Annotated in this window: 58 protein-coding genes, 4 tRNA genes, 2 rRNA genes and 1 pseudogene (2 of these 65 running past the window's edge); 62 read left to right on the forward strand and 3 right to left on the reverse strand. The window is 55.7% G+C overall.

The window, feature by feature from the left end; all coding sequences use genetic code 11:
- The 51 genes from ACPFMA_RS02795 to bfr all read left to right on the forward strand — a co-directional run.
- Positions 1-489 (forward strand): 23S ribosomal RNA (locus tag ACPFMA_RS02795); it begins 2,402 nt to the left of the window's first position.
- Between the two features lie 136 nt (positions 490-625).
- Positions 626-741 (forward strand): 5S ribosomal RNA (gene rrf, locus ACPFMA_RS02800).
- A 171-nt stretch (positions 742-912) separates the two neighbouring features.
- On the forward strand, positions 913-1,869 hold the full coding sequence (gene birA / locus ACPFMA_RS02805; protein WP_425929653.1) for a bifunctional biotin--[acetyl-CoA-carboxylase] ligase/biotin operon repressor BirA: 957 nt from the start codon (positions 913-915) through the stop codon (positions 1,867-1,869).
- Positions 1,859-2,605 carry a pantothenate kinase gene (locus ACPFMA_RS02810; RefSeq protein ID WP_064302112.1) on the forward strand — a complete coding sequence of 249 codons (747 nt, stop codon included), beginning with the start codon at positions 1,859-1,861 and terminating at the stop codon, positions 2,603-2,605. Before birA ends, ACPFMA_RS02810 begins: the two co-directional genes overlap by 11 nt.
- A gap of 7 nt (positions 2,606-2,612) precedes the next feature.
- On the forward strand, positions 2,613-3,029 hold the full coding sequence (locus ACPFMA_RS02815; protein WP_009403211.1) for a hypothetical protein: 417 nt from the start codon (positions 2,613-2,615) through the stop codon (positions 3,027-3,029).
- A gap of 146 nt (positions 3,030-3,175) precedes the next feature.
- Positions 3,176-3,260: transfer RNA gene (locus ACPFMA_RS02820), tRNA-Tyr, on the forward strand.
- Between the two features lie 23 nt (positions 3,261-3,283).
- Positions 3,284-3,357, forward strand: a tRNA-Gly gene (locus ACPFMA_RS02825).
- Positions 3,358-3,385: 28 nt separating this feature from the next.
- Positions 3,386-3,461, forward strand: a tRNA-Thr gene (locus tag ACPFMA_RS02830).
- A gap of 84 nt (positions 3,462-3,545) precedes the next feature.
- Positions 3,546-4,739, forward strand: coding sequence for an elongation factor Tu (tuf, locus tag ACPFMA_RS02835; protein ID WP_170395214.1), 1,194 nt, complete (start codon positions 3,546-3,548; stop codon positions 4,737-4,739).
- Positions 4,740-4,793: 54 nt separating this feature from the next.
- Positions 4,794-4,869 (forward strand) — tRNA-Trp (locus ACPFMA_RS02840).
- A gap of 44 nt (positions 4,870-4,913) precedes the next feature.
- Complete coding sequence (gene secE / locus ACPFMA_RS02845) at positions 4,914-5,282, forward strand: preprotein translocase subunit SecE (RefSeq protein WP_009397378.1); 369 nt, start codon at positions 4,914-4,916, stop codon at positions 5,280-5,282.
- A 9-nt stretch (positions 5,283-5,291) separates the two neighbouring features.
- Positions 5,292-5,825, forward strand: a complete 534-nt coding sequence (nusG, locus tag ACPFMA_RS02850) for a transcription termination/antitermination protein NusG (RefSeq protein ID WP_003255501.1) — start codon at positions 5,292-5,294, stop codon at positions 5,823-5,825.
- Between the two features lie 117 nt (positions 5,826-5,942).
- Positions 5,943-6,374 carry a 50S ribosomal protein L11 gene (gene rplK / locus ACPFMA_RS02855; protein ID WP_009397375.1) on the forward strand — a complete coding sequence of 144 codons (432 nt, stop codon included), beginning with the start codon at positions 5,943-5,945 and terminating at the stop codon, positions 6,372-6,374.
- Positions 6,374-7,069, forward strand: coding sequence for a 50S ribosomal protein L1 (rplA, locus tag ACPFMA_RS02860; RefSeq protein ID WP_009397371.1), 696 nt, complete (start codon positions 6,374-6,376; stop codon positions 7,067-7,069). The genes rplK and rplA overlap by 1 nt, the downstream gene beginning before the upstream one ends.
- 198 nt (positions 7,070-7,267) lie before the next feature.
- Positions 7,268-7,768: a 50S ribosomal protein L10 gene (rplJ, locus tag ACPFMA_RS02865; RefSeq protein ID WP_009397369.1), complete on the forward strand. Its 501-nt coding sequence runs from the start codon at positions 7,268-7,270 to the stop codon at positions 7,766-7,768.
- A 79-nt stretch (positions 7,769-7,847) separates the two neighbouring features.
- Positions 7,848-8,219 (forward strand): 50S ribosomal protein L7/L12, encoded by a 372-nt coding sequence (gene rplL, locus ACPFMA_RS02870; RefSeq protein ID WP_009397366.1) that lies wholly within the window; start codon positions 7,848-7,850, stop codon positions 8,217-8,219.
- 218 nt (positions 8,220-8,437) lie between these two features.
- A complete protein-coding gene (gene rpoB, locus ACPFMA_RS02875; protein WP_064302110.1) occupies positions 8,438-12,511 on the forward strand; it encodes a DNA-directed RNA polymerase subunit beta in 4,074 nt (1,357 codons plus the stop codon).
- 64 nt (positions 12,512-12,575) lie between these two features.
- Complete coding sequence (rpoC, locus tag ACPFMA_RS02880) at positions 12,576-16,775, forward strand: DNA-directed RNA polymerase subunit beta' (RefSeq protein ID WP_009397357.1); 4,200 nt, start codon at positions 12,576-12,578, stop codon at positions 16,773-16,775.
- A 210-nt stretch (positions 16,776-16,985) separates the two neighbouring features.
- Complete coding sequence (gene rpsL, locus ACPFMA_RS02885) at positions 16,986-17,357, forward strand: 30S ribosomal protein S12 (protein WP_003186084.1); 372 nt, start codon at positions 16,986-16,988, stop codon at positions 17,355-17,357.
- Positions 17,358-17,471: 114 nt separating this feature from the next.
- Entirely contained in the window at positions 17,472-17,942 is a 471-nt protein-coding gene (rpsG, locus tag ACPFMA_RS02890; RefSeq protein WP_009397350.1) for a 30S ribosomal protein S7, read from the forward strand.
- Positions 17,943-17,972: 30 nt separating this feature from the next.
- A complete protein-coding gene (gene fusA, locus ACPFMA_RS02895) occupies positions 17,973-20,105 on the forward strand; it encodes an elongation factor G (RefSeq protein ID WP_009397349.1) in 2,133 nt (710 codons plus the stop codon).
- A gap of 30 nt (positions 20,106-20,135) precedes the next feature.
- Complete coding sequence (gene tuf / locus ACPFMA_RS02900; RefSeq protein WP_064302109.1) at positions 20,136-21,329, forward strand: elongation factor Tu; 1,194 nt, start codon at positions 20,136-20,138, stop codon at positions 21,327-21,329.
- Positions 21,330-21,470: 141 nt separating this feature from the next.
- The gene (rpsJ, locus tag ACPFMA_RS02905) at positions 21,471-21,782 is read left to right on the forward strand and encodes a 30S ribosomal protein S10 (protein ID WP_003186070.1); all 312 of its coding nucleotides are present in this window, start codon (positions 21,471-21,473) and stop codon (positions 21,780-21,782) included.
- 81 nt (positions 21,783-21,863) lie between these two features.
- Positions 21,864-22,499 carry a 50S ribosomal protein L3 gene (gene rplC / locus ACPFMA_RS02910; protein WP_009397519.1) on the forward strand — a complete coding sequence of 212 codons (636 nt, stop codon included), beginning with the start codon at positions 21,864-21,866 and terminating at the stop codon, positions 22,497-22,499.
- 12 nt (positions 22,500-22,511) lie between these two features.
- Entirely contained in the window at positions 22,512-23,114 is a 603-nt protein-coding gene (gene rplD / locus ACPFMA_RS02915; protein WP_009397517.1) for a 50S ribosomal protein L4, read from the forward strand.
- Positions 23,111-23,410 (forward strand): 50S ribosomal protein L23, encoded by a 300-nt coding sequence (rplW, locus tag ACPFMA_RS02920; RefSeq protein ID WP_009397515.1) that lies wholly within the window; start codon positions 23,111-23,113, stop codon positions 23,408-23,410. The genes rplD and rplW overlap by 4 nt, the downstream gene beginning before the upstream one ends.
- 14 nt (positions 23,411-23,424) lie before the next feature.
- Positions 23,425-24,249, forward strand: coding sequence for a 50S ribosomal protein L2 (gene rplB, locus ACPFMA_RS02925; protein ID WP_009397513.1), 825 nt, complete (start codon positions 23,425-23,427; stop codon positions 24,247-24,249).
- A 16-nt stretch (positions 24,250-24,265) separates the two neighbouring features.
- Positions 24,266-24,541: a 30S ribosomal protein S19 gene (gene rpsS / locus ACPFMA_RS02930; RefSeq protein ID WP_002555486.1), complete on the forward strand. Its 276-nt coding sequence runs from the start codon at positions 24,266-24,268 to the stop codon at positions 24,539-24,541.
- 11 nt (positions 24,542-24,552) lie between these two features.
- Entirely contained in the window at positions 24,553-24,885 is a 333-nt protein-coding gene (gene rplV / locus ACPFMA_RS02935) for a 50S ribosomal protein L22 (protein WP_003103908.1), read from the forward strand.
- A 13-nt stretch (positions 24,886-24,898) separates the two neighbouring features.
- Positions 24,899-25,585, forward strand: a complete 687-nt coding sequence (gene rpsC / locus ACPFMA_RS02940; RefSeq protein ID WP_009397510.1) for a 30S ribosomal protein S3 — start codon at positions 24,899-24,901, stop codon at positions 25,583-25,585.
- Between the two features lie 12 nt (positions 25,586-25,597).
- Entirely contained in the window at positions 25,598-26,011 is a 414-nt protein-coding gene (gene rplP, locus ACPFMA_RS02945; protein ID WP_009397508.1) for a 50S ribosomal protein L16, read from the forward strand.
- Positions 26,011-26,202 (forward strand): 50S ribosomal protein L29, encoded by a 192-nt coding sequence (gene rpmC, locus ACPFMA_RS02950; RefSeq protein WP_002555481.1) that lies wholly within the window; start codon positions 26,011-26,013, stop codon positions 26,200-26,202. Before rplP ends, rpmC begins: the two co-directional genes overlap by 1 nt.
- A 2-nt stretch (positions 26,203-26,204) precedes the next feature.
- Complete coding sequence (gene rpsQ, locus ACPFMA_RS02955) at positions 26,205-26,471, forward strand: 30S ribosomal protein S17 (RefSeq protein ID WP_064302108.1); 267 nt, start codon at positions 26,205-26,207, stop codon at positions 26,469-26,471.
- Between the two features lie 23 nt (positions 26,472-26,494).
- Positions 26,495-26,863 carry a 50S ribosomal protein L14 gene (gene rplN, locus ACPFMA_RS02960; protein ID WP_009397502.1) on the forward strand — a complete coding sequence of 123 codons (369 nt, stop codon included), beginning with the start codon at positions 26,495-26,497 and terminating at the stop codon, positions 26,861-26,863.
- Between the two features lie 11 nt (positions 26,864-26,874).
- Positions 26,875-27,189, forward strand: a complete 315-nt coding sequence (gene rplX, locus ACPFMA_RS02965) for a 50S ribosomal protein L24 (protein ID WP_009397501.1) — start codon at positions 26,875-26,877, stop codon at positions 27,187-27,189.
- Positions 27,190-27,209: 20 nt separating this feature from the next.
- The gene (gene rplE, locus ACPFMA_RS02970; protein WP_009397500.1) at positions 27,210-27,749 is read left to right on the forward strand and encodes a 50S ribosomal protein L5; all 540 of its coding nucleotides are present in this window, start codon (positions 27,210-27,212) and stop codon (positions 27,747-27,749) included.
- A 13-nt stretch (positions 27,750-27,762) separates the two neighbouring features.
- Entirely contained in the window at positions 27,763-28,068 is a 306-nt protein-coding gene (gene rpsN / locus ACPFMA_RS02975) for a 30S ribosomal protein S14 (RefSeq protein ID WP_009397499.1), read from the forward strand.
- A gap of 207 nt (positions 28,069-28,275) precedes the next feature.
- Positions 28,276-28,668, forward strand: a complete 393-nt coding sequence (gene rpsH / locus ACPFMA_RS02980) for a 30S ribosomal protein S8 (protein WP_009397498.1) — start codon at positions 28,276-28,278, stop codon at positions 28,666-28,668.
- 12 nt (positions 28,669-28,680) lie between these two features.
- On the forward strand, positions 28,681-29,214 hold the full coding sequence (rplF, locus tag ACPFMA_RS02985; protein ID WP_009397497.1) for a 50S ribosomal protein L6: 534 nt from the start codon (positions 28,681-28,683) through the stop codon (positions 29,212-29,214).
- A gap of 10 nt (positions 29,215-29,224) precedes the next feature.
- A complete protein-coding gene (gene rplR, locus ACPFMA_RS02990) occupies positions 29,225-29,575 on the forward strand; it encodes a 50S ribosomal protein L18 (protein ID WP_009397496.1) in 351 nt (116 codons plus the stop codon).
- Positions 29,576-29,578: 3 nt separating this feature from the next.
- Positions 29,579-30,079, forward strand: a complete 501-nt coding sequence (rpsE, locus tag ACPFMA_RS02995) for a 30S ribosomal protein S5 (protein WP_009397494.1) — start codon at positions 29,579-29,581, stop codon at positions 30,077-30,079.
- A gap of 2 nt (positions 30,080-30,081) precedes the next feature.
- Positions 30,082-30,258 carry a 50S ribosomal protein L30 gene (rpmD, locus tag ACPFMA_RS03000; protein WP_009397493.1) on the forward strand — a complete coding sequence of 59 codons (177 nt, stop codon included), beginning with the start codon at positions 30,082-30,084 and terminating at the stop codon, positions 30,256-30,258.
- A gap of 3 nt (positions 30,259-30,261) precedes the next feature.
- Positions 30,262-30,696 (forward strand): 50S ribosomal protein L15, encoded by a 435-nt coding sequence (gene rplO / locus ACPFMA_RS03005; protein ID WP_009397491.1) that lies wholly within the window; start codon positions 30,262-30,264, stop codon positions 30,694-30,696.
- On the forward strand, positions 30,697-32,028 hold the full coding sequence (secY, locus tag ACPFMA_RS03010) for a preprotein translocase subunit SecY (protein WP_009397489.1): 1,332 nt from the start codon (positions 30,697-30,699) through the stop codon (positions 32,026-32,028).
- A gap of 26 nt (positions 32,029-32,054) precedes the next feature.
- On the forward strand, positions 32,055-32,171 hold the full coding sequence (rpmJ, locus tag ACPFMA_RS03015) for a 50S ribosomal protein L36 (protein WP_002555468.1): 117 nt from the start codon (positions 32,055-32,057) through the stop codon (positions 32,169-32,171).
- A gap of 131 nt (positions 32,172-32,302) precedes the next feature.
- Positions 32,303-32,659, forward strand: coding sequence for a 30S ribosomal protein S13 (gene rpsM / locus ACPFMA_RS03020; protein ID WP_009397487.1), 357 nt, complete (start codon positions 32,303-32,305; stop codon positions 32,657-32,659).
- A 30-nt stretch (positions 32,660-32,689) separates the two neighbouring features.
- Positions 32,690-33,079: a 30S ribosomal protein S11 gene (gene rpsK, locus ACPFMA_RS03025; RefSeq protein WP_002555466.1), complete on the forward strand. Its 390-nt coding sequence runs from the start codon at positions 32,690-32,692 to the stop codon at positions 33,077-33,079.
- A 15-nt stretch (positions 33,080-33,094) separates the two neighbouring features.
- Positions 33,095-33,715, forward strand: coding sequence for a 30S ribosomal protein S4 (gene rpsD / locus ACPFMA_RS03030; protein ID WP_009397470.1), 621 nt, complete (start codon positions 33,095-33,097; stop codon positions 33,713-33,715).
- 22 nt (positions 33,716-33,737) lie between these two features.
- A complete protein-coding gene (locus ACPFMA_RS03035) occupies positions 33,738-34,739 on the forward strand; it encodes a DNA-directed RNA polymerase subunit alpha (RefSeq protein ID WP_003186012.1) in 1,002 nt (333 codons plus the stop codon).
- Positions 34,740-34,781: 42 nt separating this feature from the next.
- Positions 34,782-35,168 (forward strand): 50S ribosomal protein L17, encoded by a 387-nt coding sequence (gene rplQ / locus ACPFMA_RS03040; RefSeq protein ID WP_009397469.1) that lies wholly within the window; start codon positions 34,782-34,784, stop codon positions 35,166-35,168.
- A gap of 243 nt (positions 35,169-35,411) precedes the next feature.
- Complete coding sequence (gene bfr / locus ACPFMA_RS03045; protein WP_064302107.1) at positions 35,412-35,876, forward strand: bacterioferritin; 465 nt, start codon at positions 35,412-35,414, stop codon at positions 35,874-35,876.
- 65 nt (positions 35,877-35,941) lie between these two features.
- Here the strand turns inward: bfr and uvrA are convergent, their stop codons facing one another.
- A complete protein-coding gene (gene uvrA, locus ACPFMA_RS03050; RefSeq protein WP_425929654.1) occupies positions 35,942-38,776 on the reverse strand; it encodes an excinuclease ABC subunit UvrA in 2,835 nt (944 codons plus the stop codon).
- Between the two features lie 129 nt (positions 38,777-38,905).
- On the opposite strand from uvrA, the gene ACPFMA_RS03055 reads away from it, so the two are divergent.
- The 10 genes from ACPFMA_RS03055 to ACPFMA_RS03100 all read left to right on the forward strand — a co-directional run bounded on the left by ACPFMA_RS03055 (position 38,906) and on the right by ACPFMA_RS03100 (position 52,389).
- Positions 38,906-40,300, forward strand: coding sequence for an MFS transporter (locus ACPFMA_RS03055; RefSeq protein ID WP_064302105.1), 1,395 nt, complete (start codon positions 38,906-38,908; stop codon positions 40,298-40,300).
- A gap of 9 nt (positions 40,301-40,309) precedes the next feature.
- Positions 40,310-40,825 (forward strand): single-stranded DNA-binding protein, encoded by a 516-nt coding sequence (locus ACPFMA_RS03060; RefSeq protein WP_009397464.1) that lies wholly within the window; start codon positions 40,310-40,312, stop codon positions 40,823-40,825.
- A 141-nt stretch (positions 40,826-40,966) separates the two neighbouring features.
- Positions 40,967-42,184 carry a tyrosine-type recombinase/integrase gene (locus ACPFMA_RS03065; protein ID WP_425929655.1) on the forward strand — a complete coding sequence of 406 codons (1,218 nt, stop codon included), beginning with the start codon at positions 40,967-40,969 and terminating at the stop codon, positions 42,182-42,184.
- Positions 42,177-43,691 (forward strand): site-specific integrase, encoded by a 1,515-nt coding sequence (locus ACPFMA_RS03070; protein ID WP_425929656.1) that lies wholly within the window; start codon positions 42,177-42,179, stop codon positions 43,689-43,691. Before ACPFMA_RS03065 ends, ACPFMA_RS03070 begins: the two co-directional genes overlap by 8 nt.
- The gene (locus ACPFMA_RS03075; protein WP_425929657.1) at positions 43,684-45,675 is read left to right on the forward strand and encodes an integrase; all 1,992 of its coding nucleotides are present in this window, start codon (positions 43,684-43,686) and stop codon (positions 45,673-45,675) included. Before ACPFMA_RS03070 ends, ACPFMA_RS03075 begins: the two co-directional genes overlap by 8 nt.
- 2 nt (positions 45,676-45,677) lie before the next feature.
- Complete coding sequence (locus tag ACPFMA_RS03080; RefSeq protein ID WP_425929658.1) at positions 45,678-46,091, forward strand: hypothetical protein; 414 nt, start codon at positions 45,678-45,680, stop codon at positions 46,089-46,091.
- Between the two features lie 378 nt (positions 46,092-46,469).
- Positions 46,470-50,537 carry a KAP family P-loop NTPase fold protein gene (locus ACPFMA_RS03085; RefSeq protein ID WP_425929659.1) on the forward strand — a complete coding sequence of 1,356 codons (4,068 nt, stop codon included), beginning with the start codon at positions 46,470-46,472 and terminating at the stop codon, positions 50,535-50,537.
- A 378-nt stretch (positions 50,538-50,915) separates the two neighbouring features.
- Positions 50,916-51,128 carry a hypothetical protein gene (locus ACPFMA_RS03090; RefSeq protein WP_425929660.1) on the forward strand — a complete coding sequence of 71 codons (213 nt, stop codon included), beginning with the start codon at positions 50,916-50,918 and terminating at the stop codon, positions 51,126-51,128.
- Positions 51,129-51,692: 564 nt separating this feature from the next.
- The gene (locus ACPFMA_RS03095) at positions 51,693-51,890 is read left to right on the forward strand and encodes a hypothetical protein (RefSeq protein ID WP_425929661.1); all 198 of its coding nucleotides are present in this window, start codon (positions 51,693-51,695) and stop codon (positions 51,888-51,890) included.
- Between the two features lie 121 nt (positions 51,891-52,011).
- Positions 52,012-52,389 carry a PrpF domain-containing protein gene (locus tag ACPFMA_RS03100; protein ID WP_425929662.1) on the forward strand — a complete coding sequence of 126 codons (378 nt, stop codon included), beginning with the start codon at positions 52,012-52,014 and terminating at the stop codon, positions 52,387-52,389.
- Here ACPFMA_RS03100 and ACPFMA_RS03105 read toward each other — a convergent pair.
- Both ACPFMA_RS03105 and ACPFMA_RS03110 read right to left on the reverse strand, forming a co-directional pair.
- Positions 52,386-53,351, reverse strand: a complete 966-nt coding sequence (locus ACPFMA_RS03105; RefSeq protein ID WP_425929663.1) for a type I restriction enzyme HsdR N-terminal domain-containing protein — start codon at positions 53,349-53,351, stop codon at positions 52,386-52,388. The genes ACPFMA_RS03100 and ACPFMA_RS03105 overlap by 4 nt on opposite strands.
- A gap of 146 nt (positions 53,352-53,497) precedes the next feature.
- On the reverse strand, positions 53,498-55,981 hold the full coding sequence (locus ACPFMA_RS03110; RefSeq protein ID WP_425929664.1) for a DEAD/DEAH box helicase family protein: 2,484 nt from the start codon (positions 55,979-55,981) through the stop codon (positions 53,498-53,500).
- Between the two features lie 392 nt (positions 55,982-56,373).
- Between ACPFMA_RS03110 and ACPFMA_RS03115 the strand changes: the two are divergent.
- A pseudogene (locus ACPFMA_RS03115) lies at positions 56,374-56,544 on the forward strand (magnesium chelatase domain-containing protein) (its annotated part continues 169 nt past the right edge of the window); the annotation flags it as partial.

The following is a 56,544-nucleotide window of genomic DNA, read 5'->3' on the forward strand; positions in this document are numbered from 1 at the left end:
CCATCGCTCAACGGATAAAAGGTACTCCGGGGATAACAGGCTGATACCGCCCAAGAGTTCATATCGACGGCGGTGTTTGGCACCTCGATGTCGGCTCATCACATCCTGGGGCTGAAGCCGGTCCCAAGGGTATGGCTGTTCGCCATTTAAAGTGGTACGCGAGCTGGGTTTAGAACGTCGTGAGACAGTTCGGTCCCTATCTGCCGTGGACGTTTGAGATTTGAGAGGGGCTGCTCCTAGTACGAGAGGACCGGAGTGGACGAACCTCTGGTGTTCCGGTTGTCACGCCAGTGGCATTGCCGGGTAGCTATGTTCGGAAGAGATAACCGCTGAAAGCATCTAAGCGGGAAACTTGCCTCAAGATGAGATCTCACTGGAGCCTTGAGCTCCCTGAAGGGCCGTCGAAGACTACGACGTTGATAGGTTGGGTGTGTAAGCGCTGTGAGGCGTTGAGCTAACCAATACTAATTGCCCGTGAGGCTTGACCATATAACACCCAAGCAATCTGAGCTGAGAAGCCGGATTGTGGTGGTGAAGACGCAATGAACCGAAAGTTCGTGCAAACCACAACTGTCACATACCCGATTTGCCGAGGCGTCGAAAGACGAGTTGGCACACAGAATTTCTTGACGACCATAGAGCATTGGAACCACCTGATCCCATCCCGAACTCAGCAGTGAAACGATGCATCGCCGATGGTAGTGTGGAGCTTCTCCATGTGAGAGTAGGTCATCGTCAAGATTCAATTCCGAAACCCCTATCTGCGTATGCAGGTAGGGGTTTTGTCTTTCCGACAATCCGAATCCGGATGATCGATCTCTTCGTCAAATCCCCCTCGAAGGGGGCTCTGCTTTCTATGCAATCTCTCCGGGCGTGGCTATCATGCCTGCCTCATTGTGTATCGAGATTGGCATGCTGAAGTTGTTAACACTCCTCAAGGATGGTCGATTTCATTCTGGCGAGGCCCTGGGGGCCGTACTGGGCGTAAGTCGCAGTGCGGTCTGGAAGCAATTGCAGCTTCTCGAGTCGGAGTTGAATCTGACTGTGTACAAGGTCCGCGGCCGGGGGTATCGGTTAGCCGAACCTTTGTTGCTGCTCGATGCTGAAAAGATCGCATCCCTGGCTGTGAGAGAGCCTTGGCCTGCTGTTGTGCTTGATGACATTGATTCTACCAATGCCGAGGCCTTGCGCTTGGTTGCGGCTGGGCAGGCAGCGCCGTTCCTCGTGCTGGCCGAAAGGCAAAGCGCCGGTCGTGGTCGCCGTGGTCGTGCATGGTCGAGCCCGTTTGCTCAGAATCTCTACTACAGTCTTGTGCTGCGAGTAGAGGGTGGCATGCGCCAGCTCGAAGGGCTGAGTCTTGTCGTGGGGCTCGCTGTGAGGCAGACGCTGCTCGCCCTTGGCGTTGCTTCGGCGGGTCTCAAGTGGCCTAACGACGTTCTTGTGGATAACCGCAAGGTAGCCGGCATTCTCCTGGAGCTTGTCGGGGACCCTGCGGATGTCTGTCATGTCGTTCTTGGTATCGGTATCAATGTGAATATGCAGAGCGCCGATATCGACCAGGCATGGACCTCGTTGCATCTGGAAACGGGTCATATGGTTGATCGTAACCGTCTCGCGGCGTTGCTTGGCGACAACCTGCGCATATACCTGGAGCGCCATCACCAGGAAGGCTTCTCGGCCCTGCAGCCGGAATGGGAGAGCGCACACCTCTGGCAGGGGCGGCCCGTTTCCCTGATCGCGGGAAGCAATAGTGTCGATGGCGTCGTTTTGGGGGTTGATCATCAGGGCGCCTTGCGACTGGATGTTGATGGTATTGAAAAGAGCTTCAGTGGTGGTGAGCTCAGCTTGAGGTTGCGTGATGATTCTTGAGCTCGATTGCGGAAACAGTTTTATCAAGTGGCGAATTATCCGGCGGATTGACAAAGTGGTCATGGCTGGTGGCGTGGTCGACTCGGACAAGGCCTTGCTTCTTGCTGTTGAAAAGGAGGGGTTGTCTCCCAAGTGGTGTCGGTTGGTCAGCGTACGTACCGAGGATGAAACCAATGCCCTGGTTACAGCATTAAGGGCTGCGTTTTCTCTTGAAGTGAAAAAAGCCGGGCCGGCGCAGGAGCTGGCTGGCGTGCGCAATGGTTATGAAAACTTCGAGCGCCTGGGGCTGGATCGTTGGCTTGCTCTTTTGGGTGGTTACCATCTAGTGAGCTCGGCCTGCGTGGTCATTGACCTGGGTACCGCAGTGACTTCTGATTTTGTAAGTGCTGATGGAGAGCACCTGGGCGGTTTCATCTGTCCAGGGATGCCACTCATGCGCAACCAGCTACGAACCCATACGCGGAGAATCCGCTACGATGACGTGTCTGCCGAACAGGCTCTTTCCAGCCTGGCGCCTGGTCGCGCGACAGTGGAGGCGGTGGAGCGAGGGTGCACGCTAATGCTGCAAGGTTTCGTTCTCACTCAAGTCGAGCAGGCCAAGGCGCTGTGGGGTGAAGATTTCACCTTGTTCATCACCGGGGGCGATGCCGCCCTGGTGAGTCGTGTGGTGCCGTCGGCTCGTTCTGTTCCCGATCTGGTGTTCGTCGGGCTCGCCATCGCTTGTCCGTTGGACTGAGGTGCATATGCGTTGGTTGTTTCTTCTTTTGCTGGTGTTGAATGTCTTCTATTACGTCTGGCATCAGCAGGAGGCGCCGCTCAAGGCGAAGGAAGTCGTTTCGCTGTCGTTGTACAAGGGAAGCCAGCAGGATATCCAGTTGCTGAGTGAGGCGCAGCAAGCCAGTCCGGAGAAAGGGTGTCTCTATCTCGGCGGGCTTGCTACCCCGGAGTTGCTCGAGTCGTTGCGTCAGCGTCTGGTTGCTTTGGATGTCGCCTCCAGGAAGGTGGTAGGAAAACTTATGGACAGCTCGGGCTGGTGGTTGCAGATCCGCCCTGAAAGCCGGCATTTGCTGGATGAAACCTTGGTCGGCAGTCTTTCTCGTGATTTCAATGACTTAAAGAGTAAAATAATGCAGTGCGAGGGTATTGCAACGGTCGAATAGTTTGCATAGAATGGCGCCCGCTTCACAGGGATAACCACTAGGTGGCGAGCCTGGGAAGTGACTGTCAAATTAGCTAACCTCAAGATTTTAAAGAGAAAAAGCTTGACAGTCGGACGGCAAGGATACAAAATGCCGACCACAGCTCAGGAGGGGTTCCCGAGCGGCCAAAGGGATCAGACTGTAAATCTGACGTCTACGACTTCGAAGGTTCGAATCCTTCCCCCTCCACCAGTTTAGCGAGAGCAGCAAGCTCCGCGGGTATAGTTTAGTGGTAGAACCTCAGCCTTCCAAGCTGATGATGCGGGTTCGATTCCCGCTACCCGCTCCAAGTTTGCTGCTGTTGCAAAATGTGTTTCGCTCTTGTAGCTCAGTTGGTAGAGCACACCCTTGGTAAGGGTGAGGTCAGCGGTTCAAATCCGCTCAAGAGCTCCATCTAACAAGGCAGATATGAAAATATCTGCCTTTGTTTTAATGGTTGGTATCGCAGCTCAATTCTTCTGTTGGAGGATGGTATCGATGGCTAAGGAAAAGTTTGAACGTAACAAGCCGCACGTTAACGTCGGCACCATCGGTCATGTGGACCATGGCAAAACTACGTTGACCGCAGCGCTGACCCGCGTCTGCTCCGAAGTTTTCGGTTCTGCTGTTGTCGAGTTCGACAAGATCGACTCCGCTCCAGAAGAGAAGGCTCGTGGTATCACTATTAACACCGCTCACGTAGAGTACGACTCGAACGTTCGTCACTACGCTCACGTTGACTGCCCAGGTCACGCTGACTACGTGAAGAACATGATCACCGGTGCTGCCCAGATGGACGGCGCTATCCTGGTTTGCTCGGCCGCCGATGGTCCGATGCCGCAAACCCGTGAGCACATCCTGCTGTCCCGTCAGGTAGGCGTTCCGTACATCGTGGTCTTCCTGAACAAGGCTGACCTGGTAGACGACGCTGAGCTGCTGGAACTGGTCGAGATGGAAGTTCGCGATCTGCTGTCCACCTACGACTTCCCAGGCGACGACACCCCGATCATCATCGGTTCGGCTCGTATGGCGCTGGAAGGCAAAGACGACAACGAAATGGGTACTACCGCTGTCAAGAAGTTGGTAGAAACTCTGGATGCCTACATTCCTGAGCCAGTTCGTGCCGTTGACCAGCCGTTCCTGATGCCGATCGAAGACGTATTCTCGATTTCGGGTCGTGGTACCGTTGTTACCGGTCGTATCGAGCGTGGTATCGTCCGCGTTCAGGATCCACTGGAAATCGTTGGTCTGCGTGACACCACCAGCACCACCTGCACCGGTGTCGAGATGTTCCGCAAGCTGCTGGACGAAGGTCGTGCTGGCGAGAACTGCGGCGTTCTGCTGCGTGGTACCAAGCGTGACGACGTTGAGCGTGGCCAGGTTCTGGTCAAGCCAGGTTCGGTCAAGCCGCACACCAAGTTCACCGCAGAAGTCTATGTTCTGAGCAAGGAAGAAGGCGGTCGTCACACTCCGTTCTTCAAAGGCTACCGTCCACAGTTCTACTTCCGTACCACTGACGTGACCGGTAACTGCGAGCTGCCGGAAGGCGTAGAAATGGTAATGCCAGGCGATAACATTCAGATGACTGTTACCCTGATCAAGACCATCGCTATGGAAGACGGTCTGCGCTTCGCTATCCGTGAAGGCGGTCGTACCGTCGGCGCCGGTGTCGTAGCGAAGGTTATCGAATAAGTAGTTGATTTATCTCTATCAGGCCGGTATAGTGGCCGGCCTGATTAAGCTTTTAGGTCAGTAGCTCAATTGGCAGAGCGACGGTCTCCAAAACCGTAGGTTGGGGGTTCGATTCCCTCCTGACCTGCCAGATTCTCTCGTGTATCTGGCTTTCTTTTCACAGGACCCCACTGTATGACTTCCAAGTCTGAAGCCCAAGACTCTCGCTTTGATCTGCTCAAGTGGCTTGCTGTTGTTGCCTTGGTCGTCGTCGGGGTTGTAGGCAATCAGTATTATTCTGCTTCGCCGATCCTGTACCGCGTAATCGCCTTGCTCGCTCTCGCTGCTGCTGCTGCTTTCATTGCGCTGCAGACTGTCAAGGGCAAGTCGTTCTTTGCGTTGGCTAAGGAAGCTCGCACCGAGATTCGTAAGGTCGTATGGCCAACCCGTCAGGAGACTACCCAGACTACTCTCATCGTGGTGGTCGTGGTGCTGGTCATGGCGTTGCTGCTGTGGGGTCTTGATTCCCTGCTCGGCTGGTTGATTTCCTTGATTGTTGGCTAAGGGTGTCCTGTGGCTAAGCGTTGGTATGTTGTGCATGCTTACTCGGGTTACGAGAAGCATGTAATGCGCTCGCTGATCGAGCGCGTGAAGCTGGCAGGCATGGAAGACGGCTTCGGCGAGATTCTGGTCCCCACTGAAGAAGTGGTCGAAATGCGTAATGGCCAGAAGCGCAAGAGCGAGCGTAAGTTCTTCCCTGGCTATGTGCTGGTTCAGATGGAAATGAACGAGGGTACCTGGCACTTGGTCAAGGACACTCCTCGTGTGATGGGTTTCATTGGCGGTACTGCTGATAAGCCTGCACCTATTACCGACAAAGAGGCCGAGGCCATTCTGCGTCGGGTCGCTGATGGTAGCGACAAACCGAAGCCAAAAACCCTGTTCGAGCCGGGTGAGGTTGTTCGGGTTATCGATGGTCCGTTTGCTGATTTCAACGGTTCTGTCGAAGAGGTCAACTACGAAAAGAGTCGCCTGCAAGTTGCGGTACTCATTTTCGGTCGCTCTACTCCGGTAGAGCTCGAGTTCAGCCAGGTCGAAAAGGTCTAGTTGAGCGAAGCATCCCACACCCCGCAGCCTTGCGCTGCGGGGTTTTTTCGTCACCGGGATAAAACGCAAGCAAACCGGGGAGCCTTCTGGCGTTCGTACCCGATATTGGAGTAGCTCATGGCTAAGAAGATTCAGGCTTACATCAAGCTGCAAGTTAAGGCCGGCCAGGCCAACCCAAGCCCACCCGTTGGTCCAGCACTGGGTCAACACGGTGTGAACATCATGGAATTCTGCAAGGCCTTCAACGCCCGTACCCAGGGTCAAGAACCAGGTCTGCCGACTCCTGTGATCATCACTGTCTACAGTGACCGCAGCTTCACTTTCGAAACCAAAAGCACCCCTGCTTCGGTTCTGCTGAAGAAGGCCGCCGGCCTGACCAGCGGTTCGGCACGTCCGAACACCGTTAAAGTCGGTACTGTGACCCGTGCTCAGCTGGAAGAGATCGCCAAGACCAAGTCTGCCGATCTGACCGCTGCTGACCTGGATGCAGCCGTGCGTACCATCGCCGGTTCTGCTCGCAGCATGGGCCTCAACGTGGAGGGTGTGTAATGGCTAAGCTGACCAAGCGCCAAAAGGCCATCGCTTCCAAAGTGGAAGCTGGCAAAGTCTACAACTTCGAAGAAGCAGCAACCCTGCTGGCTGAACTGTCCGCTGTGAAGTTCACCGAGTCCTTCGACGTTGCTGTCAACCTCGGCGTTGACCCACGTAAATCCGACCAGGTCGTTCGTAGCGCTACCGTGCTGCCACACGGCACTGGCAAGACTGTACGTGTTGCCGTCTTCACCCAGGGTCCAGCTGCTGAAGCCGCTCTGGCTGCCGGCGCTGACCGCGTAGGTATGGACGATCTGGCTGCCGAAATGAAAGGCGGCGACCTGAACTATGACGTCGTCATCGCTTCCCCGGATGCCATGCGCGTTGTAGGTCAACTGGGTCAGGTTCTGGGTCCTCGCGGCCTGATGCCTAACCCGAAAGTCGGTACCGTAACTCCAGACGTCGCCACCGCAGTGAAGAACGCCAAGGCTGGTCAGGTTCGTTATCGCACCGACAAAAACGGTATCATCCACACCTCCGTTGGCAAAGTCGGCTTCGAAGCTGGCAAGCTGAAGGAAAACGTTGAAGCCCTGATCGCTGACCTGAAGCGTATCAAGCCAGCTTCCTCGAAAGGTATCTACGTCAAGCGCGTTACCCTGAGCACCACCATGGGCCCAGGTCTGGTCATCGACCAGAGCTCGCTGAACGCTTAAGAAAACGCCGGGCCGAATAATCGGCCCGACGTTGAAAAATTGGGGTCCCTGCCTGGCGGGGGCTATCCAAGACCGTAGGCGGCGCAAGCCTTAAACCTCAAGCCTACGCAGATGGTGCTCCCGATTCGTTACCGAATCAGACACCAAAACGACATCTGGCTCCGGCTGGATGAAACGGTAAAAACCAGGAGTAAACCCGTGGCAATTAAACTCGAAGACAAGAAGGCCATCGTCGCTGAAGTCAACGAGGCTGCCAAAGTCGCTCTGTCCGCTGTCGTGGCCGATGCCCGTGGTGTGACTGTAGGCGCGATGACCGGACTCCGTAAAGAGGCCCGCGAAGCTGGCGTTTACGTACGTGTCGTACGTAACACCCTGCTCAAGCGCGCTGTTGAAGGTACCGAATTCTCGGTGCTGAACGACGCGTTCAAAGGCCCGACCCTGATTGCTTTCTCGAACGAACACCCGGGCGCTGCTGCTCGTCTGTTCAAAGAGTTCGCCAAGGGTCAGGACAAGTTCGAGATCAAGGCAGCTGCGTTCGACGGCAAGTTCCTTGCCGCTAACCAGATCGACGTGCTGGCAACCCTGCCAACTCGCGACGAGGCTATCGCACAGCTGATGAGCGTAATCCAAGGTGCAACCAGCAAGCTGGCTCGTACCCTGGCAGCTCTGCGCGACCAGAAAGAAGCTGCTGCTGCCTAAGGCACCGGCGTCTCTTTCGAAATCAAACGTTTAATTTGATGGCCGCGTAGGCTATCCCCCAATACAGGAATTCATAGTCATGTCTCTGACTAACGAGCAAATCATCGAAGCGATCGGCCAGAAAACCGTTCTGGAAATTGTTGAACTGATCAAAGCGATGGAAGAAACCTTCGGCGTTACCGCCGCTGCCGCTGTTGCCGCTGGCCCAGCTGCTGGCGCTGCTGCTGCCGTTGAAGAGCAAACCGAGTTCAACGTTGTTCTGGCCGCTGCTGGCGACAAGAAAGTCAACGTGATCAAGGCTGTTCGTGAACTGACCGGCCTGGGCCTGAAGGAAGCCAAAGAGAAAGTCGACGGCGCTCCTCAAACCCTGCTGGAAGGCGTTTCGAAAGAAGCCGCTGAAGACGCGAAGAAGAAGCTGGAAGAAGCAGGCGCACAAGTCGAAGTCAAGTAATTTCGACCTTGCGACTCCAGCCCGAGCGTTAAGCAAACGGCTGAGGCTGGTGGCTATTGCCACCGGCCTTTTTCCGTTATTGGTAGTCAACCCGGTTGACGCTGATGACGAGCGGTATCCACCACGAACGGTGGCGCAAACCAAGGGGTTTGCAAGATTTTCTGGTTGCTCCCGCCGGGAGGAGCCAAACAAGCAGGTGACCAAGCTGGGGAACGCTGATGGCTTACTCATACACTGAGAAAAAACGTATCCGCAAGGACTTTAGCAAGTTGCCGGACGTCATGGATGTGCCTTACCTCCTGGCCATCCAGCTGGATTCTTATCGTGAATTCCTGCAAGCGGGAGCGACCAAGGATCAGTTCCGCGACGTCGGCCTGCATGCGGCCTTCAAGTCGGTTTTCCCGATCATCAGCTACTCCGGCAATGCTGCCCTGGAGTACGTTGGCTATCGTCTGGGCGATCCGGCGTTCGATGTCAAGGAGTGCGTGCTGCGTGGCGTGACCTATGCCGTTCCGCTGCGGGTGAAAGTGCGCCTGATCATTTTCGACAAAGAATCGTCGAACAAAGCGATCAAGGACATCAAAGAGCAAGAAGTCTACATGGGTGAAATCCCCCTGATGACTGAGAACGGTACCTTCGTAATCAACGGTACCGAGCGTGTGATCGTTTCCCAGTTGCACCGCTCCCCGGGTGTGTTCTTCGACCACGACCGTGGCAAGACCCACAGCTCCGGCAAGCTGCTGTACTCGGCGCGCATCATTCCTTACCGCGGCTCCTGGCTGGACTTCGAGTTCGATCCGAAGGACTGCGTATTCGTTCGTATCGACCGTCGCCGCAAGCTGCCGGCCTCGGTACTGCTGCGTGCGCTGGGCTACAGCACCGAAGAAGTACTCAACACCTTCTACACCACCAACGTCTTCCACGTTTCCGGCGAGAAGCTGAGCCTGGAACTTGTGCCGCAGCGTCTGCGTGGTGAAGTCGCCGTGATGGACATCCAGGACGAGACCGGCAAGGTCATCGTCGAGCAGGGTCGTCGTATCACTGCGCGTCACATCAACCAGATCGAGAAAGCTGGCGTCAAGCAACTGGACGTTCCAATGGAATACGTCCTGGGCCGCACCACCGCAAAAGCGATCGTGCACCCGGCCACCGGCGAAATCCTGGCTGAATGCAACACCGAGCTGACCACCGAGCTGCTGATCAAGATCGCCAAGGCCCAGGTTGTCCGCATCGAAACCCTGTACACCAACGACATCGACTGCGGTCCGTTCATCTCGGATACCTTGAAGATCGACTCCACCAGCAACCAACTGGAAGCGCTGGTCGAGATCTACCGCATGATGCGTCCTGGCGAGCCGCCAACCAAGGATGCCGCCGAGACCCTGTTCAACAACCTGTTCTTCAGCGCCGAGCGTTACGATCTGTCCGCAGTGGGCCGCATGAAGTTCAACCGTCGTATCGGTCGTACCGAGATCGAAGGTTCGGGCGTGCTGAGCAAGGAAGATATCGTCGAGGTCCTGAAGACCCTGGTCGACATCCGTAACGGCAAAGGCATCGTCGACGACATCGACCACCTGGGTAACCGTCGCGTTCGCTGTGTCGGCGAGATGGCCGAGAACCAGTTCCGTGTTGGCCTGGTGCGTGTAGAGCGTGCGGTCAAGGAACGCCTGTCGATGGCGGAAAGCGAAGGCCTGATGCCTCAGGACCTGATCAACGCCAAGCCTGTAGCGGCGGCGGTGAAGGAGTTCTTCGGTTCCAGCCAGCTCTCGCAGTTCATGGACCAGAACAACCCGCTCTCCGAGATCACCCACAAGCGTCGTGTCTCCGCACTCGGCCCAGGTGGTCTGACCCGCGAGCGCGCCGGCTTCGAAGTCCGTGACGTACACCCGACCCACTACGGTCGTGTCTGCCCGATCGAGACCCCTGAAGGTCCGAACATCGGTCTGATCAACTCCCTGGCGGCCTATGCCCGCACCAACCAGTACGGCTTCCTGGAAAGTCCGTACCGCGTGGTGAAAGAGGGTGTGGTTACCGACGATATCGTGTTCCTGTCGGCGATCGAAGAAGCTGATCACGTCATTGCACAGGCCTCGGCCGCAATGAACGAGAAGAAGCAACTCATCGACGAGCTGGTAGCTGTTCGTCACTTGAACGAATTCACCGTCAAGGCACCTGAAGACGTGACCCTGATGGACGTTTCGCCGAAGCAGGTAGTTTCGGTCGCAGCGTCGCTGATTCCGTTCCTCGAGCACGACGACGCCAACCGTGCACTCATGGGTTCCAACATGCAGCGTCAGGCTGTACCGACCCTGCGCGCCGACAAGCCGCTGGTAGGTACCGGCATGGAGCGCAACGTTGCCCGTGACTCCGGTGTCTGCGTAGTTGCTCGCCGCGGTGGTGTGATCGACTCGGTCGACGCCAGCCGTATCGTTGTTCGCGTTGCCGACGACGAAGTCGAAACCGGTGAAGCCGGTGTCGACATCTACAACCTGACCAAGTACACCCGTTCGAACCAGAACACCTGCATCAACCAGCGTCCGCTGGTGAACAAGGGTGATGTGGTCCAGCGTGGCGACATCATGGCCGACGGTCCGTCCACCGACATGGGTGAACTGGCTCTGGGCCAGAACATGCGCATCGCGTTCATGGCATGGAACGGCTTCAACTTCGAAGACTCCATCTGCCTGTCCGAGCGTGTGGTCCAGGAAGACCGCTTCACCACGATCCACATCCAGGAACTGACCTGCGTGGCTCGTGATACCAAGCTTGGCCCAGAGGAAATCACCGCGGACATCCCGAACGTGGGTGAAGCTGCGCTGAACAAGCTGGACGAAGCCGGTATCGTCTACGTGGGTGCCGAAGTCGGCGCCGGCGACATCCTGGTCGGCAAGGTCACGCCAAAAGGCGAAACCCAGCTGACTCCGGAAGAAAAACTGCTGCGCGCGATCTTCGGCGAGAAGGCCAGCGACGTTAAGGACACCTCCCTGCGCGTGCCAACCGGCACCAAAGGTACTGTCATCGACGTACAGGTCTTCACCCGTGATGGCGTCGAGCGTGACAGCCGTGCGCTGTCCATCGAGAAGATGCAGCTGGACGAGATCCGCAAGGACCTCAACGAAGAGTTCCGCATCGTCGAAGGTGCCACCTTCGAGCGTCTGCGTTCGGCTCTGAACGGCCAGGTGGTCGATGGTGGCGCGGGCCTGAAGAAAGGCACCGTGATCACCGACGAAGTCCTGGACGGTCTGGAGCACGGCCAGTGGTTCAAGCTGCGCATGGCGGAAGATGCGCTGAACGAACAGCTGGAAAAGGCTCAGCAGTACATCGTCGATCGCCGTCGTCTGCTGGATGACAAGTTCGAAGACAAGAAGCGCAAGCTGCAGCAGGGCGATGACCTGGCTCCAGGCGTGCTGAAGATCGTCAAGGTCTACCTGGCAATCCGCCGTCGCATCCAGCCAGGCGACAAGATGGCCGGTCGCCACGGTAACAAGGGTGTGGTCTCGGTGATCATGCCGGTGGAAGACATGCCGCACGACGCCAACGGTACCCCGGTCGACGTCGTTCTGAACCCGTTGGGCGTACCTTCGCGTATGAACGTCGGTCAGATCCTCGAAACCCACCTGGGCCTTGCAGCCAAGGGCCTGGGCGAGAAGATCAACCGCATGCTCGAAGAGCAGCGCAAAGCCGCCGAACTGCGCAAGTTCCTGACCGAGATCTACAACGAGATCGGTGGTGTCCAGGAAGACCTGGAGTCCTTCACTGATGAAGAGATCCTGACGCTCGCGCAGAACCTGAAGAAGGGCGTGCCGATGGCGACCCCGGTCTTCGATGGTGCCAAGGAGCGTGAGATCAAGGCCATGCTGAAACTGGCCGACATGCCGGAAAGCGGCCAGATGGTGCTGTTCGACGGTCGTACCGGCAACAAGTTCGAGCGTCCTGTGACCGTTGGTTACATGTACATGCTCAAGCTGAACCACTTGGTGGACGACAAGATGCACGCCCGTTCCACTGGTTCCTACAGCCTGGTTACCCAGCAGCCGCTGGGTGGTAAGGCGCAGTTCGGTGGTCAGCGTTTCGGGGAGATGGAGGTGTGGGCGCTGGAAGCATACGGCGCGGCATACACCCTGCAGGAAATGCTCACAGTGAAGTCGGACGACGTGAACGGCCGGACCAAGATGTACAAGAACATCGTGGACGGCGATCACCGTATGGAGCCGGGCATGCCCGAGTCCTTCAACGTGTTGATCAAAGAGATCCGTTCGCTCGGTATCGATATCGATCTGGAAACCGAATAACACGTGACGCGAATCGGGAGCGTGGCCTAACGGCGCGCTCCCTGCTCCGCCAGGAGGAAAGGCCTTGAAAGACCTACTGAATTTGCTGAAAAACCAGGGTCAAGTCGAAGAGTTCGACGCCATCCGTATCGGACTGGCCTCGCCTGAGATGATCCGTTCGTGGTCGTTCGGTGAAGTAAAAAAACCGGAAACCATCAACTACCGTACGTTCAAGCCTGAGCGTGACGGCCTGTTCTGCGCCAAGATCTTTGGCCCAGTCAAGGACTACGAGTGCCTGTGCGGCAAGTACAAGCGCCTGAAGCACCGTGGCGTGATCTGCGAGAAGTGCGGCGTTGAAGTTGCCCTGGCCAAGGTTCGTCGTGAGCGCATGGCGCACATCGAGCTGGCTTCGCCGGTCGCCCACATCTGGTTCCTGAAGTCCCTGCCGTCCCGTATCGGTCTGCTGATGGACATGACCCTGCGTGATATCGAGCGCGTTCTCTACTTCGAGAGCTATGTCGTTATCGACCCGGGCATGACCACCCTGGAAAAAGGCCAGCTGCTGAACGACGAGCAGTATTTCGAAGCGCTGGAAGAGTTCGGTGACGACTTCGACGCCCGCATGGGTGCCGAGGCTGTCCGCGAGCTGCTGCACGCTATCGACCTGGAACACGAGATTGGCCGCCTGCGCGAGGAAATCCCGCAGACCAACTCGGAAACCAAGATCAAGAAGCTGTCCAAGCGTCTGAAACTGATGGAGGCCTTCCAGGGCTCGGGCAACCTGCCTGAGTGGATGGTCCTGACCGTTCTGCCGGTTCTGCCGCCAGATCTGCGTCCTCTGGTTCCGCTGGATGGCGGTCGCTTCGCGACTTCCGACCTGAACGACCTGTATCGTCGGGTGATCAACCGTAACAACCGTCTGAAGCGCCTGCTCGATCTGTCCGCTCCGGACATCATCGTGCGCAACGAAAAGCGCATGCTGCAGGAAGCGGTCGATGCCCTGCTCGACAACGGTCGTCGTGGTCGTGCAATCACCGGTTCGAACAAGCGTCCTCTGAAATCCCTGGCTGACATGATCAAGGGTAAACAGGGTCGTTTCCGTCAGAACCTTCTCGGAAAGCGTGTCGACTACTCCGGCCGTTCGGTAATTACCGTGGGTCCGACCCTGCGTCTGCACCAGTGCGGTCTGCCGAAGAAGATGGCTCTCGAGCTGTTCAAGCCGTTCATTTTCGGCAAGCTGGAAATGCGTGGTCTGGCGACCACCATCAAGGCTGCCAAGAAGATGGTCGAGCGCGAGCTGCCTGAGGTCTGGGACGTTCTCGCCGAGGTGATCCGCGAACACCCCGTACTGCTCAACCGCGCGCCGACTCTTCACCGTCTGGGTATCCAGGCCTTTGAACCGGTTCTGATCGAAGGCAAGGCAATCCAGCTGCACCCGCTGGTCTGCGCCGCGTACAACGCCGACTTCGACGGTGACCAGATGGCCGTGCACGTGCCGCTGACGCTGGAAGCCCAGCTGGAAGCGCGCGCGCTGATGATGTCGACCAACAACATCCTGTCGCCAGCCAACGGTGAGCCGATCATCGTTCCGTCGCAGGACGTGGTACTGGGTCTGTACTACATGACCCGTGAAGCCATCAACGCCAAGGGCGAAGGTCGCGTGTTCGCCGACCTGCAGGAAGTCGACCGCGTATTCCGCGCCGGCGAGGCTGCCCTGCACGCGAAGATCAAGGTCCGTATCAACGAGACCGTGAACGACCGTGATGGCAACAGCGTCAAGAACACCCGCATCGTCGACACCACCGTCGGCCGTGCCTTGCTGTTCCAGGTAGTGCCGGCCGGCCTGTCGTTCGACGTGGTCAACCAGCCTATGAAGAAGAAGGCGATCTCCAAGCTGATCAACCAGTGCTATCGCGTGGTTGGCCTGAAGGAGACCGTGATCTTCGCTGACCAGCTGATGTACACCGGTTTTGCCTACTCGACCATTTCCGGCGTTTCGATTGGCGTTAACGACTTCGTTATCCCGGACGAGAAAGCCCGCATCATCGGTACCGCTACCGAAGAAGTGAAGGAAATCGAGAGCCAGTACGCCTCCGGCCTGGTAACCCAGGGCGAGAAGTACAACAAGGTCATCGACTTGTGGTCGAAGGCCAACGACGAAGTGTCCAAGGCGATGATGGCCAACCTCTCGAAAGAGAAGGTCATCGACCGCGAAGGCAACGAAGTCGAGCAGGAGTCCTTCAACTCCATGTACATGATGGCTGACTCCGGTGCCCGGGGTTCGGCTGCCCAGATTCGTCAGCTGGCCGGTATGCGTGGTCTGATGGCGAAGCCGGACGGCTCCATCATCGAAACGCCGATTACCGCGAACTTCCGTGAAGGCCTGAGCGTACTCCAGTACTTCATTTCGACTCACGGTGCTCGTAAAGGTCTGGCGGATACCGCGCTGAAAACCGCGAACTCCGGTTACCTGACTCGCCGTCTGGTAGACGTTGCCCAGGATCTGGTCGTTACCGAAATCGACTGTGGCACCGAGCAGGGTCTGCTGATGACCCCGCACATCGAAGGCGGCGACGTTGTGGAGCCTCTGGGTGAGCGTGTTCTGGGTCGTGTCATTGCTCGTGACGTGTTCAAGCCTGGCACCGACGATGTCATCGTTCCGGCCGGTACCCTGGTCGACGAGAAGTGGGTCGAGTTCATCGAGCTGAACAGCATCGACGAAGTGGTCGTGCGTTCGCCGATCAGCTGTGAGACCCGCTACGGCATTTGCGCCAAGTGCTACGGTCGTGACCTGGCCCGCGGTCATCAGGTGAACATTGGTGAGGCGGTTGGCGTTATCGCTGCCCAGTCCATCGGTGAGCCTGGTACCCAGCTGACCATGCGTACGTTCCACATCGGTGGTGCTGCAAGCCGGACCTCGGCTGCCGACAGCGTCCAGGTGAAGAACGGCGGTATGGTCCGTCTGCATAACCTGAAGCAGGTAGAGCGTGCCGACGGCAACCTGGTCGCGGTATCGCGTTCCGGCGAGCTGGCCATTGCCGATGAATTCGGTCGTGAGCGTGAGCGCTACAAGCTGCCTTACGGTGCGGTCATTTCCGTGAAGGAAGGTGAGAAGGTCGAAGCTGGCGCCATCGTCGCCAAGTGGGACCCGCACACCCACCCGATCGTTACCGAAATGAAAGGTACCGTGACCTTCGTGGGCATGGAAGAAGGCATCACGATCAAGCGCCAGACCGACGAACTGACCGGTCTGACCAACATCGAGGTCCTGGACGTCAAAGACCGTCCGGCTGCAGGCAAGGAAATCCGTCCTGCAATCAAGATGGTCGACGCCAATGGCAAGGATCTGCTGCTGCCAGGTACCGATGTACCTGCCCAGTACTTCCTGCCGGCGAACGCCCTGGTCGGTGTGGCTGACGGTGCCCAGATCGGTGTCGGTGACGTTATTGCGCGTATCCCGCAAGAAACCTCGAAGACCCGTGACATCACCGGTGGTCTGCCGCGCGTTGCTGACCTGTTCGAAGCGCGTCGTCCGAAAGAAGCGTCGATCCTGGCTGAAGTCAGCGGTACCATCGCCTTCGGTAAAGAGACCAAGGGCAAGCGCCGCCTGGTCATCACGCCGAACGACGGTAGCGATCCGTACGAAGAGCTGATTCCGAAGTGGCGTCACCTGAACGTCTTCGAAGGCGAACAAGTGAACCGCGGCGAAGTTATCTCCGACGGTCCGAGCGATCCGCACGACATCCTGCGTCTGCTGGGTGTGAGCGCGCTGGCCAAGTACATCGTCAACGAGATCCAGGACGTTTACCGTCTGCAAGGCGTTAAGATCAACGACAAGCACATCGAGACCATCCTGCGTCAGATGCTGCGCAAGGTCGAGATCACCGAGTCCGGCGATTCCAGCTTCATCAAGGGCGACCAGATGGAGCTGACCCAGGTGCTGGTCGAAAACGAGCGCCTGGCTGCCGAAGACAAGTTCGTGTCGAAGTTCTCGCGCGTGCTGCTCGGTATCACCAAGGCCTCGCTGTCCACCGAGTCGTTCATCTCGGCGGCCTCCTTCCAGGAGACCACCCGCGTTCTGACCGAAGCGGCGGTGACCGGCAAGCGCGATTACCTGCGCGGCCTGAAGGAAAACGTGGTTGTGGGTCGTCTGATCCCGGCCGGTACCGGTCTGGCATACCACAGCGAGCGCAAGCGTCGCCGTGATGCCGACAAGCCGCTGCGTGTGAGCGCCAGTGAGGTGGAAGCCGCACTGACCGAAGCGCTGAACTCCAGCGGTAACTGAAGAAAGGGTGGGGCCCCGGCAAGTCTTCTCTGAAATTCGGCGACATGATTCGTCGCCGATGACCGGAGTGGGCGAGCCGGGGCCTCGTCTTGACTGCGTACGAGATCCTCTTTAGACTCTTGTACCCCTAAATTTGGTAGGGCTCCGTCCTGCCAATTTTTGCTTTTCTTGCAAGACAATAGCGTCGCAAGACAACAGTGGAGCTAGTAGATGGCAACTATCAACCAGCTGGTACGTCAGCCGCGTAAGCGTATCGTCGAGAAATCCGACGTTCCTGCGCTGCAGAACTGCCCGCAACGTCGTGGCGTGTGCACCCGCGTGTACACCACTACGCCGAAAAAACCTAACTCGGCACTGCGTAAAGTATGCCGTGTGCGTCTGACCAACGGTTTCGAGGTTTCCTCGTACATCGGTGGTGAAGGCCACAACCTGCAAGAGCACAGCGTCGTCCTGATTCGTGGCGGCCGTGTAAAAGACTTGCCAGGTGTTCGTTACCACACCGTTCGCGGCTCCCTGGATACCTCCGGCGTCAAAGGTCGTAACCAAGGTCGTTCGAAGTACGGTACCAAGCGTCCGAAGTAATCGGCCGTTTGCAGCAGTTCATTCATTTTATTGAGTCGATAAGAGTAAGGTCGGGCGCGAACTCCTCGAGTTGGATGTCCCGGGCTAACCTGAAGACCGTTTGAGGGCTTATCAATGCCAAGACGTCGTGTAGCAGCCAAGCGTGAGATCCTGGACGATCCGAAATACGGAAGCCAGATCCTCGCCAAGTTCATGAACCACGTGATGGAAAGCGGCAAGAAGGCAGTAGCCGAGCGCATCGTTTACGGTGCTCTGGATACCGTCAAGGCACGCAAGAACAGCGATCCCCTGGAAATCTTCGAGAAAGCTCTCGACGCCATCGCTCCGCTGGTCGAAGTGAAGTCGCGCCGTGTTGGCGGTGCAACTTACCAGGTTCCTGTCGAAGTTCGTCCATCCCGTCGTAACGCGCTGGCAATGCGCTGGTTGGTAGACTTCGCCCGCAAGCGCGGCGAGAAGTCCATGGCGCTGCGCCTGGCTGGCGAGCTGCTGGATGCCGCTGAAGGCAAGGGTGCTGCTGTCAAGAAGCGTGAAGACGTGCACCGTATGGCCGAAGCCAACAAGGCTTTCTCGCACTACCGCTTCTAATTCAAGCATCAATCTTTTTGCGAGGGCTTTATGGCTCGTACTACAGCAATTAACCGCTACCGTAACATTGGTATCTGTGCCCACGTTGACGCGGGCAAGACTACCACTACCGAGCGGATCCTGTTCTACACAGGTCTGAGCCACAAGATGGGCGAGGTGCACGACGGCGCCGCGACCACCGACTGGATGGTGCAGGAGCAAGAGCGCGGTATCACCATTACCTCCGCTGCTGTGACTACCTTCTGGAAAGGTTCCCGTGGTCAGTACGACAACTACCGCGTAAACGTCATCGATACCCCCGGCCACGTTGACTTCACCATTGAAGTAGAGCGTTCGCTGCGTGTACTCGACGGCGCGGTCGTTGTGTTCTGCGGCACCTCCGGTGTCGAGCCACAGTCCGAAACCGTATGGCGTCAGGCCAACAAGTACGGCGTCCCACGTGTTGTCTACGTGAACAAGATGGACCGTGCCGGTGCCAACTTCCTGCGTGTCGTAGGTCAGATCAAGAACCGTCTGGGTCACACCCCGGTTCCGGTTCAGCTGGCCATCGGTTCGGAAGACAACTTCCAGGGCCAGGTCGACCTCATCAAGATGAAGGCGATCTACTGGAACGAAGACGACAAGGGCACTACCTATCGCGAGGAAGAGATTCCTGCCGATATGCTCGAGTTGGCTGAAGAGTGGCGCAGCAACATGATTGAAGCTGCCGCCGAAGCCAACGAAGAGCTGATGAACAAGTACCTTGAAGAAGGTGAGCTGACCGTCGAAGAAATCAAGGCCGGTCTGCGTGCGCGTACCCTGGCCAGCGAGATCGTTCCGGCTGTCTGCGGTTCGTCCTTCAAGAACAAGGGTGTTCCTCTGGTTCTCGACGCCGTTATCGACTACCTGCCTGCTCCGACCGAGATCCCTGCTATCCAGGGTATCCACCCGGATCACGTCGAAGACGAAAACGCGCCGAAGATCGAGCGTCACGCCAGCGATGACGAGCCGTTCTCGGCTCTGGCCTTCAAGATTGCCACCGACCCGTTCGTTGGTACCCTGACTTTCGTGCGCGTCTACTCGGGCTTCCTGAGCTCGGGCGACTCCGTGATCAACTCGGTCAAGGGCAAGAAAGAGCGCGTTGGTCGTATGGTGCAGATGCACGCCAACCAGCGTGAAGAGATCAAGGAAGTTCGCGCTGGCGACATCGCGGCCCTGATCGGCATGAAGGACGTCACCACTGGTGACACCCTGTGCGACGCCGACAAGCCTGTGATCCTCGAGCGTATGGACTTCCCTGAGCCTGTGATTTCGGTTGCCGTTGAGCCGAAAACCAAGCAGGACCAGGAGAAGATGGGTATCGCTCTGGGCAAGCTGGCCCAGGAAGACCCGTCGTTCCGCGTCAAGACCGATGAAGAAACCGGTCAGACCATCATCTCCGGTATGGGTGAGCTGCACCTGGACATCCTCGTTGACCGCATGAAGCGCGAGTTCAACGTCGAGGCCAACATCGGCAAGCCTCAGGTTTCCTACCGCGAGAAGATCACCAAGGACAATGTCGAGATCGAAGGCAAATTCGTTCGTCAGTCCGGTGGTCGCGGTCAGTTCGGTCACTGCTGGATCCGCTTCTCGCAGCCTGCTGTGGACGAGAAGGGCAACATCACCGAAGGCCTGGAGTTCCATAACGAGGTTGTAGGTGGTGTGGTTCCTAAGGAATACATCCCGGCCATCCAGAAAGGTATCGAAGAGCAGATGAAGAACGGCGTTGTCGCCGGCTATCCGCTGATCGGCCTGAAGGCAACCGTGTTTGATGGTTCCTACCACGACGTCGACTCCAACGAGATGGCGTTCAAGGTGGCGGCCTCCATGGCGACCAAGCAGCTGGCCCAGAAGGGCGGCGGTGTTGTGCTTGAGCCGATCATGAAGGTTGAAGTGGTAACCCCAGAAGACTACATGGGTGACGTGATGGGTGACCTGAACCGTCGTCGTGGTCTGATCCAGGGTATGGAAGACTCGGTTTCCGGCAAGGTTATCCGTGCTGAAGTTCCGCTGGGAGAGATGTTCGGTTATGCAACCGACGTCCGTTCCATGTCTCAGGGTCGCGCTAGCTACTCCATGGAATTCTCCAAGTACTCCGAAGCTCCGTCGAACATCGTCGAAGCACTCGTTAAAAAACAAGGCTAATCCAGCCCTTTAGGCAAGAGGTTCACTGTCGTGGCTAAAGAAAAATTTGATCGTTCCCTTCCCCACGTTAACGTCGGCACCATCGGCCACGTTGACCACGGTAAGACCACTCTGACCGCAGCTCTGACTCGCGTCTGCTCCGAAGTTTTCGGTTCTGCAGTCGTTGAGTTCGACAAGATCGACTCGGCTCCGGAAGAAAAAGCGCGCGGTATCACCATCAACACCGCTCACGTCGAGTACAACTCGAACATTCGTCACTACGCTCACGTTGACTGCCCAGGTCACGCTGACTACGTGAAGAACATGATCACCGGTGCTGCCCAGATGGACGGCGCGATCCTGGTTTGCTCGGCCGCCGATGGTCCGATGCCGCAAACCCGTGAGCACATCCTGCTGTCCCGTCAGGTAGGCGTTCCGTACATCGTGGTCTTCCTGAACAAGGCTGACCTGGTAGACGACGCTGAGCTGCTGGAACTGGTCGAGATGGAAGTTCGCGACCTGCTGTCCACCTACGACTTCCCAGGCGACGACACCCCGATCATCATCGGTTCGGCTCGTATGGCGCTGGAAGGCAAAGACGACAACGAAATGGGTACTACCGCTGTCAAGAAGCTGGTAGAAACTCTGGATGCCTACATTCCTGAGCCAGTTCGTGCCGTTGACCAGCCGTTCCTGATGCCGATCGAAGACGTATTCTCGATTTCGGGTCGTGGTACCGTTGTTACCGGTCGTATCGAGCGTGGTATCGTCCGCGTTCAGGATCCACTGGAAATCGTTGGTCTGCGTGACACCACCAGCACCACCTGCACCGGTGTCGAGATGTTCCGCAAGCTGCTGGACGAAGGTCGTGCTGGCGAGAACTGCGGCGTTCTGCTGCGTGGTACCAAGCGTGACGACGTTGAGCGTGGCCAGGTTCTGGTCAAGCCAGGTTCGGTCAAGCCGCACACCAAGTTCACCGCAGAAGTCTATGTTCTGAGCAAGGAAGAAGGCGGTCGTCACACTCCGTTCTTCAAAGGCTACCGTCCACAGTTCTACTTCCGTACCACTGACGTGACCGGTAACTGCGAGCTGCCGGAAGGCGTAGAAATGGTAATGCCAGGCGATAACATTCAGATGACTGTTACCCTGATCAAGACCATCGCTATGGAAGACGGCCTGCGCTTCGCTATCCGTGAAGGCGGTCGTACCGTCGGCGCCGGCGTCGTAGCAAAAATCATCGAGTAATATCGATCGGTTGAAAAAGCCCCCGCTCAGCGGGGGCTTTTTTATTGGGTTGACACCCAATAGGGGCGTCTATAGAATCACGCCTCCTTTTAACGGGCGTAGTGCGCCCGGTGGGAATAGCAGCCTGGAGTCTGAAATCCAATGCAAAATCAGCAAATCCGTATCAGGTTGAAGGCATTCGACCATCGCCTGATCGACCAATCTACCCAGGAAATCGTGGAAACCGCGAAACGTACTGGTGCTCAGGTGCGTGGTCCAATTCCACTGCCTACCCGTAAAGAGCGGTTTACCGTTCTGGTCTCCCCGCACGTCAACAAAGACGCGCGTGACCAGTACGAGATCCGTACTCATAAGCGCGTCCTGGACATCGTCCAGCCAACGGATAAAACCGTTGATGCACTTATGAAGCTTGATCTTGCGGCAGGTGTGGAAGTGCAGATCAGCCTCGGCTAAGACTCGGGTCTTGGTCGTGTAACGCTCTGAAATGGGCGGCCATAGCGGGTGAAAGCCCCGTACACTCATGAGGTTTACAACATGACTATTGGTGTAATCGGTCGTAAATGCGGTATGACCCGCATTTTCACCGAAGAAGGTGTCTCCATTCCGGTCACGGTCATCGAGATCGAGCCGAATCGTGTCACCCAGTTCAAAACTGAAGAAACCGATGGCTACCGTGCAGTGCAAGTCACTGTCGGCGAGCGTCGTGCTTCGCGCGTGACTGCCGCTCAGGCTGGTCACTTCGCCAAAGCGAACGTTGCCGCTGGTCGCGGTGTCTGGGAATTCCGCCTTGAAGAAGGCGAGTACCAGGCTGGCGACTCGATCAATGCTGAACTCTTCGCTGCGGGCCAACTGGTAGACGTTACCGGTCAGTCCAAAGGTAAAGGCTTTGCCGGTACCATCAAGCGCTGGAACTTCCGCGGTCAAGACAATACCCACGGTAACTCCGTTTCCCACCGCGTCCCGGGCTCTATCGGCCAGTGCCAGACTCCTGGTCGTGTATTCAAGGGCAAGAAAATGTCCGGTCACATGGGCGCCGAGCGCGTGACCGTTCAGTCCCTGGAAGTAGTGCGCGTCGACGCTGAACGCAATCTGTTGCTGGTCAAGGGTGCCGTTCCTGGCGCTACTGGCGGTGACGTTGTTGTGCGTCCGGCTGTCAAGGCTCGCGGGTAAGGGGAAGCTGACATGCAACTTAATGTAAATGACGCTCAGGCGATCGAAGTTTCCGAACTGACCTTCGGTGGCGAATTCAACGAGACGCTGGTACACCAAGCAGTCGTGGCCTACATGGCCGGCGGCCGTCAGGGCACCAAGCAGCAGAAGACCCGTTCCGACGTGGCTGGTGGCGGTAAGCGCCCATGGCGTCAGAAAGGTACTGGCCGTGCTCGTGCCGGTACTACTCGCGGTCCTATCTGGCGTGGCGGTGGTGTGACCTTCGCAGCTCGTCCTCAGGATCATTCGCAAAAGCTCAACAAGAAGATGTATCGCGCAGCACTGCGTTCGATCCTCTCCGAGCTGGTGCGTAGCGACCGTCTGGTCGTGGTTCAGGACTTCGCTGTCGAAGCGCCAAAAACCAAAGACCTGCTGAACAAGCTGAACGGCATGGGCCTGAACGATGTTCTGATCGTTTCGGACGCTGTTGACCAGAACCTGTATCTGGCCGCTCGTAACCTGCCGCACGTCGATGTACGTGACGTACAAGGTTCCGACCCAGTCAGCCTGATCGCCTACGAAAAAGTGTTGATCACTGTTTCGGCAGTGAAGAAATTCGAGGAGCTGCTGGGATGAACCAGGAACGCGTATTCAAAGTTCTACTTGGCCCGCACGTTTCCGAGAAGGCTACGGTTCTGGCTGACAAGAAAGGCCAGTTCGTTTTCAAGGTTGCGACCGATGCAACCAAGCTGGAAATCAAGAAGGCCGTTGAAAGCCTGTTCAGCGTCAAAGTGGAAAGCGTTACTACCCTGAATGTTCTGGGTAAGACCAAACGCACCGCTCGTGGCCTGGGCAAGCGCAATGACTGGAAGAAGGCGATCATCTCCCTTCAGCCAGGCCAAGATCTCGATTTCAGCAGCAGTGCTGAGTAAGGAAGGGGTGCATCATGGCAATCGTTAAATGCAAACCGACTTCCCCTGGCCGCCGTTTTGTGGTCAAGGTGGTCAACCAGGAGCTGCACAAAGGCGCTCCTCACGCACCGCTGATCGAGAAGAAATCGAAGTCTGGTGGTCGTAACAACAATGGCCGCATCACTACTCGTCACGTTGGTGGTGGTCACAAGCAGCATTACCGTCTGGTCGACTTCCGTCGCAACGACAAGGACGGCATCGCCGCCACTGTCGAGCGTATCGAATACGACCCGAACCGTACTGCTCACATTGCCCTGCTGTGCTACGCAGACGGCGAGCGTCGCTACATCATCGCGCCGAAAGGCGTGAGCGCTGGCGACCAGCTGATCGCAGGTGCTCTGGCTCCAATCAAGCCAGGCAACTCCCTGCAGCTGCGTAACATCCCGGTAGGTAGCACCGTTCACGGCATCGAACTGAAGCCAGGCAAAGGTGCACAAATCGCTCGTTCCGCTGGTGCTTCGGCTCAGCTGATCGCTCGCGAAGGCGTCTACGTGACCCTGCGTCTGCGCTCTGGTGAAATGCGTAAAGTGCTGGCTGAGTGCCGTGCGACCCTGGGCGAAGTCTCGAACACCGAGCACAGCCTGCGTTCGCTGGGTAAAGCTGGTGCCAAACGCTGGCGTGGCGTTCGCCCAACCGTTCGTGGTGTTGCCATGAACCCGGTTGACCACCCGCATGGTGGTGGTGAAGGTCGTACCTCCGGTGGTCGTCATCCGGTATCGCCATGGGGCTTCCCGACCAAGGGTGCGAAGACTCGTGGTAATAAGCGTACCGACAACATGATCGTCCGTCGTCGCAAGTAAATAGAGGGATACGACAGTGCCACGTTCTCTGAAAAAAGGTCCTTTTATTGATCTTCACCTACTGAAGAAGATCGAAGTGGCGGCGGAAAAGAACGATCGCAAACCAGTTAAGACCTGGTCGCGTCGTTCCATGATCCTGCCACAAATGGTCGGTCTGACCATCGCGGTACACAACGGTCGTCAACACGTCCCAGTTCTGGTGAACGAAGACATGGTCGGCCATAAACTGGGCGAGTTCGCCGGTACCCGCACCTACCGCGGGCACGTGGCTGACAAGAAAGCCAAGCGTTAAGGGGTAAGGAAATGGAAGTAGCCGCTAAGTTGTCGGGCGCTCGCATCTCCGCCCAGAAAGCCCGCTTGGTCGCCGACCAGATCCGCGGGAAGAAGGTGGGCGAAGCGCTCAACCTGTTGGCTTTCAGCAGCAAGAAAGCTGCTGAAATCATGAAGAAAGTCCTCGAGTCGGCCGTAGCCAACGCCGAGCATAACGAAGGCGCAGACGTTGATGACCTGAAGGTCTCCACCGTTTTCGTCAACGAAGGGCGTTCGCTGAAGCGCATCATGCCGCGTGCCAAAGGCCGCGCTGATCGCATCGTCAAGCGGTCTTGCCATATCACTGTCAAGGTTGCGGACAAGTAACGGAGTCGATCAGATGGGTCAGAAAGTACATCCCACTGGCATTCGCCTGGGAATCGTCAAGGAGCACACCTCCGTCTGGTATGCAGACGGCGCTACTTACGCAGATTACCTGTTGAAGGATCTGAAAACGCGTGAGTACCTCCAAGACAAACTAAAAAGCGCGTCCGTTAGCCGTATCGATATCCATCGTCCGGCTCAAACTGCACGCATCACCATCCACACCGCTCGTCCAGGTATCGTTATCGGGAAGAAAGGTGAAGATGTTGAAAAACTGCGTCAGGACCTGACCAAGCAAATGGGTGTGCCTGTGCACATCAATATCGAAGAGATCCGCAAGCCGGAGCTCGACGGTATGCTGGTTGCTCAGAGCGTAGCTCAGCAGCTGGAGCGTCGTGTGATGTTCCGTCGTGCCATGAAGCGCGCCGTACAGAACGCCATGCGTATTGGTGCCAAAGGCATCAAGATCCAGGTGAGCGGTCGTCTCGGCGGTGCTGAAATCGCACGTACTGAATGGTATCGCGAAGGTCGTGTGCCGCTGCACACCCTGCGTGCCGATATCGACTATGCCACCTACGAAGCTCACACCACCTACGGTGTGATCGGTGTCAAGGTTTGGATCTTCAAAGGCGAAGTTATTGGTGGTCGCCAAGAAGAACTGAAACCACAAGCACCAGCGCCTCGTAAAAAAGCTGCTAAGTAAGGGGTACGCCAAATGTTGCAACCAAAGCGTACAAAATTCCGCAAGCAGATGACTGGCCACAACCGTGGTCTGGCGCTGCGCGGTAGCAAGGTCAGCTTCGGCGAGTTCGCCCTGAAAGCTGTTGCTCGCGGTCGTCTCACCGCCCGTCAGATTGAGTCCGCGCGTCGTGCGCTGACCCGTCACGTCAAGCGTGGCGGCAAAATCTGGATCCGCGTATTCCCGGACAAGCCGGTTACCAAGAAGCCTCTCGAAGTGCGGATGGGTAAAGGTAAAGGTTCCGTCGAATACTGGGTTGCCCAGATCCAGCCAGGCAAAGTCCTGTACGAGATCGAGGGTGTTTCTGAAGAGCTGGCGCGTGAGGCATTCGCCCTGGCGGCTGCAAAGCTGCCTCTCGCCACCTCCTTTGTTAAGCGGACGGTGATGTGATGAAAGCGAATGAACTTCGTGAAAAATCAGCACAGCAACTGAACGAGCAACTGCTCGGCTTGCTGCGCGACCAGTTCAATCTGCGTATGCAGAAAGCAACTGGCCAGTTGGGGCAGTCGCACCTGCTCTCGCAAGTTAAGCGTGACATCGCTCGCGTGAAAACTGTGCTCAACCAGCAGGCAGGTAAGTGATCATGGCTGAAGCTGAAAAAACCGTCCGTACGCTGACTGGCCGTGTCGTCAGCGACAAGATGGACAAGACCATCACCGTACTGGTCGAGCGTCGCGTAAAGCACCCGATCTACGGTAAATACGTTAAGCGTTCGACTAAGCTGCACGCGCACGACGAAGCCAACCAGTGCAAGATCGGCGACAAGGTTTCCATCCGTGAAACCCGTCCGCTGGCCAAGACCAAGTCCTGGGCACTGGTTGAAGTTCTCGAACGCGCTGTTGAAGTCTAAGGGCTAGGGGTCGGAGATATTTTATGATTCAGACTCAATCCATGCTCGATGTGGCCGATAACAGCGGCGCTCGTCGCGTCATGTGCATCAAGGTTCTCGGCGGTTCGCACCGTCGTTACGCCGCTATCGGTGACATCATCAAGGTAACCGTCAAGGAAGCAATTCCTCGCGGTAAAGTGAAGAAAGGCCAGGTCATGACCGCTGTTGTGGTTCGTACCCGCCATGGTGTCCGTCGTGCTGACGGCTCCATCATCCGCTTTGATGGCAACGCTGCTGTTCTGCTGAACAACAAGCAAGAGCCGATCGGCACCCGTATCTTTGGGCCAGTGACCCGTGAGCTTCGTTCCGAGAAGTTCATGAAGATCGTCTCGCTCGCCCCAGAAGTGCTGTAAGGAGATCCGACATGCAAAAGATTCGTCGTGACGACGAGATCATCGTGATCGCCGGCAAAGACAAAGGTAAGCGCGGTAAGGTGCTGAAGGTTCTCGCTGACGACCGTCTGGTCGTTGGTGGGATCAACCTGGTGAAGCGCCATACCAAGCCTAACCCGATGTCGGGCGTACAGGGCGGTATCGTCGAGAAAGAAGCGCCACTGCACGCTTCCAACGTCGCCATCTTCAATGGTGAAACCAACAAGGCTGACCGCGTTGGTTTCAAAGTAGAAGACGGCAAAAAAATTCGTGTCTTCAAGTCGACCCAAAAAGCGGTTGATGCTTGAACACTGCTAGGTAGAAGACCATGGCACGACTGAAAGAGATTTATCGGAAGGAAATCGCTCCCAAGCTTAAGGAAGAACTTAAGCTGGCGAACGTGATGGAAGTTCCGCGCGTTACCAAGATCACCCTGAACATGGGTCTGGGCGAAGCGATCGGCGACAAGAAAGTCATCGAGCACGCTGTTGCCGACCTGGAAAAGATCACCGGCCAGAAAGCTGTCGTGACCTTCGCCCGGAAATCCATCGCTGGCTTCAAAGTCCGCGAAGGCTGGCCGATCGGCGTCAAAGTCACCCTGCGCCGCGATCGTATGTACGAGTTCCTGGACCGCCTGCTGGCGATCTCCCTGCCTCGGGTTCGCGACTTCCGCGGCCTGAATGCCAAGTCCTTCGATGGTCGTGGCAACTACAGCATGGGCGTGAAAGAGCAGATCATCTTCCCGGAAATCGACTACGACAAGATCGATGCTCTCCGCGGTCTGGACATTACCCTGACCACCACTGCTCGTACGGATGATGAAGGTCGCGCTCTGCTGCGCGCTTTCAAATTCCCGTTCCGCAACTGATTGGAGTAGGAAAATGGCCAAGAAGAGCATGAAAAACCGTGAGCTGAAGCGTCAGCTGACGGTCGCTAAATACGCCAAGAAGCGTGCTGAGCTGAAAGCAACCATCGTGAACCTGAACGCAAGTCCAGAAGAGCGTTTTGCTGCTGTCGTAGCTCTGCAGAAGCAACCACGTGACGCCAGCGCTGCGCGCCTGCGTAACCGTTGCCGCCTCACCGGTCGTCCACATGGCGTTTACCGCAAGTTCGGCCTCGGCCGTAACATGCTGCGTCAAGCAGCAATGCGCGGTGACGTTCCAGGTCTGGTCAAGGCCAGCTGGTAAGACGTACCGGCAGCGTCCTGGTGGCGGAGGAGAGATCTTCCGACCACTGGTGATCTTGCATCGAAACAAGCCCCTTTTGGGGCTTGTTTCGTTTCAGGGATGTGTCTAGAATGACCGGCTCACCTGAGCCCGGGTTTTCTCGCGCGCCTCAAGGTGACAGTAGTAGCCGAAAGGCTAATTTTTTTGTGTATCAGGAGCGTCTAGCCCATGAGTATGCAGGACCCGTTAGCGGACATGCTAACTCGCATCCGTAATGCCCAGATGGCTGAAAAGTCCGTCGTAAGCATGCCTTCTTCGACTCTGAAGGTTGCGGTCGCCAAAGTTCTGAAGGACGAAGGTTACATCGCTGGTTACCAGGTAACCGCCGATGCCAAGCCATCGCTCTCCATCGAGCTGAAATACTTCGAAGGCCGTCCGGTCATCGAAGAAGTCAAGCGCGTAAGCCGTCCTGGCCTGCGCCAGTACAAGTCCGTCGATGAGCTGCCGAAAGTACGTGGCGGCCTGGGCGTGTCTATCGTCTCCACCAACAAAGGTGTGATGACCGATCGTGCTGCGCGCGCTGCCGGTGTTGGCGGCGAAGTTCTCTGCACAGTGTTCTAAGGGGGGATAAGCATGTCTCGCGTCGCTAAGAACCCCGTTAAGCTGCCAGCCGGTGTCGAAGTCAAATTCGCTGGCCAGCAGCTTTCGGTGAAGGGTGCCAAGGGCACTCTCGAACTGAATGTTCACTCGTCCGTAGAAGTGATCGAAGAAGCTGGTGAGCTGCGTTTCGCTGCTCGCAACGGCGATCAACAAACCCGCGCTATGGCCGGTACCACCCGCGCCCTGGTAAACAACATGGTCCAAGGCGTAAGCCAAGGCTTCGAGCGCAAGCTCCAGCTGGTCGGTGTTGGTTACAAGGCACAAGCCAAAGGCAACGTGCTGAACCTGGCGCTCGGCTTCTCGCATCCAGTGGATTACGAACTGCCAGCCGGTATCACCGCTGAAACTCCTAGCCAGACCGACATCCTGATCAAGGGTATCGACAAGCAGCTGGTAGGTCAGGTGGCCGCTGAAATCCGCGACTTCCGTCCGCCAGAGCCTTACAAAGGCAAGGGTGTGCGTTACGCGGACGAAGTAGTCCGTCGTAAAGAAGCCAAGAAGAAGTAGGGCATAGCAAATGACCGACAAAAAAGTTACTCGTCTGCGTCGCGCTCGCAAAGCACGCCTGAAAATGCACGAACTCGAAGTCGTGCGTCTGTGCGTGTTCCGCTCCTCGCAGCACATCTACGCCCAGGTCATTTCGGCCGACGGCAGCAAAGTCCTGGCCAGTGCCTCGACTTTGGACAAAGAACTGCGTGATGGCGCCACCGGCAACATCGACGCGGCCACTAAGGTTGGCAAGCTGGTAGCTGAGCGTGCGAAAGCCGCCGGTGTATCTCAAGTTGCCTTTGACCGTTCCGGCTTCAAGTACCATGGCCGCGTTAAAGCGCTGGCTGATGCTGCTCGTGAAGGCGGGCTGGAGTTCTAAGTTATGGCAAATAACGATCAAAAGCGCGACGAAGGCTACATCGAGAAGCTGGTTCAGGTTAACCGCGTTGCCAAGACCGTAAAAGGTGGCCGTATCTTCACCTTCACCGCGCTGACCGTGGTAGGTGATGGCAAGGGCCGTGTTGGCTTCGGCCGTGGCAAGTCGCGCGAAGTTCCAGCTGCGATCCAGAAAGCCATGGAAGCCGCTCGCCGCAACATGATTCAGGTCGACCTGGATGGCACTACCCTGCAGTACGCCACCAAGTCCGCCCATGGCGCGTCGAAGGTCTACATGCAGCCTGCTTCGGAAGGTACCGGTATCATCGCCGGTGGCGCAATGCGTGCCGTCCTGGAAGTTGCTGGCGTTCAGAACGTCCTGGCCAAGTGCTACGGCTCGACCAACCCTGTAAACGTGGTTTACGCCACCTTCAAGGGTCTGAAAGCTATGCAATCTCCTGAGTCCATTGCTGCCAAGCGCGGCAAGAGCGTTGAGGAGATCCTCTGATCATGGCTACCGTTAAAGTAACGCTGATCAAAAGCACCGCCGGCCGCCTGCCTAACCACAAACTGTGCGTTAAGGGTCTGGGTCTGCGTCGCATCGGTCACACTGTAGAAGTCCAGGATACTCCCGAGAACCGCGGGATGATTAACAAGGCTTACTACATGCTGCGCGTCGAGGGTTAATCGATGAAACTCAATGATCTGAGTCCAGCGCCGGGTTCCCGTCGCGAGAAGCATCGTCCGGGTCGTGGTATCGGTAGCGGTTTGGGCAAGACTGGTGGCCGCGGCCACAAAGGTCAGACCTCCCGTTCCGGTGGCACCATTGCTCCAGGCTTTGAAGGCGGTCAACAGCCGCTGCACCGTCGTCTGCCGAAGTTCGGCTTCGTTTCCCTGAAAGCCATGGACCGCGCAGAAGTGCGTCTGTCCGAGCTGGCCAAGGTGGAAGGCGACGTGATCACCGTTCAGTCCCTGAAGGACGCCAACGTGATTAACCAGAACGTACAGCGCGTGAAAATCATGCTGTCCGGCGAAGTTACTCGCGCGGTCACCATCAAGGGCATCGCAGCCACCAAGGGTGCGCGTGCGGCTATCGAAGCAGCTGGCGGCAAGTTCGAGGAATAAATGGCTAAGCAAGGTGCTCTCTCTTCGCTCGGCAAAGGCGGGATGTCTGAACTTTGGGCTCGTCTGCGTTTTCTGTTCCTGGCGATTATCGTCTATCGGATAGGTGCGCATATCCCAGTTCCAGGTGTTAACCCGGACCGGCTGGCGGAACTGTTTCGACAGAATGAGGGGACCATTCTTAGCTTGTTCAACATGTTTTCCGGCGGTGCGCTGGAGCGCATGAGCGTATTTGCACTGGGGATCATGCCGTACATTTCGGCGTCGATCATCATGCAGCTCATGACTGCTGTCAGCCCACAGCTGGAACAGTTGAAGAAGGAAGGTGAATCTGGCCGTCGCAAGATCAGCCAGTACACCCGCTACCTCACCGTTATCCTGGCGTTGGTCCAGGCCACTGGCATGTCCATTGGTCTGGCCGGTCAGGGCGTGGCGTTTTCTGCAGGCTTCGGCTTCCATTTCGTTGCGGTTTCCACTTTCGTGGCTGGCGCAATGTTCATGATGTGGCTGGGTGAGCAGATCACGGAGCGCGGTGTGGGCAACGGTATCTCGATGCTTATCTTCGCAGGTATCGTTGCCGGTCTTCCGAGAGCAATCGGGCAGTCTTTCGAGTCTGCACGTACGGGTGATATCAACATCTTCGCCCTGGTCGCTATCGGTCTGCTGGCAGTAGCGATTATCGGTTTCGTGGTCTTCATCGAGCGTGGTCAGCGTCGTATTGCTGTTCACTACGCCAAGCGTCAGCAGGGCCGCAAGGTCTTCGCTGCGCAGACGAGCCACTTGCCGCTGAAAGTGAACATGGCTGGTGTCATTCCGGCCATTTTCGCAAGCAGCATTCTGCTGTTTCCGGCTTCGCTGGGTTCCTGGTTCGGCCAGTCCGAAGGTTTGGGCTGGTTGCAGGATGTCGCGCAGTCGATCGCTCCTGGTCAGCCGTTGAACATTTTGCTGTTTAGTGCAGGGATCGTTTTCTTCTGCTTCTTCTACACAGCGCTGATGTTCAATCCGAAGGACGTAGCGGAAAACCTTAAGAAGTCCGGTGCCTTTATTCCGGGTATCCGTCCTGGTGAGCAGTCCGCACGCTACATTGATGGCGTTCTGACTCGTCTGACCATGTTCGGTGCTCTTTATATGACGGCCGTGTGCCTGCTGCCCCAGTTCCTGGTCGTGGCTGCAAACGTTCCGTTCTACCTTGGCGGGACCTCGTTGCTGATTGTGGTAGTGGTTGTGATGGACTTTATGTCCCAAGTACAATCGCACCTCGTTTCGCACCAGTACGAATCCCTGATGAAGAAAGCCAACCTGAAAGGCTACGGTGGCAGCGGTCTGCTGCGCTGAAACCCCTAAGGTTCGAGGAGTTGGTGATGAAAGTTCGTGCATCGGTCAAAAAACTGTGCCGTAACTGCAAGATTATTCGCCGCGAAGGTGTGGTTCGAGTAATTTGCAGCGCGGAACCGCGTCACAAGCAGCGCCAAGGCTGAGTGTGATCTGTGCTTCAAACCCAGCAGCTAGTGTGCTGCTGGGTTGATTATTTGTTTCTACAGCGATATTATCTCGCGCCCTATTTCTTGGCTTCCGGGGCGTAGGTAGCTGTCAATTGGAGTCCCACTGAATGGCCCGTATTGCAGGCGTTAACATTCCAGATAACAAGCATACTGTTATCTCGCTGACCTACATCTATGGTGTTGGTCGCACTACTGCACAGAAAATCTGTGCAGATGCTGGTGTAAACCCAGCCGCTAAGATCAAGGATCTGAGCGACGAGCAGATTGAACAGCTGCGTGGCGAAGTCGCGAAGTTCACCACCGAAGGTGACCTGCGTCGTGACATCAACATGAAAATCAAGCGTTTGATGGACCTGGGCTGCTACCGCGGTCTGCGCCATCGTCGGGGTCTGCCAGTACGCGGTCAGCGTACCAAGACCAATGCACGTACCCGCAAGGGTCCGCGTAAGCCGATCCGCAAGTAATCGCACCAGCGAATCGACAGGAATTTAGACATGGCAAAACCTGCTGCTCGTCCTCGTAAAAAAGTCAAAAAGACAGTGGTTGATGGCATCGCCCACATCCACGCGTCTTTCAACAACACCATCGTGACCATCACCGATCGTCAAGGTAACGCTCTGTCCTGGGCTACCTCCGGCGGTTCGGGTTTCCGTGGTTCCCGCAAATCGACCCCGTTCGCTGCTCAGGTAGCTGCTGAACGTGCAGGTCAAGCTGCGCTGGAATACGGCCTGAAGAACCTCGACGTAAACGTCAAGGGCCCAGGTCCGGGTCGTGAATCCGCTGTTCGTGCACTGAACGGCTGCGGCTACAAGATCGCCAGCATCACCGACGTGACGCCAATCCCGCACAACGGGTGCCGTCCGCCGAAGAAGCGTCGCGTGTAATCAGGAGACAGATAAATGGCACGTTACATTGGTCCAAAATGCAAACTGTCTCGTCGTGAAGGCACCGACCTGTTCCTGAAGAGCGGCGTTCGCGCTCTGGAATCGAAGTGCAACATCGAAGCAGCCCCAGGTATCCACGGCCAGCGCCGTGGCCGTCAGTCCGACTACGGCACCCAGCTGCGCGAGAAGCAAAAAGTCCGTCGTATCTATGGCGTTCTCGAGCGTCAATTCAGCGGTTACTACAAGCAGGCAGCGGCCAAGAAAGGCGCTACCGGCGAGAACCTGCTGCAACTGCTCGAATGCCGTCTGGATAACGTCGTATACCGTATGGGCTTCGGCGCTACCCGTGCTGAATCCCGCCAGCTGGTTTCGCACAAAGCGATCAGCATCAACGGCAAGACTGTAAACGTTCCGTCCTACCAAGTTCGTCCGGGTGACGTGGTCGCAGTTCGCGAGAAATCGGCGAACCAGCTGCGCATTGTTCAAGCCCTTGAACTGTGTGCTCAGCGTGGCCGCGTTGAGTGGGTTGACGTGGATGCTGCCAAGAAGTCGGGCGTTTTCAAGAACGTTCCTGCTCGCAGCGACCTGTCTGCCGACATCAACGAAAACCTGATTGTCGAGCTCTACTCCAAGTAAGGGCTAGAAAATAGGTGCATCCATGCAGATTTCGGTAAATGAGTTCCTGACGCCCCGCCACATCGATGTGCAGGTCGTCAGTCCAACCCGCGCTAAAATCACGCTCGAGCCTCTCGAGCGTGGTTTCGGCCATACCCTGGGCAACGCGCTGCGCCGCATCCTGTTGTCCTCCATGCCTGGCTGTGCAGTAGTCGAGGCCGAGATCGATGGCGTACTCCACGAGTACTCCGCGATCGAAGGTGTACAGGAAGACGTCATTGAAATCCTGTTGAACCTGAAAGGCCTGGCTATCAAACTGCACGGTCGTGACGAAGTTACGCTGACCTTGTCGAAGAAGGGTTCGGGGGTGGTTACCGCTGCCGATATTCAGCTGGATCATGATGTCGAGATCGTTAATCCCGATCACGTAATCGCTAACCTGGCGTCCAACGGCGCCCTGAACATGAAGCTCACCGTAGCTCGTGGTCGTGGTTATGAGCCGGCCGATTCGCGTCAGAGCGATGAGGATGAAAGCCGCAGCATCGGTCGCTTGCAGCTCGATTCCTCGTTCAGCCCGGTTCGCCGTATCGCATACGTGGTGGAAAACGCCCGTGTCGAGCAGCGTACCAACCTGGACAAGCTGGTTATTGATCTGGAAACCAACGGTACCCTGGATCCTGAAGAGGCAATCCGTCGTGCTGCAACCATCCTGCAACAGCAGCTGGCTGCATTCGTCGACCTCAAAGGTGACAGCGAGCCCGTGGTAGTCGAGCAGGAAGACGAGATCGATCCGATCCTGCTTCGTCCGGTTGACGATCTGGAATTGACCGTACGTTCGGCCAACTGCCTGAAGGCGGAGAACATCTACTACATCGGCGATCTGATTCAGCGCACCGAAGTAGAGCTGTTGAAGACTCCGAACCTCGGCAAGAAGTCCCTGACTGAAATCAAGGACGTTCTGGCTTCCCGTGGTCTGTCCCTCGGCATGCGCCTCGACAACTGGCCGCCTGCAAGTCTTAAGAAAGACGACAAGGCGACTGCCTGATCGTCGTAATCACCGAACGTAGTGTTTGGTAAGGAATGAATCATGCGTCATCGTAAAAGTGGACGTCACCTGAGCCGTACCAGCTCTCACCGCAAGGCCATGTTCCAGAACATGGCGGTGTCGCTGATCGAGCACGAGCTGATCAAGACCACCCTGCCAAAAGCCAAGGAGCTGCGTCGCGTTGCCGAGCCGCTGATCACCCTGGCTAAAGAAGACAGCGTTGCTAACCGTCGTCTGGCGTTCGACCGTACCCGTTCGAAAGAAGCCGTTGGTAAGCTGTTCAACGATCTGGGCAAGCGCTATGCCACCCGTCAGGGCGGCTACCTGCGTATCCTCAAGTGCGGTTTCCGCGCTGGCGATAACGCACCTATGGCGTACGTCGAGCTGGTTGATCGTCCAGTCGGTGGCTCGGTAGAAGCCGCTGAGTAAGACGAACAGTCTTCTACAAGAAACCGGGCCTAGTGCCCGGTTTTTTGTTTTCAGCATTTCGAGAATGAAAAGCACTCTTGCGGCAAAGTCGAAATGATAAGAAGAACTCGCCTCATTTGGCGGGTATTTCAATGAAAATCACTACTGTTCACCGGCTTTTTTACGTATTTTTGCGCATTTTCCAGTGACCTGCCGGTCATCCTGGTTCACACTATCGACTTTCAAACAGGGAGATGCGGGACGATGCAAGGTCACCCGGACGTAATCGACTACCTCAACACGTTGCTGACGGGCGAACTGGCGGCACGCGATCAGTACTTCATCCACTCGCGCATGTACGAGGACTGGGGCTTCAGCAAGCTCTACGAGCGTATCAATCACGAGATGGAAGAAGAGGCACAACACGCCGATGCCCTGATCCGACGCATCCTCATGCTCGAAGGCACTCCGCGCATGCGTCCTGATGATCTGGATGTCGGTACCAGCGTACCGGACATGATCGCCGCTGACCTGCGCCTGGAATACAAGGTTCGGGCCGCGCTGTGCAAAGGAATCGAGCTGTGCGAACTGCACAAGGACTACATCAGCCGCGATATCCTGCGCCAGCAATTGGCCGATACCGAGGAAGATCACACCTACTGGCTGGAAAAGCAGCAAGGCCTGATCAAATCCCTGGGCCTGGAAAACTACCTGCAATCGCAGATGTAATTCCCGGCGCAAATGAAAAGCCCCTGTCGCTCAACACGACAGGGGCTTTTTCGTAGGTGTTGCCCTCAGGCGCGGTCGCGTTCCAGCAACGGCTTGAGATAGTGCCCGGTGTGGGACTGTTCCATCTTCGCCAACTCCTCCGGCGTGCCGCAAGCGATGATCTGACCGCCCTTGGAGCCACCCTCGGGACCCAGGTCTACAAGCCAGTCGGCGGTCTTGATCACGTCCAGGTTGTGTTCGATCACCACTACGGTGTTGCCGTGGTCGCGCAGACGGTGCAGCACGTCCAGCAATTGCTGGATATCCGCGAAGTGCAGGCCGGTGGTCGGCTCGTCGAGGATATACAGGGTTTTGCCGGTATCCCGCTTGGACAGCTCGCGGGACAACTTGACCCGCTGCGCCTCGCCTCCGGACAGGGTGGTGGCCGACTGTCCGAGCTTGATGTAGGAAAGCCCGACGTCCATGAGCGTCTGCAGCTTGCGCGCCAGCGCCGGCACCGCATCGAAGAACTCCCGCGCTTCCTCGATGGTCATCTCGAGCACTTCGTGGATGTTCTTGCCCTTGTACTTGATCTCAAGGGTTTCACGGTTGTACCGCTTGCTCTTGCACACATCGCAAGGAACATAGATGTCCGGCAGGAAGTGCATCTCCACCTTGATCAAGCCATCGCCCTGGCACGCCTCGCAGCGGCCGCCCTTCACGTTGAAGGAAAAGCGTCCCGGACCGTAGCCTCGGGAGCGAGACTCCGGCACCCCGGAAAACAATTCGCGGATCGGGGTGAACAATCCTGTGTAGGTCGCCGGGTTGGAACGAGGAGTACGACCGATCGGGCTCTGGTCGATATCCACCACCTTGTCCAGGTGCTGCAGGCCGTCACAGCTGTCATGAGCGGCCGCCTCCAGCGTGGACGCCCCGTTGAGGGCAGTCGCGGCCAGCGGGAACAGCGTGTTGTTGATCAAGGTCGATTTGCCCGAGCCGGAAACGCCGGTGACACAGGTCAGCAGGCCGATCGGGATCTCCAGGTTGACGTTCTGCAGGTTGTTGCCCCGCGCGCCCTTGAGCTTGATCGACAGCTTCTTGTTGCGTGGTGTGCGCTTGGCCGGAACGAGGATCTTCTTGCGACCGGACAGGTACATGCCGGTCACCGAATCAGGATGAGCCATGACCTCGTCCGGAGTACCTTCGGCCACGATCTGACCACCATGCACACCGGCACCCGGGCCGATGTCCACCACATAGTCGGCCAGACGGATCGCGTCTTCGTCATGTTCCACCACGATCACCGTGTTGCCGATATCGCGCAGGTGGTTGAGGGTTGCCAGCAGGCGGTCGTTATCGCGCTGGTGAAGGCCGATGGAGGGCTCGTCGAGGATATACATCACCCCGACCAGGCCGGCACCGATCTGGCTGGCAAGGCGGATGCGCTGGGCTTCGCCACCGGACAGGGTGTCGGCACTACGGTCGAGGGTCAGATAATCGAGTCCGACGTTCACCAGGAACTGTAGGCGTTCACAGATTTCCTTGAGAATCTTGTCAGCGATTTCTCCGCGGCGTCCGGTCAGTTTCAACCCGCCGAAGTAATCGCTGGCCTCGCCGATCGGCAGACCGGTGACGGCCGGCAAGGTCTTTTCACCAACCCACACATGCCGGGCCTCACGGCGCAGGCGGGTGCCACGGCAATCCGGGCAGGGCTGGGTGCTGAGGAACTTGGCCAGTTCCTCGCGAACGGTGGCGGACTCGGTTTCGCGGTAGCGCCGCTCCAGGTTCGGCACGATGCCTTCGAAGGGGTGTGAGCGCTTGACGATATCGCCGCGATCGTTGAGGTACTTGAAGTCCACGTTCTGGTTGCCGCTACCGTGCAGGATGGTCTTCTGCTGGTCCGCAGGCAGCTCGGCGAAGGGCTTTTCCAAGCTGAAACCGAAATGCGCGGCGAGCGACCCGAGCATCTGGAAATAATAGACATTGCGTCGATCCCAACCACGGATGGCACCTTCCGCCAAGGTCAGCTCGGCATTGACCAGGCGCTTGACGTCGAAGAACTGCTTGACCCCCAGGCCGTCGCAGGTCGGGCAGGCACCGGCCGGGTTGTTGAAGGAGAACAGCTTGGGCTCCAGCTCGCTGATGGCGTGGCCGCAGATCGGGCAGGCGAAACGGGCGGAGAAAATCATTTCCTCGCCAGGCTCGTCGTCCATCGGCGCGACCAGGGCGATACCGTCTGCCAGGTTCAGCGCGGTCTCGAAGGACTCGGCCAGGCGCTGCTGCAGATCGGCACGGACCTTGAACCGATCCACCACCACATCGATGCTGTGCTTTTTCTGTTTGTCGAGCTTGGGCAATTCATCCAGCTCGAACAGCTTGCCGTTGACCCGTGCACGCACGAAGCCCTGGGCGCGCAGTTCCTCGAAGACCGCCAGGTGTTCGCCCTTGCGCTCGCGCACCACCGGCGCCAGCAGCATCAGCTTGCTGCCTTCGGGCTGGGCCAGGACCAGGTCGACCATCTGGCTGACGGTCTGGGCCTCCAGCGGAATATCGTGATCCGGGCAGCGTGGCGTACCTACGCGGGCGTACAGCAGGCGCAGGTAGTCGTAGATCTCGGTGATGGTGCCGACGGTGGAGCGCGGGTTGTGGGAGGTGGATTTCTGCTCGATGGAAATCGCCGGCGACAGGCCCTCGATGGTATCCACGTCGGGCTTTTCCATCATCGACAGGAACTGCCGGGCGTATGCCGACAGCGACTCCACATAGCGCCGCTGGCCTTCGGCATAGAGCGTATCGAAAGCCAGGGACGACTTGCCGGAACCGGACAGCCCGGTAATCACGATCAGTTTGTCGCGAGGCAGAGTCAGGTCGATGTTTTTCAGGTTGTGGGTGCGAGCCCCACGAATCAGGATCTTGTCCACTACGGCCTCGCTTGGCGGGCATAAACGCAGAAGTATACGGGGCGTGGCCATTACGCGGCAAAGCGTCGCGTAGATGCCGTTAACCGATGGGACTGGTAGAATCGCCGCCGGTTCACACGAGGTATATCCATGCACGATCCCCACAGCGAACGCATGAGCGGCAGCGAAACCCGCGCCGCAGGCGGCCTGGCCCTGGTGTTCGCCTTCCGTATGCTGGGCATGTTCATGGTCCTGCCGGTGCTGGCGACCTATGGCATGGACCTGGCCGGTGCCACGCCGGCCCTGATTGGCCTGGCGATCGGCGCCTACGGCCTGACCCAGGCGGTCCTGCAGATTCCTTTCGGGATCATTTCCGACCGCATAGGCCGACGTCCGGTGATCTACCTCGGCCTGGTGGTCTTTGCGCTGGGGAGCGTGCTGGCGGCCCAGGCCGATTCGATCTGGGGCGTGATCGCCGGACGCATCCTGCAAGGCGCCGGGGCGATCTCGGCGGCGGTGATGGCGCTTCTGTCGGACCTGACCCGCGAGCAGCATCGGACCAAGGCCATGGCCATGATCGGCATGAGCATCGGTCTTTCGTTCGCCGTGGCGATGGTCGTCGGGCCGTTGCTGACCCGCGCGTTCGGTCTTTCGGGGCTGTTCCTGGCGACGGCGGCGATGGCACTGGTCGGGATTGCCTTGATCGCCTTCGTTGTTCCGGCGTCCAACACCCAGCTGCATCATCGCGAGTCCGGCGTAGCCAGGCAGGCGCTTGGTCCGACGTTGCGCCATCCTGATTTGCTGCGCCTGGATGTGGGTATCTTCGTCCTGCACGCGATTCTCATGGCCAGCTTCGTCGCGCTGCCGCTGGCCTTCGTCGAGCGTGGCGGGCTGCCCAAGGAACAGCACTGGTGGGTGTACCTGACGGCATTGCTGATTTCATTCTTCGCAATGATTCCGTTCATTATCTATGGTGAAAAAAAGCGCAAGATGAAACGCGTCCTGCTGGGCGCGGTCAGTGTCTTGCTCCTGACGGAGCTGTTTTTCTGGGAGTTGGGGAACAGCCTGTCGGCGCTGGTGATCGGAACCGTCATCTTCTTCACCGCCTTCAACCTGCTGGAAGCGTCGCTGCCTTCGTTGATCAGCAAGGTGTCGCCCGCTGGCGGCAAGGGCACGGCGATGGGGGTCTACTCCACCAGCCAGTTCCTCGGGGCGGCGCTGGGCGGGATCCTCGGTGGATGGCTGTTCCAGCATGGTGGGTTGGCAACTGTATTCCTGGGGTGTGCAGCTTTGTGCGCGATCTGGCTCGTGGTTGCTGTTACCATGAACGAACCACCTTATGTAACGAGCCTGCGCATGCCGTTGTCGCCCGAGGCGCTGCGCGAAGCGGGCTTGTCCGAGCGCCTGAAGGCCGTGCCGGGTGTGACCGACGCAGTGGTGGTCGCTGATGAAGCTGCCATCTACATCAAACTTGATACACAAATTTTGGATCGCTCGACCCTGGAACGCCTGGTCAATCCGGCGTCTGCGGCGAGTGAAGCCTAGGAGAACGTTATGGCCCGTGGGGTTAACAAAGTCATTTTGGTCGGCACCTGTGGCCAGGATCCTGAAGTTCGCTACCTGCCGAACGGTAACGCAGTCACCAACCTGAGCCTGGCTACCAGCGAGCAGTGGACCGACAAGCAGACCGGTCAGAAGGTCGAGCGCACCGAATGGCACCGCGTCTCGATGTTCGGCAAGGTCGCCGAGATCGCTGGCGAGTACCTGCGCAAGGGTTCCCAGGTCTACATCGAAGGCAAGCTGCAGACTCGCGAGTGGGAAAAAGACGGCATCAAGCGCTATACCACCGAAATCATCGTCGACATGCAGGGCACCATGCAGCTGCTCGGCGGTCGTCCACAGAACCAGGACGGTGGTGCCCCGCGTGACAACTACAACCAGGCGCCACAGCAGGCTCCACGCCAGCAGGCCCAGCGTCCGCAACAGGCTCCGCAGCGTCCTGCACCTCAGCAGCCAGCGCCGCAGCCGGCTCCGGATTTCGACAGCTTCGATGATGATATTCCGTTCTAGCGGTTACCTTAGCTAAAACTGTAAAGTCTTCCTTGAAGAACCCCGCGCTTGCGGGGTTTTTTCATTTTCAGCATGTGAAAAATCCCTCCATGGTCTTTTATTTGGTGCACACCATGTGAAAACGTAAGTGATGGAGGTGTGATGGGTTTATCCATGCGTAGGTTTGTAGGAAACGACGGTGAGCGGTATGCAGTGCTGGTCGATAGTTCAGGGATGCCACTTTACTATCCAACGCTCTTCACCACCTGGCATCTGCGGTCGCGGTCCTTGGCCGCCAACTCGATTGCGAATGCATTGCATGCAATCAAGGCTTTGTGCGCCTGGGAGGCTCAGGTTGGCATCCACCTTGAGTCTCTATTTTCGCAAGGCGAGGTACTTCGGGAGGAGCAAGTGAGGGCGCTTAGCGACTCGTTGCAGCTTTTCCTCAATCCCGAGCCCAGCGGCAAAAAAATCGTTTCGATCACTCGACGTCCAAAGTCGGTTGGCACCAGTAATCACTATTTCAGATTGACTGTGGTAGCCGACTATTTGGGCTTTCTGGCCACGCGACTGTGCCCAGCTAAGCGGAATTGTAGGAACATCAAGCTGATGGTGGCCTCGATCAAGGCTCACCGTCCCAGCAAGCCCAACAGATCAACAGCGGACAAAGATGAGCGATATTTAGATGAAGCCGTTGTAGAAGCAGTGGAGCAAGCTCTAAGGCCCGGAGCTGATCACAATCCGGCAAAGGGGCACGCAGTGCAAGTGCGTAATGCTCTGATGTTCATGATTCTTCGCCTGACCGGGCTTCGCCGCGGAGAGCTGCTGAACCTCAAGATCGAAGACGTCGATTTCGCTCAGAATACGCTGCGAGTGGTGAGGCGTCCTGATTCGAAAGGAGATTCACGGGCCCATCAGCCTACGGCTAAGACTCGCCAACGAACCTTTCCACTCGCGCAGGAACTTATCTCCCGGATTCATGAGTACGTGCTTCGCTATCGGAACAAAGTACCCGGGGCAAAGAGGCATGGGTACCTGTTTGTGACTCACAAGGAAGGCCCTACTCAAGGTCGCCCACTTTCAATTTCGGCCTTTCAAAAATGGATGCTGGGGGTCGCCTCTATCATTCAGGACTCGAGTGTCCATGCGCATGCACTTCGGCACCATTGGAATTACGCCTTTTCCCAGCACTGTGATGCTATGGAGATGTCTCCCGCGACAGAGGAAAAAATTCGCTCCTACCTGATGGGATGGGAAGAGACTTCTGGCTCGGCGCGAACCTACAACAAGCGACACACCAAACAAAAAGCTGCTGAGGCAGTGCTCGCCCTTCAGACCAAGCACCTGAGAAAGTCCCGTAAGGAGGTGGCCGTTGGATAAAAATGCTCTTCAGACGGCGGTACTCGACCGCTTTTATTCTAGAGAGGGTTATCTCGTACACTTTGATAGCTCTCGATGGGAGCTGAGCAAGGATGTGACTATCCCGATTGGGTCAATTTCGAGATATTTCGCGGAAAGGGATTATTCGTTTCGGCGAGTTCTGGAGTTTTACGCAAGAACTGGGGCTCCTTCCCATGCGAGGAATATCTTTAATCGGTTCTTGCATTACTGTGAGCAGGAGAAAGGCGCTGAACTATTTTCCTCCACGTCGTTGATTTCCTATCGATCATCACTGAACAGTAAAACAGAGTGGTACATGGCTGTGTTACGTGGTGCGATGCGTCAATGGTCGCGACTGGGATATCCAGGCATCTCTGAAGAAGTTTTAACCTTGCTGAATAAGTGGGTTATTAAGGGGAATGAGAAAGGCTTCGCTGTCCAGTCGATGTGCCCTGACGACGGACCTCTAACCGATATTGAACTCCAAGGGGTTATCGCCGCGGTAGTTGATGGATTTACCGGCAAGCGCCTTACATTGGAGGAGACCTGTCTTTCAATGATATTGGCGATGACGGGGCGTCGCTCTGGCCAAATCGCGGCACTTAAAATAAAAGACTTGGATTCCAGCATCCCAGGAAGCTATGGAGTTAATTTTCCTAGGGCCAAGCAGCGTAATACAGCTTGGCGCTGTGCATTCAATCGGTTTGCGATTGTTGAGGACCTTTGGCTGCTTTTGCAGCAGCAAGCGGATTTTGTGAAGGCGGCTTTTTGCAAGCAGGCAGGTAAGTTTCTGTCTGAAAAAACTCTAAACGACTTGCCGTTGTTTCCCGTATCGTACGTTCTCAATACCGGTTCCGATGTTCAGGCGCTACTTGAAAGTGATCGGTTGCATATTCCCTCCCAAGAGGTCTATAAGACGATGCAGGGGGTTGCCAAGACAATCGCTGTCATCAGTGAGCGCACTGGAGCGACTATTGCCCTTAATCCTAATCGCTTCCGTTACACACTCGGTACAAACCTGGCCCGTGAAGGGCGAGGGGAGATGGTCATTGCTGAAGCGCTGGATCACTCCGATACCCAGAACGTAGGCGTGTACGTCAAAAACATCCCTGAGATCGTCGAGCGTATCGATAAGGCCGTTGCTTTGCAGCTCGCGCCGTTTGCTCAGGCATTTCGGGGAGTGCTTGTTAATTCAGAGCGGGATGCACGCCGTGGGGATGATCCGAGCAGCCGAATCTCGAACGGCAAGGCCAATGTAGGCACCTGTGGTAGCTACGGCTTCTGTGGCGCACTGGCACCCATCGCGTGTTACACCTGTGGCCATTTCCAGCCTTGGGTCGATGGTCCTCACGAAGAGGTCTTGGATCGGATTATCGAGGAGCGGGATCGGGTTCGCGACAACTGCGATGATCTGAAGATTGCCTCGATCAATGACCGACTGATCCTGGCCGTGAGTGATGTCATCAACCGTTGCAAGCAGGCCAAGGGGGAGTTCACGAATGGCTGAGTTACTGCTCTTCATCCCCAAGCATCAGCGTGACAGCCGGCAAAATCTGCAGGATTTCATTGCGATGTGCCGTGACCGCTTGACGGTATTCGGGGCAGACTTGGACTGGCACGCGAATGCCTGGCCCAAGGTTGGCAATTTTACGGTCATGGGGGCGCCTGCGAGGGGGTACACGACTGATCAGCTGCTGGATGCAGAAATTATTCCCTTTGCCAAAGCTTATGTTCGCTACCAGCAAGGTCACAACCCCACCCAACTCAAAAACGAATTTAAGGCGATCCGTTGCATCGAAAAAGCTTTGCTGACGGTTAAGAGTAAAGCGGACATCACACAGGTAGATCAGCTTGTCATGGACGTAGCGGGTGAAGTGGCGAGGGAATACAAGGTTACGGGCTACCAGGCAGGTATGAGCTTGTTGAGGCTTGTGGAATTTCTCAATGAAAGTCGGATTGTTTCCGATCAGATTACATGGCGTAATCCCATCTCTAAGCCCAAAGAGATGAACAGGACCGATACAGAAGGCAGAAAAAAACGAACCGAAAAGTTACCAGAGGATCACTGGCTGGAAGCTATGGCAGAGATGTTTTCCAACGATCTTGTGAATGCTCGGGATCGATTCACCACGTCCATATTTGCACTACTGATGTGCGCACCATCTCGCGTGTCGGAGGTGCAAGACCTGCCGGTGAATTGTTTGCACCTTGAAACAGATGGAAATGGTGTCGAAAGACTAGGGCTACGGTTCTATTCCGGAAAAGGGTACGGCTCAGATATTAAGTGGATTCCTACCGTATTCAAAGACATCGCGACTGAAGCTGTTCGTAGGCTGACAGAGCTGTCCTCTCCTGGGCGGGCATTGGCTAGATGGTATGAAGACAATCCTGGGAAATTTTACCGTCATGAAAACTGTCCCAAAGTACCTGAAGACCATCCACTGACTGATGAGCAAGCTTGCATGGCGCTTGGCATTAAGCAATCGAGATGGGCGTTGAACCAGATGCTCTCGAAATACTCACCCTATCGTACTTTGAGGTCAAAGGGTAAGCCACTGACGCTGGCATTTTTAAATGATTACAGTCATAGCAAGCTTCCTGTCGAATGGCCTTGGAAAAATAGAGAACGCAACATTAAGTATTCGGATGCTCTTTGCTGCTTCAGGGAACATGAATTCCGCACTGACTACAGCCCGAGCCCTGTCAAGATATGGGGAACCGGTAAGAGTACGTTTACCACGGACCTGAACGTAATTGATGGTCAAGAGCACAGCATCTGGAAGCGTCACGGCTACAGAAATCCAGATGGCAGCGAGATTTCGATGACCTCACACCAGGTGCGGCATTTTCTCAATACCGTGGCTCAGCGTGGCGCGTTGGGGCAGCTAGACATCGCTAGGTGGTCGGGGCGGGCCAATATTCATCAGAACGCCGTGTACAACCATATGAGCGACGACGAATACGTCGGGCTCGCTAGAAGTTCGGGTATAGGCGGTGTGCTCGAAAAAATCCAAACAAACATGCCCGTTACCTACGCAGATCTAAATGTGGTCGGGGAGGGGATTGCGCATGTCACTGAGTATGGATTCTGCGTGCATGACTACTCGATGCTGCCCTGCCAAAAACACCGGGATTGTTTGAATTGCACCGAACAGGTGTGCGTAAAAGGCGACGCAACCAAGCTCGATCGGCTCAGGCAGCAGCGGAGCCTTACGCATATGCAGCTTGAAAAGGCCAAATCAGCAGATGCATCAGGAGCGTATGGCGCTGATCGCTGGAGCCAGCATCAGATCAGGACCTTGGAGCGACTGGAGCAGTTGATTCAGATACTCGAGTCGCCCGACCTCCCGGACGGTACCGCCATTCGGCTGAGCAATGAACATGAATACAGCCCACTGAGGCGAGAGCTTTCCGCCCGGCAATCCTCATCCAGGGTCATTTCACCAGAACTAGATATTCATGAGATGCGAAAGCTGTTGGGGGCCTTCTAGTTATGGCTAAACATCTGACGAATAGAGATATCGAGCGGCTGGTCGGTTTGATTGATGGGTGGAATGGCAAGCTCACATGGGATGCCTTGTGTGATCAAGCCGAGGGCTTGATCGGGACGCGGCCCACTCGACAGACGCTCAATGCGCACGCTCGGGTGAAAAGTGCGTTTCTCGCTAAAAAGGCCCAGCAGAAATCGGGCTTCCAGCCCACGAAGCGTCCCGCAAGCCTGGCGATCGCGGAGCAGCGCATCCAGCGTCTCGAAAATGAGAACCAGCGTCTGAAGGCTGAGAATGGCCTTCTACTCGAGCGATTCATTCGGTGGCAGTACAACGCTCAACTACGTGGTATCTCTCAAGGCATGCTTGATGTCCCGTTACCGAGGATTGACCGCGACTCGGCAGAAAAAAGTACCTGAAACGTGAGGTTAAAGGGTTACGGAGGATGCTGCGAAATTGCATGTACTGACCACCCATTTGCATTCGACGAGACCACTCAATTGCATTCGATCTGAGCAGTCATTTGCATTGGCCGTGACCAAGCGCGGCGTATTGATGATCGGTGGGTCGGATAACAGTTGAACACGAGATAAGTGTTGTTTTTGCATAGGCGCAAGGTCTCCCGCATGGCGGCCCGATCCGTGCGGCAGGCGACAGTCGAACTGGCATGCTGAGCTGGCATGACGGAACTGCAGGGGCAAACTTCGTCGGCCATTTGCCGACTAGAGTTCGTCTTCGTGATCCTTTAGTCTCGCTATGCTGGCCCTCAGCCATGCCTCGCTTACGAAGGAACGTCCATGCAACCTTACGAACCTATGCCGGCGGTGCTAGATCGCCAAATCGGTAATGAACACGATGACGCGTTTGGCCACCGACACTTCGCTCAGGCTTTGAGGAGCCTTGTGGAGTCCGACCACCATCAACCACCATTCAGCATCGGCCTATTGGGCGGTTGGGGTACAGGCAAGAGCTCGATCAAAGAGCTGTACACGCAAGGACTAGTAGATGATGCCAACGCTGCATCTGGTGCCATGCCCAGAAAGGATCGATTCAAAAGCATCACCTTCAATGCCTGGCGCTTTGGGGGCAAAGACCAAGACATCAAGCGGGCGCTGCTGAGGCATGTCTTTCTTGAGCTTGGCGGTGACGAGAAGATCCTGCACGACAAGCTGTTCCGGAATGTGACCCACACAGAGCAACACTGGAAGGGTTGGAAAGAATACGGTCTTCAGTTGTGGCGCGCCTGGGCGATGCCGTTGCCGGCATTTCTCATCGCCATGGCCCTGCTCTTGCTGTTTGTCTGGATTGGGCTCCAGCTCGCGCCCGCTGATTCACCTATCGTCCAATCGACGCTGGCGCTGATTCTCACAGCTGGCTACAGCTACCTGCTTAAAAATCTGAAGCCATCCAAGATCGATAGCTTCCGCTCGGTCACTAAGGTGTCCCTTCCCAGCGCCAGTGCTGAGCAGTATGAAGAAATGCTGCTAGAGCAACTCAAGACCTTCAAAAATCCACCTAAGGTGATTAGAAACAAGCCCAATCCTTGCGAGCGCCTGATCATTTTCGTCGACGACCTCGACCGTCTCTCCGCTGAGGAAATGGTGCTTGGCCTGGATGCTGTACGAGCGTTTATGGAGATTCCCTCGGATAAGCTCCCACGAGGGCTCGGACTAGTGTTTGTCATTTCCTGTGATGAAGCGAAGGTTGCCGATGCACTATGGCGGGGCCGCAGCCACAACCCCGAGCATCCAGGAACGGTCTTCAGCCACAATGACGCGCGGCGGTACCTGGATCGTATTTTCCAGTTCCGTCTAGAGATACCACCACCACCGCGTGGTGACATGCGTCAGTTCGCACTTAAGCACCTGCTGACTTTCACCGAGATCGTCAATGACCTCAGCGCCAAGAGCATTGCGCCAGAGCAGTTGATTGAGCGCATGATCCACGTAAACGTCGTCGACCCTCGTAATGCACTCCAGATCGTAAATGCATTTGCCCAATCCTGGTGGTTGGCCAAGCGTCGCGAGAACGAAGGCATCAACGGGCGCCCAGGCGGGTTGCATGCTAAAGCCGTAACAGGGAGCGCAGAAGCACTAGCGGCCCTCAGTGCTGCGAAAGTCAGCTTTCCGGATTTCTATCGTGACCTGCAGGATGACCCTGAGCTCCTAGATCAATTAACTGAGATATTCGTCAATGACCGTTCAGTGTTGGAGGCACCGTCTAACACCCAGCCACTTTTGCTGAAGCGGTATGTGACCCTGGAGCAGCGCGAGGATGTGCAATTCACCAAGATTCGCGAAGGGTGCCGAGAGCTGAGGCAATTCCTCTCAAGCTTAGTAGGTGTGCCTTGGCCGGCTTCACTGCAAAGTCTCTTGCTGCTGTCCGAAGATCCCATCAGCCGAAAGTTCGGCGCAGGCACCCGTCTGATCCATGGATTATTGGTATCCGGCGACACTAAAGGTCTCATCGAGCACCTATCACCGCGCGCTGACAAGATCGTCTTAACCGAAGACCAGGCTCGGTTGCTGCACCAGATGATTGGTGAGCTTCATCTCGAAAGCCCAAGCCGCCGGCTCAACGCCATGCGCGTTGTCGCTAACCTCCTGAATGACCTGCCACCCCGCACGGTTGGGCTAGTTGTTGGCACGCTTTGCACAGAGCTCTCGACCTCTCGGGAGCTCAGATCAATGGTTGGTGTTGTGAAGTTGGCCACTATCTTGCCACTCGCCAACAAGCAACAGCAGCAAAGCGTCGCAGTTTCACTCGTCAGCGATCTCTGCACCGAGGGAGCCTCGTTTGGCTTGAGCCTGCAAAATATGCAGACCCCAAGCTTGGACGATGGTATTGGGATGGCCAAGGCAGTGGCAGATATCCTCCTCGAAATCTGGGCCGTACATGGTCTTCCACCACCCCATGGAGGGATGTTCGAGCGTTGGATTCATGATCGAACTATCAGCATCAATGGGGCAGCTCATGCGTTCCCATTCAGCATGCTTGAGGAGTGGATTGCTGCGTACGAGGAGCGGATTCTCGCGACATTGGGCACAGACTATGCCGACCTACTGGCGGTAGAGGTGGAAGCCAATCGCAAAACCCCGTTGGATCTCCCTCGGGCAGCTTCTCGAATCAATGCGTTGTTCGAGCAACTGGCTGCAGGTGGACTTGAGAGCCATGATCAGCTTTGGACAATAGTCATCCGTTACCTGAACCTAGTGAGTGATGAACTTCAAGCTTGTGCGTTGACGGTAATGGAGCAACATCACTCACTGATGAGCAAGGATGTATTGTCCGTATGCCTGAGCCATTTGACCAAACTGCTCATTGCTTACCCAGAAACGTCGATGGACTTCAGCAGGGGGTTCAACTGGCTGGTTCAGATCACAGCTAGCCGCCTAGGGGATCTCTCTGACGAGGCTCAAGAGAGCCTTCTCTTACTGCTTGATGACATCACCTGCGAGAACTATGCAGATCAGGCAGTGATCTTGTTCGATGTACTCAAGCGTGGCGAAGCCCTTCGGTTTAGTGCGTCTCAAAATTGGGTTGCGACGCTTGCCGATCAGTTGCCATTGCAGTGTTGTGAGACCTTGTTCCAGTGTTACTCCAGTATCTCCAGCGAGGCCAAAGCCGCAGTCATCGCTTACTTTGACAGTGGCTTTAAAACAGCTTCGCTGCCAATACGCTTTGTTCAACTGTACAAGCTGGCAGTTGAGAACATCCCTCTAGAGAGCTGGCAAGAATCAGAACTGCAAAGCCATCTGAGCACTGCGCTGAATCGAATGCAGCCTCTGATGTCCCGGACGCCGGAAGACCTCAGCGTTCTCCTTTCCGGTCTGTCCCAGATCTACCTGCAAGCTGATCCATCAGTCATCGCGACGAGTCTGCAGAATTCATTCACAACAGGCACAAGCTATGTCAAGCAACTCGGTATACTGCACAAATTCTTCGGGCCGACCTGGGCGAGTGCTGCATCAGTAGGCCTAACCAATATCTGGGATAAGATCTTCACTGAAGCGCTTACGGTTATGAATGCTAACCGTGCTGAGGCTAAGCGGCATGTATTACGATCCTTGCAGACCCTGATTGACCTGGATTTGGTTGCCGCCACTCGTCAAGACGATCTCACGAAGCTTGCCTGCAATGTGTGGCAGGTTGATTCGATCGAGGCCGAGGATTACTTCGTTGAGTCATCCGCACCTATGACTGCGCCTCAGGCTGCTGCGCTACCAGATACTATCAATTGGGAGCAGCAGGAGGAGGTCGATCGTCTTGAACGTGTATGGAGCAAAATCTCAAGACACTTGAATGCCGATAATCAGCAGGCAGTCACTGGGCTGATAGTGGGCAAAGGTCAGGTCGGGAAAGGAGATTTACCAGATCAGTGCCTCACGATCTGGACGCGGTCAATGGGCACCAGCGCCTACGGTGTTCTTTCCCAGGCCATCGTAGATCCAGCGACACCGGATGCTGCTCAACGTCGCTTGTGGCGTCAGATCCGATCCCTACCTCAGCAACCCTCGGGGCAGGTGCTCTTGCAGTTGGCGCTGCGAATTCTGCAGCAGACATCAGCGCCCGAGGCATGTGCCGCAGTTAAAGATGACCTCGGCTCGATCAGCCAACGCTTTACCGATCAGACTTCGCGAACAGGTGTCGCCGTCATACTGCTGAATGGGATGCCCAAATGCCCATCTATGGCCACCAAAGCTAATCTGGCACAGCTGGCGCATGATCTGGGAACCTCCGCAGTCCTTCGAAGTTTAAATGCCGAGTCGCTGACTGCGGATGACCTTCAGGTGGTAGGTGAAGTATTCGGTGAAAGTAAGGAAATGAAAGCCTTGCGTAAGCGCGTAGATAAAGAACAAGCATGATTGGGCGTTAGCTGGAGCTGCATACCTGTATCCTGAGCCAGGCAGGGCTTGGCTCGGGATCCACCCAGGGGTGAGCAGTTCAGCTGCTCCTGGGCCATATGAATCTTGGGCGCACGGTGCATTACCTAGGTATTGAAGTCGATGACGCCCTGGATACGGCGGAGGAGACGGAGGCCTGAGATCTTACAGCGGTGGTCGGGGTGTGACCGTTGCTGTCCGACCCAAAGCTGCCGTTGGTTAAGGGTTATTTTTTGCGCTGCATCTCTTGCAGCCAATCGCATGTCGCCACAAGCTAGCTTGCGCTCTCTTCAGAAATCACAGAATCATTGCGAGCCACCGTCGTAAGCGAAGAATCTCAAGAAATAGACGCTGTACACGATGGCGCCTTTCGAAACGATTTCCGAGAAGACCGGCGTCGCTGAGAAGCGCATACTGCGGGCGAACGCGTTTCTCATCAACTACGTGCTGTTGCCCAATCTGTCGCGAGAGCATTCTGAGAACGTCAAAAAGGAGCCGAACAAGTACTTCTTGCGCGGCTATACCCAGCTTTTTGTTGGACAAAAGGCCGTGGTCGCTCCGCCAGCAGCGTGATCGCGCGAGCCTGGTTGGCTCTCACCGTGCTGAGACCTCATGAAGCAAGCCTTGATCAGGGCGGCGCGCATTATGCCCAGGCAATTGTTGGGGACAGCTAGCCAAAAGAGGTTTTTCGCTCTCGTCAGTGCCTCATAGCCGATGCGGCCTTCTTCCGTAGCCGTGCCGTCCAGCAATGCGGTGATATTGGCCTTGTTAGCGACGTAGAGCACAGCGCCGATGGATTCACCCTTCACCTGGTGAACAGTTTCAACTCTTAAGTCATGGCCTTCTTGGTCATCAGCTTTGGCACCCTCGAGCGCGACATCCGCCAGGCGATTGTGGTTAGACCGAACCTTTGGTTAATGTGGGCAAGCAAAGTGCGCAGATTTGCGACGAGCTTTGGATGCCACTCTGCTTTGGCTTGCAGTGACGAGGACGGTAGTCCTCAATCAGGCGAAAACGAGAGAAATCCGACGCAAATCGTCAGGCAACCAGGCGTAGGAGGGGGAACGGCGTCTATGCTTCTAGGATACCGTTTGCACGGTATCCACCACCGATTGTGTCCTTTCTAAGGAGTCAACCATGTCTGATGCATTCGACTTCTATGCCCCGCTTTCTTTACCCGACGGGCGTGTAATTTATGGGGCCGCGGCAGCAAATGTGCGTGTAGCTCAAGCTGGAGGGTTCAATGTGCTTTCAGCGGAGCTGGTGAATATGGGGATAAGGATGGGATATCAAAAAGCAGTGTCGGATTTCCGCAATTCCCAATCACGCCGTTGATCACAACGCCTTAAAAGCAGAGGACGTCCTCGGCTTACCTGCCGAGGACTGACGGTTTAGCACAGCTTCCTAGGTCGCGTGAGTCTCATGCAGATTCAATTTCGGCGTTTGGGTGATCCCTGTGCACCACATGCGGGGAGGAACATTGACCGAGGTAATGATTTGGGGGCTACTGCTTCCAAGTGATGAACGGTTTCGAAATGAACTGATCCGACACCTGATGGGTGTGCACCAGCCTGGCCAAGCCCCTGGCAACCGTCAGGTTTCAGCTTTGGGGCGCGGGCCTGCGACCAGCCAAAAAGTATTCCTGGCTAGCATCAAAGCTCCCACCTCCGGCCGGCACCTGATCAGAACGCTGGCCCAGGTTGCCAGTAACTATGGTGACATCGACTGGAGCGCCAACTGCGGAAACATGCCGCCTTCCTTAGCGCTGTGGACAATTGATATCAGCCTGATAGAACAGGAAAGATGCCGCGACCTCCATTCTAGTTGTCGCTAGCTTTCCTTTCGACTGAAGAAACTACTCGCAGCCATACCTAAAACACTGAGCGCAATAGTGAACATTAGGCCTATAAACCACTTATTTTGGTCATACATTTGATCAATCTCTGCTTTAGTTTGCATCAACTCGGATTTAATGGATTTTTCAGCATTAGTTAGATCTTTTCTGAGCATTGGTATAGCTAAGGCTTTTGTGGGGTCCGCAGTGATTGCTGTCTCGAGGGCATCAAGTTTAATGCTAGCCGCGTTCAATCTGGCACCCAGCAGTTCAGCTTCAGTTTTCCAGCCATGCTCACCGGGTGCACTAGAGATAGCTTTCACACTGGTCAATAATCCATTGACTTCAGCACGTAGTGATCCAATATCCGACTCTAGCCTACTGTTCTCAGCTTGCAATCCAATTATTTTTTCTGTCAAATCACCGTTGCTTAATACCTTTTTGTCGTTCGATATCAAACCGAAGAGCATAGAAATAGTGGCGACTGCAGCAATTGACGATGCCATGCCTGCAACCGTGGCAGACCAATTCTTCGCTTTGTTCTTATTCACGTCACTTACGGATATTCGATCTTTTTCTTCGTTTACATTAACTTGCTTCAGGGAGTCAAACGACGGCAGATCTACCACTTGTGAGGCACTGCCCTCTCTTAAATTTACAAGGAACAGGGATTCAGTGCTGCCAGTTAAAGAATATACAAAAACCTGAACCTTCTTCGACAGTAACTTTGAGTATGCGATCGCCTGATCGATTGATCCCTGTAAATTGCTTACACTGCGCTTTATTTCAAAAAAAGCCAGCAATTGATTTGTACTAGGATCTTGAATGGCAACATCGATTTTTGGCTTGGCGCCATTACTTGCTACCAAGGCGAATTCTAAGAGTATTGATGATTTTGGATATCCTAGATCCAGAAGTCGATCAATAAGTCTTTGCCTAACCTCACCTTCATTGAGCTCCACTATGCATCCTAAAAGCCAGATGTATTTTATATGGCCATGTTCTGGTAATTAGAATTCATCGCATAATTAACTGCCATTGCGAAGAACTAGTCTAAGCGACACTTCAGCGTCGCCTAGCTCTTAAACCAATTTCGATCAGGACTATTTCAACGGGTCGCAATATAGTTCGTAGTGTAAAACTCTTCAAAATCCACAGGCCTTAGCTTCAGCTGAAGAAGCTGACTTCTAATTCCCGCCTCATCACTTATCAAGCCCTGTGAGCACACAGACTTAATAAATTCTCGAATATTTTTCTTTAAGCGCTCGAGTTTATCAAGATCCATTACTCTCGTGGTTGACTTTGGCGATGCTGCATGCTCAAATTTCCTGGAGAGATGAATCATCATTGGAAAGTACGAAACAGTATTGCCATATTTATTCTCAAACCACTCGCCTGATCCATTTAGCTGATTGCAATCATGCTTATTTATGGATTCGGCTATTGCACCATTTTTGCACTCGATCACAATGTACTGACTTGGACCTATTCTCCACAAAACATCCGGGCCTTTCCCGGACTCTGTCTCGGGCCGCTGCGAGCTGAATCCTATAAATCTCGCCAGCTGTGCAAAAGCCAACTCGAATCGCGGAGCTGTATCTGGCTCAAATTTCAGCTCCTCTAATATACCGTCCAGCTCGATTATAGGCATATTGGGGTTGCTGAAACCTTGCAAATAATCTTTGCATTCTCTCGCCTGTTCCAGAAGCTCACCCTCCAGCTTATGGTAACCGATTCCATCAATAGGCTTTAAGGTTCTGGGGTTGTCATTGGCAGCAGAAAGCACAAGCTTTTGCGCTTCAACTTGATCGTAGAGATTTATATATTCTGCCGCTCTTAGCTTCAAATATGATCTCATTACCTTGCTAGGTGACTCGACAGCGTTAAGAATATTTCTTCCAATATCTTTTGAGTTGTTAGAGGACGCCTGATCATACGCATTTCGAAGTGCAATAGTGACTGAGTCAACATTACTTGTCGGGGTGGCCGTCAGGCTCGTTAATGCGCCTTTGCTTGCGGAGACCCAACTTGGATCTTGATTCAAGCAATACTTTAAGGTCTCCCAGATAGCGTTGAGATCAGCCTTGGCAATCTGACTCGCTACTTTCTCAGAGAGATCTAACTGAGCTCTCGTACCGACTGAAAAATTTTGCACGCCTGAACTGGCATAAAGCTTGCGCGTTAGGGTCTTACCCATTAATAGAACAGCGCAATAATCATCATTTGATCTAACGCCACGCCCCATCCCCTGTTCAACTCGCTGAGTTATTTGCGTAGCTGTACGATCCGTTCCTAACAAGATGCCCTCTTCAACTTTGTCGATCATGCGTCTGACGTCTGGAAGTCCGTCTATGACCAATAACCTGCAGGCATCATTGGGCAAATCGATACCATCATAGCGGTTGACCAACACTGTAAGCCCCGCCTTGGTACTTTTAAGCGATGCGATACCCGCATGAATATTGTTTTTCTTCAAAATTGAATCTGCAACATCTCTCCAGTAGTTGGCGCGGTAATCTGACGGAACAATGATAACCACGTTCATGAATTTCTTGGCGTGCGAACAAAGTTGCTTTATATTGTCATCTGATAGCTCGGGGTTTATCACTTGCGGCATTAATATCAGTCGATCGCCAACATCACCATACGTATCAGGGCATATTGCCTCATATGCTCGAGGATCTGTTATGCCGAAGTGACTAGCCAGAACACTATCATCTGCCAAAGTCGCGGTCATGAATATTTTACGCTTTGCGTACTCGATGCTGGGTATTGAGTTGATCGGTATGCAGTGAGGGGAAATCTCTATCTTTGAACTGCTCACAACACAGCGTGATAGCTTCAGATTTTCTTTTACTAACGGCCACTTAAATTTTAGGTATTCTTCGTTCTTTTCGGAAATTAGCAGCCTGCTTATCTCACTAATATTGCTCTGCCATGCCCAGAACGGCGCAAGCATCTGAATGGATGGATCCAGACTCTCCAATTCTAAAACCCTTGGCTCACTCTGTTGCAGCAACGAGTTTCGCAGGGCCTTATAAATGCCTTTGTACGACTCACTGGAATTTGGCAATGTGATGGTATACTGATCCTCTATTGTCTCCAAGCATGCATGGGCATCATCGACAACAAGCGATCCAATATTTATCTTTATACCTTGATCACCGGCACCAAATGCAGACATGCCATTCACTAGAGTGTGAATATTGGTTACCAGTATTTCTTTGCCTTGAAGAAAGCCATGCGAGTTGTAATCAGTTGTCGCTGAGAGTCCTAAAGACTTTGCCTCCTGAACAACCTGCTCAACAAGATAGTTGTCAGGAACTACATATACCGCCGGCCCCTTCCTTTCATTTAAGCAACTTTTCAACAATAGCAGCCCGACGACTGTTTTGCCGCTGCCAGTATTCATCTTAATAACAAGGTTGCTCTCATTTTTCCTACTGTGCCACTGCTCCCAAACTTTCGATTGGACATCTCGTGGATACTGGTATTTCCCCTTCTCCTTTCCAGGCAACGAATTGAAGATATCCCGAGGCTGTAATGCAGTATCGCTGTTTTGGCCAGTCTGCAGTTTTGAAAAATCGATCATAGGACGCTTTCCCTGTCTATTGCGATTACTTCAGGTTGGATCAAAGGGGTGGCAGATATAGCGATATCACCTCGCCACTTCTTCAGCGCTAATACGCCAAGACGTGAAAAAACGCAACCCCTAAGATGTGCGTGGTTTTTCTCTCAGAATGCCGCTCCGATGTCGCTCACCGTCGAAGCAAGCCACTTGGCGAAAAACTTGCTGCCGGCTACTTGAGTTAGGGCATCGCTTGATTTCTGCTCGGTTGGCGTTTCATCCTGCTAGTCATGGACATTTCAATGCTCGGTGTCCATATCCAGCGCCCTAGCTAGGGGACATCATCCCGATAGCGAAGCACGCTGCAAATTCGTGGTTCCGGCAAGATTGTCCATGGTTAGAGCATGTAACCCGTAGGCGAGCGCTTCGACCTGACCATTGCCCTAAGCCTGCTGGCGGCCAACAGGGAGTTTCCGCTGGCAACGCTGGACGCGGTGGAGTGCCTTCGAACTGGCGTTGTCGGGCGCCGTGAGACCGGTTCAGGGCGTGCTGCCCGTTGCGCTCGCCACACGGGTGCTGCGCGGGTG

The organism is Pseudomonas sp. NyZ201 (assembly GCF_049860765.1).
Lineage (GTDB): Bacteria > Pseudomonadota > Gammaproteobacteria > Pseudomonadales > Pseudomonadaceae > Aquipseudomonas > Aquipseudomonas bharatica.

Bases quoted from the DNA above. Each gene is read 5' to 3' on its own strand.
- rplX (WP_009397501.1), top strand. From the start codon at position 26,875: ATGCAAAAGATTCGTCGTGACGACGAGATCATCGTGATCGCCGGCAAA.
- rpsH (WP_009397498.1), top strand. From the start codon at position 28,276: ATGAGTATGCAGGACCCGTTAGCGGACATGCTAACTCGCATCCGTAAT.
- tuf (WP_170395214.1), top strand. From the start codon at position 3,546: ATGGCTAAGGAAAAGTTTGAACGTAACAAGCCGCACGTTAACGTCGGC.
- ACPFMA_RS03080 (WP_425929658.1), top strand. From the start codon at position 45,678: ATGGCTAAACATCTGACGAATAGAGATATCGAGCGGCTGGTCGGTTTG.
- rplV (WP_003103908.1), top strand. From the start codon at position 24,553: ATGGAAGTAGCCGCTAAGTTGTCGGGCGCTCGCATCTCCGCCCAGAAA.
- rplA (WP_009397371.1), top strand. From the start codon at position 6,374: ATGGCTAAGCTGACCAAGCGCCAAAAGGCCATCGCTTCCAAAGTGGAA.
- fusA (WP_009397349.1), top strand. From the start codon at position 17,973: ATGGCTCGTACTACAGCAATTAACCGCTACCGTAACATTGGTATCTGT.
- rplC (WP_009397519.1), top strand. From the start codon at position 21,864: ATGACTATTGGTGTAATCGGTCGTAAATGCGGTATGACCCGCATTTTC.
- rplN (WP_009397502.1), top strand. From the start codon at position 26,495: ATGATTCAGACTCAATCCATGCTCGATGTGGCCGATAACAGCGGCGCT.
- rplD (WP_009397517.1), top strand. From the start codon at position 22,512: ATGCAACTTAATGTAAATGACGCTCAGGCGATCGAAGTTTCCGAACTG.
- secY (WP_009397489.1), top strand. From the start codon at position 30,697: ATGGCTAAGCAAGGTGCTCTCTCTTCGCTCGGCAAAGGCGGGATGTCT.
- ACPFMA_RS02810 (WP_064302112.1), top strand. From the start codon at position 1,859: ATGATTCTTGAGCTCGATTGCGGAAACAGTTTTATCAAGTGGCGAATT.
- rpsK (WP_002555466.1), top strand. From the start codon at position 32,690: ATGGCAAAACCTGCTGCTCGTCCTCGTAAAAAAGTCAAAAAGACAGTG.
- ACPFMA_RS03110 (WP_425929664.1), bottom strand. From the start codon at position 55,981: ATGATCGATTTTTCAAAACTGCAGACTGGCCAAAACAGCGATACTGCA.
- rplL (WP_009397366.1), top strand. From the start codon at position 7,848: ATGTCTCTGACTAACGAGCAAATCATCGAAGCGATCGGCCAGAAAACC.
- rplO (WP_009397491.1), top strand. From the start codon at position 30,262: ATGAAACTCAATGATCTGAGTCCAGCGCCGGGTTCCCGTCGCGAGAAG.
- rpsE (WP_009397494.1), top strand. From the start codon at position 29,579: ATGGCAAATAACGATCAAAAGCGCGACGAAGGCTACATCGAGAAGCTG.
- ACPFMA_RS03065 (WP_425929655.1), top strand. From the start codon at position 40,967: ATGGGTTTATCCATGCGTAGGTTTGTAGGAAACGACGGTGAGCGGTAT.
- birA (WP_425929653.1), top strand. From the start codon at position 913: ATGCTGAAGTTGTTAACACTCCTCAAGGATGGTCGATTTCATTCTGGC.
- rpsC (WP_009397510.1), top strand. From the start codon at position 24,899: ATGGGTCAGAAAGTACATCCCACTGGCATTCGCCTGGGAATCGTCAAG.
- bfr (WP_064302107.1), top strand. From the start codon at position 35,412: ATGCAAGGTCACCCGGACGTAATCGACTACCTCAACACGTTGCTGACG.
- rplP (WP_009397508.1), top strand. From the start codon at position 25,598: ATGTTGCAACCAAAGCGTACAAAATTCCGCAAGCAGATGACTGGCCAC.
- rplE (WP_009397500.1), top strand. From the start codon at position 27,210: ATGGCACGACTGAAAGAGATTTATCGGAAGGAAATCGCTCCCAAGCTT.
- rpsN (WP_009397499.1), top strand. From the start codon at position 27,763: ATGGCCAAGAAGAGCATGAAAAACCGTGAGCTGAAGCGTCAGCTGACG.
- ACPFMA_RS03075 (WP_425929657.1), top strand. From the start codon at position 43,684: ATGGCTGAGTTACTGCTCTTCATCCCCAAGCATCAGCGTGACAGCCGG.
- rpoB (WP_064302110.1), top strand. From the start codon at position 8,438: ATGGCTTACTCATACACTGAGAAAAAACGTATCCGCAAGGACTTTAGC.
- rplW (WP_009397515.1), top strand. From the start codon at position 23,111: ATGAACCAGGAACGCGTATTCAAAGTTCTACTTGGCCCGCACGTTTCC.
- rpsG (WP_009397350.1), top strand. From the start codon at position 17,472: ATGCCAAGACGTCGTGTAGCAGCCAAGCGTGAGATCCTGGACGATCCG.
- ACPFMA_RS03060 (WP_009397464.1), top strand. From the start codon at position 40,310: ATGGCCCGTGGGGTTAACAAAGTCATTTTGGTCGGCACCTGTGGCCAG.
- rpsL (WP_003186084.1), top strand. From the start codon at position 16,986: ATGGCAACTATCAACCAGCTGGTACGTCAGCCGCGTAAGCGTATCGTC.
- rpsJ (WP_003186070.1), top strand. From the start codon at position 21,471: ATGCAAAATCAGCAAATCCGTATCAGGTTGAAGGCATTCGACCATCGC.
- ACPFMA_RS02815 (WP_009403211.1), top strand. From the start codon at position 2,613: ATGCGTTGGTTGTTTCTTCTTTTGCTGGTGTTGAATGTCTTCTATTAC.
- rpsD (WP_009397470.1), top strand. From the start codon at position 33,095: ATGGCACGTTACATTGGTCCAAAATGCAAACTGTCTCGTCGTGAAGGC.
- ACPFMA_RS03035 (WP_003186012.1), top strand. From the start codon at position 33,738: ATGCAGATTTCGGTAAATGAGTTCCTGACGCCCCGCCACATCGATGTG.
- rplR (WP_009397496.1), top strand. From the start codon at position 29,225: ATGACCGACAAAAAAGTTACTCGTCTGCGTCGCGCTCGCAAAGCACGC.
- rpsQ (WP_064302108.1), top strand. From the start codon at position 26,205: ATGGCTGAAGCTGAAAAAACCGTCCGTACGCTGACTGGCCGTGTCGTC.
- ACPFMA_RS03090 (WP_425929660.1), top strand. From the start codon at position 50,916: ATGGCGCCTTTCGAAACGATTTCCGAGAAGACCGGCGTCGCTGAGAAG.
- ACPFMA_RS03055 (WP_064302105.1), top strand. From the start codon at position 38,906: ATGCACGATCCCCACAGCGAACGCATGAGCGGCAGCGAAACCCGCGCC.
- rpmJ (WP_002555468.1), top strand. From the start codon at position 32,055: ATGAAAGTTCGTGCATCGGTCAAAAAACTGTGCCGTAACTGCAAGATT.
- rplB (WP_009397513.1), top strand. From the start codon at position 23,425: ATGGCAATCGTTAAATGCAAACCGACTTCCCCTGGCCGCCGTTTTGTG.
- rplF (WP_009397497.1), top strand. From the start codon at position 28,681: ATGTCTCGCGTCGCTAAGAACCCCGTTAAGCTGCCAGCCGGTGTCGAA.
- rplQ (WP_009397469.1), top strand. From the start codon at position 34,782: ATGCGTCATCGTAAAAGTGGACGTCACCTGAGCCGTACCAGCTCTCAC.
- ACPFMA_RS03085 (WP_425929659.1), top strand. From the start codon at position 46,470: ATGCAACCTTACGAACCTATGCCGGCGGTGCTAGATCGCCAAATCGGT.
- rpsM (WP_009397487.1), top strand. From the start codon at position 32,303: ATGGCCCGTATTGCAGGCGTTAACATTCCAGATAACAAGCATACTGTT.
- rpmD (WP_009397493.1), top strand. From the start codon at position 30,082: ATGGCTACCGTTAAAGTAACGCTGATCAAAAGCACCGCCGGCCGCCTG.
- ACPFMA_RS03095 (WP_425929661.1), top strand. From the start codon at position 51,693: ATGTCTGATGCATTCGACTTCTATGCCCCGCTTTCTTTACCCGACGGG.
- rplK (WP_009397375.1), top strand. From the start codon at position 5,943: ATGGCTAAGAAGATTCAGGCTTACATCAAGCTGCAAGTTAAGGCCGGC.
- secE (WP_009397378.1), top strand. From the start codon at position 4,914: ATGACTTCCAAGTCTGAAGCCCAAGACTCTCGCTTTGATCTGCTCAAG.
- rpmC (WP_002555481.1), top strand. From the start codon at position 26,011: ATGAAAGCGAATGAACTTCGTGAAAAATCAGCACAGCAACTGAACGAG.